Annotated in this window: 50 protein-coding genes and 2 tRNA genes (1 of these 52 running past the window's edge); 37 read left to right on the top strand and 15 right to left on the bottom strand. The window is 62.7% G+C overall.

Annotated features, from left to right (window positions below):
• The 10 genes from era to C793_RS0108630 form a co-directional block, all read left to right on the top strand.
• Positions 1 to 574, top strand: partial view of a GTPase Era gene (gene era, locus C793_RS0108675; protein ID WP_017430546.1) — the 3' portion only. It extends 326 nt beyond the left edge of the window; only the last 574 of its 900 coding nucleotides appear in the window; the start codon falls outside the window, past its left edge; it ends in the stop codon at positions 572 to 574.
• A gap of 17 nt (positions 575 to 591) precedes the next feature.
• Complete coding sequence (gene recO, locus C793_RS0108670) at positions 592 to 1,290, top strand: DNA repair protein RecO (RefSeq protein WP_017430545.1); 699 nt, start codon at positions 592 to 594, stop codon at positions 1,288 to 1,290.
• 55 nt (positions 1,291 to 1,345) lie between these two features.
• The gene (gene pdxJ / locus C793_RS0108665; protein WP_017430544.1) at positions 1,346 to 2,146 is read left to right on the top strand and encodes a pyridoxine 5'-phosphate synthase; all 801 of its coding nucleotides are present in this window, start codon (positions 1,346 to 1,348) and stop codon (positions 2,144 to 2,146) included.
• Between the two features lie 3 nt (positions 2,147 to 2,149).
• Positions 2,150 to 2,557 (top strand): holo-ACP synthase, encoded by a 408-nt coding sequence (acpS, locus tag C793_RS0108660; RefSeq protein WP_017430543.1) that lies wholly within the window; start codon positions 2,150 to 2,152, stop codon positions 2,555 to 2,557.
• Positions 2,558 to 2,589: 32 nt separating this feature from the next.
• On the top strand, positions 2,590 to 3,486 hold the full coding sequence (gene cysM / locus C793_RS0108655) for a cysteine synthase CysM (RefSeq protein WP_017430542.1): 897 nt from the start codon (positions 2,590 to 2,592) through the stop codon (positions 3,484 to 3,486).
• A gap of 1 nt (position 3,487) precedes the next feature.
• The gene (locus tag C793_RS0108650; RefSeq protein WP_017430541.1) at positions 3,488 to 4,927 is read left to right on the top strand and encodes a TRAM domain-containing protein; all 1,440 of its coding nucleotides are present in this window, start codon (positions 3,488 to 3,490) and stop codon (positions 4,925 to 4,927) included.
• A gap of 17 nt (positions 4,928 to 4,944) precedes the next feature.
• Positions 4,945 to 7,242, top strand: a complete 2,298-nt coding sequence (gene relA / locus C793_RS0108645; protein ID WP_017430540.1) for a GTP diphosphokinase — start codon at positions 4,945 to 4,947, stop codon at positions 7,240 to 7,242.
• Positions 7,242 to 8,069, top strand: coding sequence for a nucleoside triphosphate pyrophosphohydrolase (mazG, locus tag C793_RS0108640; RefSeq protein WP_017430539.1), 828 nt, complete (start codon positions 7,242 to 7,244; stop codon positions 8,067 to 8,069). The genes relA and mazG overlap by 1 nt, the downstream gene beginning before the upstream one ends.
• 45 nt (positions 8,070 to 8,114) lie before the next feature.
• The gene (gene ppc, locus C793_RS0108635) at positions 8,115 to 10,763 is read left to right on the top strand and encodes a phosphoenolpyruvate carboxylase (protein ID WP_017430538.1); all 2,649 of its coding nucleotides are present in this window, start codon (positions 8,115 to 8,117) and stop codon (positions 10,761 to 10,763) included.
• A 129-nt stretch (positions 10,764 to 10,892) separates the two neighbouring features.
• Positions 10,893 to 12,026, top strand: coding sequence for an enoyl-CoA hydratase/isomerase family protein (locus tag C793_RS0108630; protein ID WP_017430537.1), 1,134 nt, complete (start codon positions 10,893 to 10,895; stop codon positions 12,024 to 12,026).
• Between the two features lie 80 nt (positions 12,027 to 12,106).
• On the opposite strand, the gene C793_RS0108625 is transcribed toward C793_RS0108630, so the two are convergent.
• Positions 12,107 to 13,033 (bottom strand): ketopantoate reductase family protein, encoded by a 927-nt coding sequence (locus C793_RS0108625; protein ID WP_017430536.1) that lies wholly within the window; start codon positions 13,031 to 13,033, stop codon positions 12,107 to 12,109.
• Positions 13,030 to 14,958 carry a DNA topoisomerase III gene (locus C793_RS0108620; RefSeq protein WP_017430535.1) on the bottom strand — a complete coding sequence of 643 codons (1,929 nt, stop codon included), beginning with the start codon at positions 14,956 to 14,958 and terminating at the stop codon, positions 13,030 to 13,032. The genes C793_RS0108625 and C793_RS0108620 overlap by 4 nt, the downstream gene beginning before the upstream one ends.
• Before the next feature lie 191 nt (positions 14,959 to 15,149).
• On the opposite strand from C793_RS0108620, the gene C793_RS0108615 reads away from it, so the two are divergent.
• From C793_RS0108615 to C793_RS0108570, 12 genes are all read left to right on the top strand, one after another.
• Positions 15,150 to 17,138: a type I restriction-modification system subunit M gene (locus C793_RS0108615; RefSeq protein ID WP_017430534.1), complete on the top strand. Its 1,989-nt coding sequence runs from the start codon at positions 15,150 to 15,152 to the stop codon at positions 17,136 to 17,138.
• A 145-nt stretch (positions 17,139 to 17,283) separates the two neighbouring features.
• Positions 17,284 to 18,486 (top strand): restriction endonuclease subunit S, encoded by a 1,203-nt coding sequence (locus tag C793_RS13710; RefSeq protein ID WP_017430532.1) that lies wholly within the window; start codon positions 17,284 to 17,286, stop codon positions 18,484 to 18,486.
• Between the two features lie 81 nt (positions 18,487 to 18,567).
• Entirely contained in the window at positions 18,568 to 19,497 is a 930-nt protein-coding gene (locus C793_RS0108600; protein ID WP_017430531.1) for a GIY-YIG nuclease family protein, read from the top strand.
• Positions 19,498 to 19,512: 15 nt separating this feature from the next.
• Positions 19,513 to 20,607, top strand: coding sequence for a PD-(D/E)XK nuclease family protein (locus C793_RS0108595; protein ID WP_017430530.1), 1,095 nt, complete (start codon positions 19,513 to 19,515; stop codon positions 20,605 to 20,607).
• A gap of 204 nt (positions 20,608 to 20,811) precedes the next feature.
• Positions 20,812 to 24,003: a type I restriction endonuclease subunit R gene (locus C793_RS0108590; RefSeq protein ID WP_017430529.1), complete on the top strand. Its 3,192-nt coding sequence runs from the start codon at positions 20,812 to 20,814 to the stop codon at positions 24,001 to 24,003.
• Positions 24,004 to 24,250: 247 nt separating this feature from the next.
• Positions 24,251 to 24,583 (top strand): Pycsar system effector family protein, encoded by a 333-nt coding sequence (locus C793_RS14475; RefSeq protein WP_156804994.1) that lies wholly within the window; start codon positions 24,251 to 24,253, stop codon positions 24,581 to 24,583.
• On the top strand, positions 24,540 to 24,797 hold the full coding sequence (locus C793_RS14865; protein WP_371827775.1) for a Pycsar system effector family protein: 258 nt from the start codon (positions 24,540 to 24,542) through the stop codon (positions 24,795 to 24,797). The genes C793_RS14475 and C793_RS14865 overlap by 44 nt, the downstream gene beginning before the upstream one ends.
• A 4-nt stretch (positions 24,798 to 24,801) precedes the next feature.
• A complete protein-coding gene (locus tag C793_RS14310; RefSeq protein WP_083871913.1) occupies positions 24,802 to 26,157 on the top strand; it encodes a nucleotide-binding domain-containing protein in 1,356 nt (451 codons plus the stop codon).
• Between the two features lie 57 nt (positions 26,158 to 26,214).
• On the top strand, positions 26,215 to 26,481 hold the full coding sequence (locus tag C793_RS0108580) for a hypothetical protein (RefSeq protein WP_156804993.1): 267 nt from the start codon (positions 26,215 to 26,217) through the stop codon (positions 26,479 to 26,481).
• Complete coding sequence (locus C793_RS14470; protein WP_156804991.1) at positions 26,453 to 26,833, top strand: hypothetical protein; 381 nt, start codon at positions 26,453 to 26,455, stop codon at positions 26,831 to 26,833. The genes C793_RS0108580 and C793_RS14470 overlap by 29 nt, the downstream gene beginning before the upstream one ends.
• Before the next feature lie 37 nt (positions 26,834 to 26,870).
• Positions 26,871 to 27,647, top strand: coding sequence for a type IV toxin-antitoxin system AbiEi family antitoxin domain-containing protein (locus C793_RS0108575; RefSeq protein ID WP_017430526.1), 777 nt, complete (start codon positions 26,871 to 26,873; stop codon positions 27,645 to 27,647).
• Positions 27,637 to 28,557: a nucleotidyl transferase AbiEii/AbiGii toxin family protein gene (locus C793_RS0108570; RefSeq protein ID WP_017430525.1), complete on the top strand. Its 921-nt coding sequence runs from the start codon at positions 27,637 to 27,639 to the stop codon at positions 28,555 to 28,557. The genes C793_RS0108575 and C793_RS0108570 overlap by 11 nt, the downstream gene beginning before the upstream one ends.
• Before the next feature lie 158 nt (positions 28,558 to 28,715).
• Here the strand turns inward: C793_RS0108570 and C793_RS0108565 are convergent, their stop codons facing one another.
• The gene (locus C793_RS0108565) at positions 28,716 to 29,333 is read right to left on the bottom strand and encodes a DUF3047 domain-containing protein (RefSeq protein ID WP_245550207.1); all 618 of its coding nucleotides are present in this window, start codon (positions 29,331 to 29,333) and stop codon (positions 28,716 to 28,718) included.
• An 89-nt stretch (positions 29,334 to 29,422) separates the two neighbouring features.
• Positions 29,423 to 29,989 (bottom strand): cysteine hydrolase family protein, encoded by a 567-nt coding sequence (locus tag C793_RS0108560; RefSeq protein ID WP_017430523.1) that lies wholly within the window; start codon positions 29,987 to 29,989, stop codon positions 29,423 to 29,425.
• 305 nt (positions 29,990 to 30,294) lie between these two features.
• Between C793_RS0108560 and C793_RS0108555 the strand changes: the two genes are divergently transcribed.
• Positions 30,295 to 31,572 (top strand): ABC1 kinase family protein, encoded by a 1,278-nt coding sequence (locus tag C793_RS0108555; RefSeq protein WP_017430522.1) that lies wholly within the window; start codon positions 30,295 to 30,297, stop codon positions 31,570 to 31,572.
• Positions 31,573 to 31,648: 76 nt separating this feature from the next.
• On the top strand, positions 31,649 to 33,496 hold the full coding sequence (locus tag C793_RS0108550; protein ID WP_017430521.1) for an SEC-C domain-containing protein: 1,848 nt from the start codon (positions 31,649 to 31,651) through the stop codon (positions 33,494 to 33,496).
• Here C793_RS0108550 and C793_RS0108545 read toward each other — a convergent pair.
• On the bottom strand, positions 33,450 to 34,814 hold the full coding sequence (locus C793_RS0108545) for an AmpG family muropeptide MFS transporter (RefSeq protein WP_017430520.1): 1,365 nt from the start codon (positions 34,812 to 34,814) through the stop codon (positions 33,450 to 33,452). The genes C793_RS0108550 and C793_RS0108545 overlap by 47 nt on opposite strands.
• 119 nt (positions 34,815 to 34,933) lie before the next feature.
• Between C793_RS0108545 and C793_RS0108540 the strand changes: the two genes are divergently transcribed.
• From C793_RS0108540 to C793_RS0108530, 3 genes are all read left to right on the top strand, one after another.
• Positions 34,934 to 35,455 carry an FKBP-type peptidyl-prolyl cis-trans isomerase gene (locus C793_RS0108540; protein WP_017430519.1) on the top strand — a complete coding sequence of 174 codons (522 nt, stop codon included), beginning with the start codon at positions 34,934 to 34,936 and terminating at the stop codon, positions 35,453 to 35,455.
• Between the two features lie 230 nt (positions 35,456 to 35,685).
• Positions 35,686 to 35,796: a cytochrome c oxidase subunit CcoM gene (gene ccoM, locus C793_RS14790; RefSeq protein ID WP_017430518.1), complete on the top strand. Its 111-nt coding sequence runs from the start codon at positions 35,686 to 35,688 to the stop codon at positions 35,794 to 35,796.
• 468 nt (positions 35,797 to 36,264) lie between these two features.
• A complete protein-coding gene (locus tag C793_RS0108530; RefSeq protein WP_017430517.1) occupies positions 36,265 to 37,896 on the top strand; it encodes an acyl-CoA synthetase in 1,632 nt (543 codons plus the stop codon).
• 251 nt (positions 37,897 to 38,147) lie between these two features.
• On the opposite strand, the gene C793_RS0108525 is transcribed toward C793_RS0108530, so the two are convergent.
• The 4 genes from C793_RS0108525 to C793_RS0108510 form a co-directional block, all read right to left on the bottom strand.
• The gene (locus C793_RS0108525) at positions 38,148 to 38,543 is read right to left on the bottom strand and encodes a transglycosylase SLT domain-containing protein (RefSeq protein WP_017430516.1); all 396 of its coding nucleotides are present in this window, start codon (positions 38,541 to 38,543) and stop codon (positions 38,148 to 38,150) included.
• Between the two features lie 205 nt (positions 38,544 to 38,748).
• Positions 38,749 to 40,467, bottom strand: a complete 1,719-nt coding sequence (locus C793_RS0108520; RefSeq protein ID WP_017430515.1) for a proline--tRNA ligase — start codon at positions 40,465 to 40,467, stop codon at positions 38,749 to 38,751.
• Between the two features lie 142 nt (positions 40,468 to 40,609).
• On the bottom strand, positions 40,610 to 41,413 hold the full coding sequence (locus tag C793_RS0108515; RefSeq protein WP_017430514.1) for a glycerophosphodiester phosphodiesterase family protein: 804 nt from the start codon (positions 41,411 to 41,413) through the stop codon (positions 40,610 to 40,612).
• Positions 41,410 to 42,342: a MurR/RpiR family transcriptional regulator gene (locus C793_RS0108510; RefSeq protein WP_017430513.1), complete on the bottom strand. Its 933-nt coding sequence runs from the start codon at positions 42,340 to 42,342 to the stop codon at positions 41,410 to 41,412. Before C793_RS0108510 ends, C793_RS0108515 begins: the two co-directional genes overlap by 4 nt.
• Before the next feature lie 205 nt (positions 42,343 to 42,547).
• Between C793_RS0108510 and C793_RS0108505 the strand changes: the two genes are divergently transcribed.
• From C793_RS0108505 to dcd, 5 genes are all read left to right on the top strand, one after another.
• A complete protein-coding gene (locus tag C793_RS0108505) occupies positions 42,548 to 43,423 on the top strand; it encodes an enoyl-CoA hydratase/isomerase family protein (RefSeq protein ID WP_017430512.1) in 876 nt (291 codons plus the stop codon).
• A gap of 216 nt (positions 43,424 to 43,639) precedes the next feature.
• Positions 43,640 to 45,898, top strand: a complete 2,259-nt coding sequence (locus tag C793_RS13705) for an acetate--CoA ligase family protein (protein WP_040475395.1) — start codon at positions 43,640 to 43,642, stop codon at positions 45,896 to 45,898.
• Entirely contained in the window at positions 45,895 to 46,737 is an 843-nt protein-coding gene (locus C793_RS0108495) for an enoyl-CoA hydratase-related protein (protein ID WP_017430510.1), read from the top strand. Before C793_RS13705 ends, C793_RS0108495 begins: the two co-directional genes overlap by 4 nt.
• A 75-nt stretch (positions 46,738 to 46,812) precedes the next feature.
• A complete protein-coding gene (apbC, locus tag C793_RS13700) occupies positions 46,813 to 47,610 on the top strand; it encodes an iron-sulfur cluster carrier protein ApbC (protein WP_017430509.1) in 798 nt (265 codons plus the stop codon).
• Between the two features lie 51 nt (positions 47,611 to 47,661).
• Positions 47,662 to 48,228 (top strand): dCTP deaminase, encoded by a 567-nt coding sequence (dcd, locus tag C793_RS0108485; protein WP_017430508.1) that lies wholly within the window; start codon positions 47,662 to 47,664, stop codon positions 48,226 to 48,228.
• A 90-nt stretch (positions 48,229 to 48,318) separates the two neighbouring features.
• On the opposite strand, the gene purN is transcribed toward dcd, so the two are convergent.
• Positions 48,319 to 49,068, bottom strand: a complete 750-nt coding sequence (gene purN / locus C793_RS0108480; RefSeq protein ID WP_017430507.1) for a phosphoribosylglycinamide formyltransferase — start codon at positions 49,066 to 49,068, stop codon at positions 48,319 to 48,321.
• On the bottom strand, positions 49,065 to 50,189 hold the full coding sequence (gene purM / locus C793_RS13695) for a phosphoribosylformylglycinamidine cyclo-ligase (protein WP_017430506.1): 1,125 nt from the start codon (positions 50,187 to 50,189) through the stop codon (positions 49,065 to 49,067). The genes purN and purM overlap by 4 nt, the downstream gene beginning before the upstream one ends.
• Positions 50,190 to 50,327: 138 nt before the next feature.
• On the opposite strand from purM, the gene C793_RS0108470 reads away from it, so the two are divergent.
• From C793_RS0108470 to C793_RS0108450, 5 genes are all read left to right on the top strand, one after another.
• A complete protein-coding gene (locus C793_RS0108470) occupies positions 50,328 to 51,425 on the top strand; it encodes an AI-2E family transporter (RefSeq protein WP_017430505.1) in 1,098 nt (365 codons plus the stop codon).
• The gene (gene hda, locus C793_RS0108465; protein ID WP_017430504.1) at positions 51,422 to 52,126 is read left to right on the top strand and encodes a DnaA regulatory inactivator Hda; all 705 of its coding nucleotides are present in this window, start codon (positions 51,422 to 51,424) and stop codon (positions 52,124 to 52,126) included. The genes C793_RS0108470 and hda overlap by 4 nt, the downstream gene beginning before the upstream one ends.
• A gap of 41 nt (positions 52,127 to 52,167) precedes the next feature.
• Complete coding sequence (locus C793_RS0108460; protein ID WP_017430503.1) at positions 52,168 to 53,562, top strand: class II fumarate hydratase; 1,395 nt, start codon at positions 52,168 to 52,170, stop codon at positions 53,560 to 53,562.
• A gap of 262 nt (positions 53,563 to 53,824) precedes the next feature.
• Positions 53,825 to 53,901 (top strand) — tRNA-Val (locus C793_RS0108455).
• 50 nt (positions 53,902 to 53,951) lie between these two features.
• Positions 53,952 to 54,028 (top strand) — tRNA-Val (locus C793_RS0108450).
• A 142-nt stretch (positions 54,029 to 54,170) separates the two neighbouring features.
• Here C793_RS0108450 and msrC read toward each other — a convergent pair.
• From msrC to C793_RS0108430, 4 genes are all read right to left on the bottom strand, one after another.
• Complete coding sequence (gene msrC, locus C793_RS0108445) at positions 54,171 to 54,710, bottom strand: free L-methionine (R)-S-oxide reductase MsrC (RefSeq protein ID WP_017430502.1); 540 nt, start codon at positions 54,708 to 54,710, stop codon at positions 54,171 to 54,173.
• Positions 54,711 to 54,813: 103 nt separating this feature from the next.
• Entirely contained in the window at positions 54,814 to 55,599 is a 786-nt protein-coding gene (locus tag C793_RS0108440; RefSeq protein WP_017430501.1) for a MetQ/NlpA family ABC transporter substrate-binding protein, read from the bottom strand.
• A 120-nt stretch (positions 55,600 to 55,719) separates the two neighbouring features.
• The gene (locus tag C793_RS0108435; protein WP_017430500.1) at positions 55,720 to 56,373 is read right to left on the bottom strand and encodes a methionine ABC transporter permease; all 654 of its coding nucleotides are present in this window, start codon (positions 56,371 to 56,373) and stop codon (positions 55,720 to 55,722) included.
• Positions 56,354 to 57,397 (bottom strand): methionine ABC transporter ATP-binding protein, encoded by a 1,044-nt coding sequence (locus C793_RS0108430; RefSeq protein WP_017430499.1) that lies wholly within the window; start codon positions 57,395 to 57,397, stop codon positions 56,354 to 56,356. The genes C793_RS0108435 and C793_RS0108430 overlap by 20 nt, the downstream gene beginning before the upstream one ends.
• Positions 57,398 to 57,671 lie beyond the last annotated feature (274 nt).

Genomic DNA, 57,671 nt, shown 5'->3' with positions numbered 1-57,671 from the left:
CAAGCGTCTGGAGCACGTCACCGCGCCGGTGGTGCTGGCGGTCAACAAGGTCGACCGCCTCAAGGACAAGAGCGAGCTGCTGCCCTGGCTGGAATCCGTGGGCGCGCGGCGCGACTTTGCTGCCGTTGTGCCGATCTCGGCGAAGCACGGCACCCAGGTGGACGCGCTGGAAAACGAAGTGGCCGGCCATCTGCCCGAGAGCGTGCATTATTTCCCCGATGATCAGATCACCGATAAAAGCCTGCGCTTCATGGCCGCGGAGCTGGTGCGCGAGAAGATCATGCGCCAGCTGGGCGATGAGCTGCCGTACCAGATGACCGTGGAGATCGAGGAGTTTCACGAAACCGACCGGGTCACGCACATCAGCGCGCTGATTCTGGTGGAGCGCCAGGGGCAGAAGGTCATTCTGATCGGCGATCGCGGCGAGCGCATCAAGAGCATCGGCCGCGAGGCGCGCCTGGACATGGAGCGTGTGCTCGACGGCAAGGTGATGCTCAACCTCTGGGTCAAGGTCAAACGCGGCTGGTCCGACGACAGCCGGGCGCTCAAGAGCCTTGGCTATAACCTCGAATAACCCCGGTGGCTGAGCGCATGTCGCCCGAACCGGCGTTTCTGCTCCACCGCCGGCCCTACCGGGAAACCAGCGCGCTGGTGGATCTGTTGACACTGAATCACGGCCGTATACGCGCCGTGGCCCGCGGCGTGCAGCGCCCCGGGGCCAAATCCCGTCAGCGCCTGCAGCCGTTTGCGCCGCTGTTTGTCACCTGGCAGGGCGAGCGCGAGCTCAAGCGGCTGATGCTGATGGAAACCCGCGGCTATGTGGCGCTGCTCGCCGGCGAGGGGCTACTTTGCGGGCTCTATGCCAACGAGATCGCCACCCGCCTGTTGCCGGTGGAAATGCCGGCAACCGATGTTTTTGCCTTCTATACGGCGCTGCTGGATGCTCTGACACTGCCGGCCGAACGGGCGCTGGCACTGCGGCGTTTTGAGTGGTCGCTGCTGGAAGCCCGGGGCGCCACGCCGCGTTTTGCCACCCCGGTCGGCGAGGCGCTGGACAGCCAGACGCGCTACCGTTTCGACGTTGCCAGCGGCGCCTTTGCCCCCGCCGACAACGGCATTGAAGGGCGCACGCTGCGTCAGGTGGCGCAGGGCGCCTGGCATCGCCCGGGGCTGGCCGGGGCCCTGAAGGCGACCATGCGTCAGGCGCTGGCCCCCCTGCTGGGGCACGCGGAGCTGCGTTCGCGCCGCCTGATGGAAGACCTGGTCCGGCGACGTCGCCCTTCATCCTGATGTCATCCTGCCCGGCGGCGGCCGGCCAGGTTTTTTGTCACGTTCCGGAGGCCCCATGCACCCCCCGCGTATTCTGTTAGGCGTCAATATCGACCACGTTGCCACCCTGCGCCAGGCGCGGGGCACGCGCTATCCCGATCCCGTTCAGGCCGCGCTGATCGCCGAAGAGGCAGGCGCCGACGGCATTACGGTCCACCTGCGCGAAGATCGCCGGCATATTCAGCCCCGGGATATCCACCTGCTGGCGGCAGTGCTCAACACGCGCATGAACCTGGAAATGGCCACGACCGCGGAGATGCTCGCGCTGGCCGAAGAGGTTCAGCCCGCTAACGTCTGCCTGGTGCCGGAAAAGCGCGATGAGCTGACAACCGAAGGCGGGCTGGACGTCGCCGGCGGCTTCGATGCCTGCCGGGCGGCGTGCGCGCGGCTGGCGCAGGCCGGCTGCGAGGTGTCGCTGTTCATCGATCCCGAGCCGGCGCAGATCGCCGCCGCCGCGCGCGCCGGCGCGCCCACCGTGGAGCTGCATACCGGCGCCTTTGCCAATGCCGCCGCGGGCAGTGAAGCGGCCAATGATGAGTATCGCCGGCTGACGCGCGCCGCGCAGAACGCCGCCGACCTTGGGCTGACCGTCAATGCCGGCCACGGGCTGCACTACCACAACGCCGAAGCGATTGCCGCGCTGCCCGGCCTTCACGAACTCAATATCGGCCACGCCATCATCGCCCGGGCGCTGTTTACGGGGCTGAAAGACGCCGTCAGCGACATGAAGCGGCTGATTATCGCCGGTCAGGAAGCCGGCCTGATGGCCGCGCTCGACGAGCACGACCACGATGACCATAGCCACCATGAGCACTGACCGGTGATTGTCGGTATCGGTTCGGACATTGCCCGTATCGCCCGCTTTGACGCCGCGATCCAGCGCCACGGTGAGCGGTTTGCCCGCCGTCTGCTGGGCGCCGACGAGCAGGCCCTGCTGCAGCGCCACGCCCACCCGGCGGCGTTTATCGCCAAGCGCTTCGCCGGCAAGGAGGCCTTCGTCAAGGCGCTGGGCACCGGCTTCCGCGAGGGGATAGAATGGCGCGATGTCCAGGTGCTGAACGATGCTCTGGGCAAGCCCGCGCTGCGCCTGGGCGGCCAGGCCGATGCGCGCGCGCGCGCCCTGGGCGTGGCCCACGCTCATGTCAGCCTGAGCGATGAAGCCGACTATGCGCTGGCCTTTGTCATCCTGGAACGTCAGGCCGCTGAACGCTCGGCCCCGACCCTGTAACTGCCCGTTATCGCGGCAAGAAGGAAGCCCTCATGGAATATCCGACTTTGGAAGACATCGTTGGCCACACCCCGCTGGTGCGCTTGCAGCGCATCAGCGCCGGACGCAACAACACCCTGCTGGCCAAACTGGAAGGCAACAACCCCGCCGGCTCGGTCAAGGACCGCCCGGCCATGACCATGCTCGCCGAGGCACAGGCGCGCGGCGATATCACCCCCGGCGATACGCTGATTGAAGCCACTTCGGGGAATACCGGCATTGCCCTGGCCATGGCCGCCGCAACCAAGGGCTACCGCATGGTGCTGGTCATGCCCGAAAGCGCTTCCCGGGAGCGCAAGCAGGCCATGGCCGCCTACGGCGCGACCCTGGTATCGGCGAGCCGCGAGGGCGGCATGGAAGAAGCCCGCGACATGGCCGACGCCATGATCGCCCGGGGCGAAGGCAAGCCGCTGGATCAGTTCGCCAACCCTGATAACCCCCTGGCGCACTACCGCACCACCGGCGCGGAAATCTGGCAGCAGACCGGCGGCAACATCACGCATTTTGTCAGCTCCATGGGCACCACCGGCACCATCATGGGGGTATCGCGCTATCTCAAGGAGCATCGCGCCGAGGTCGAGATCGTGGGCCTGCAGCCCGAGGATGGCGCCAGCATCGCCGGCATCCGCCGCTGGCCCGAGGCCTATCTGCCCGGGATTTTTGATGCCTCGCGGGTCGACACCCTGCTGGATATCGGCCAGGCCGAGGCCGAAGACAACATGCGCCGGCTGGCCCGGGAGGAGGGTATTCTCGCCGGCGTCTCGTCGGGCGGCAGCCTGGCGGGTGCGCTGCGCATCGCCGAGCAGGTCGAAAACGCCGTGATTGTCTTCATTGTTTGCGACCGCGGTGACCGCTACCTGTCCACCGGCCTTTACGCTCCGGAGGTCTAGGATGGCCATGCTGGGCAGGAAACGCCCGCCGCGCCGGGCATCGGGCGTCTCGGGTCTGTCGCGCCAGGCGGCGGAGACTCCACCGGCCAACGACAAGACCGCCGACGACAATAGCGTGCTGATCGAGCGGCTGGCGCATGACGGCCGCGGGGTAGGGCACCTGCCGTCGGGCAAGACGCTGTTTGTCGACCTGGCGCTGCCGGGCGAGCGCGTCGAGCCGGCCATTCACCGCACCCGCCAGCGTTTCGACGAGGCGCATGTTCGCCGGCGCCTGAATGCTGCCCCCGAGCGCACCGACCCGCCCTGCGCGTATTTCGGCCGCTGCGGCGGCTGCGATTTGCAGCACATGAGTCTCGCCGCCCAGCGCGAACACAAATGCAGCGTGGTGCGCGAGCTGTTCGCGCGGCAAGGGGTCGAGCTCCCGGAGGCCATGACCCTGCTTTACAGCGACGTCTCGACGTATCGTCGCCGAGCGCGGCTGAGCGTCAACGTCGACGGCCAGGGACGAGTGCTCACGGGCTTTCGCGCGGCGGGTAGCCACCGGATTGTTGATATTGAGCATTGCGAGGTGCTGGTGCCCGAGCTTCAGGCGCTGCTGGCACCGCTGCGCCGGGTTATCCAGTCGCTGGAGGCGCCGCGTCAGGTCGGCCATGTCGAACTGGTCGCCGCGCCCGATGCCTGCGCGATAACCGTGCGCCAGCTAAAACCCCACGCGGAGGATGCCCAGCGCTGGCTGGCGTTCGCCGACGAGCTGGCCGACCAGGCAAACCCGGTGGCTCTGGGACTGCTCCAGGGTCGCCATGAGCCGCAGCGGCAATGGCTGACGCTGGCGCCCGACCTCCGCGAAACCCTGACGCTACCGGGCAGGGCACCGCTGACGCTGGGATTTGCCCCGGGGGATTTTCTTCAGGCCCACGCCGGGGTCAACGCGCAGATGGTTGCCTGGGTGATGGATTGGCTGGCGCCGGAGCCCGGCCAGCGGCTGCTGGACCTGTTCGCCGGCATCGGCAATTTCAGCCTGCCGGCGGCGGCAGCGGGTGCCCGGGTGATGGCGGCGGAGGGCCATCCGGCCATGGTCGAACGGCTGGCCGCCAACGCCCGGCGTAACGATCTCGACGTAGCGGCTCGCCAGGCCGACCTCGACGCCGCGGAAGACGTGGAGGCCCTGCTCGCCGACGCCAGCCCCGACGTGCTGGTGCTGGACCCGCCGCGCGCCGGCGCCGACGCGGTATGCCGGGCGCTGGCGCAGGCGTCCGAGCGCCCCGCGCAGTTGGCCTTTATCTCCTGCGACCCGGCGACCCTTGCGCGCGATCTGGCGCGTCTGATAGAGGGCGGCTACCGCATCAGGCACGTAGCCGTTGCCGACATGTTTATGCACACTGCCCATCTGGAAACCCTGATAGGGTTGCAGGATACCCGCAAGACGGGCGGCGACTGCTGAAGGGATGAACAAACGACATGGTCAAAGTGCGTGACGACCAGCCGCTGATGCCGGACGGCACGGTCGACATACCCCGGTGGCTGACGCGCCTGCAGGACGACGTTCAGCTGGCCGACCCCGAGCGCCTGCTGGCGGCCTGCCGGCTGGCCCAACAGCTGGAAATGGAAACCCCGTATGCCCATCGCGGCTGGCTGACGCCGATTTCGAGCTTCCGCATGGGGCTGGAAATGGCCGATATTCTCGGCGAGCTCAAGCTCGATCAGCCGGCGCTCGAAGCGGCGGTGCTGTACCGCGCCGTGCGCGAAAACCTGCTGACGCCGGACGCCGTCAGCCAACGCTTTGGCGCCGAAGTGGCGGGGCTGATCGACGGCGTGCGGCAGATGGCGGCCATCAACCATCCGCACTCGCCGCATCACGGCATGACCCAGCACAACCAGCAGGACAACCTGCGCAAGATGCTGGTCAACATGGTCGACGACGTGCGCGTGGCGCTGATCAAGATCGCCGAGCGTACCTGCGCTCTGCGTCAGGTGCGCTACGCGCCGTTGGACAAATGCCAGGAGGTCGCCCGGGAGGTGTCGGATATCTATGCCCCGCTGGCTCATCGGCTGGGCATCGGCCACGTCAAGTGGGAGCTGGAAGACCTGGCGTTTCGCTATCAGCACCCCGAGGACTACAAGGCCATTGCCCGGCAGCTGGCGGAAAAGCGTCTGGACCGCACGCGCTATATCGACGACGTGGTCGAGACCCTCAAGAGGCTGATGGAAGCGCGCCACATTCACGATCACGACGTCAGCGGCCGTGCCAAGCATATCTATTCCATCTGGCGCAAAATGAAGCGCAAGGGCGTGGATTTCTCTCAGGTCAACGATATCCGCGCGGTGCGCATTCTGGTGCCCGATATGGCCGACTGCTACACCGTGCTGGGCATTGTCCATTCGCGCTGGCATCACGTCCCCGACGAGTTTGACGACTACATCGCCAACCCCAAGAAAAACGGCTATCAGTCGCTGCACACCGCGGTGCTGGGGCCGGAAAACAAGGTGCTGGAAATCCAGATTCGCACCTTTGCCATGCACGACGAGGCCGAGTTGGGCGTCTGCGCCCACTGGCGTTACAAGGGCCACGATGCCGGCAATAAAAGCCGTGGCTATGAAGAAAAGATTGCCTGGCTGCGCCACGTTCTCGAATGGCAGGACGAAGTCGGCGAGTTCAGCGACCTGCGCGAAGGGCTGGCAAGCGACGTCGCTACGGACCGCATTTACGTCTTCACCCCCGAAGGCCATGTCATCGACCTGCCGGGCGTCTCCACGCCGATCGATTTTGCCTACCGGGTTCACACCGAAGTTGGCCACCGCTGCCGGGGCGCCAAGGTCGACGGGCGCATCGTGCCGCTGACCTATACGCTCAAGACCGGCCAGCAGGTGGAAATCCTCACCGCCAGCAAGGGCGGTCCCAGCCGTGACTGGCTGAACCCCGGCCTGGGCTATGTGCGTACCTCCCGGGCGCGGGCCAAAATTCAGGCCTGGTTCAAGTATCAGGATCGGGACCGCCACCTCGAAGACGGCCGCGCGCTGTTCGACCGTGAAATGCAGCGTCTGGCCGTGGACGGGCTGGATCTGGACCGGCTGGCCAAAGCCGTTAACCACATCAGCCCCGACGACATGTACGCCGCCCTGGGCGCCGGCGATCTGCGTATTGGCCATGTGCTCAACCAGGCGCAGCAGCTGTTCGGCGAGCATGACGACGAGGAAAAGCTCAACCGCCTGCTGGCCAAGCCGCGGCGCCAACCCAGCCAGCACGCCAAAAGCGATATTACCGTGCTCGGGGTGGGCAACCTGAAAACCGCGATGGCCAACTGCTGCCGGCCGGTGCCAGGCGAGCCCATCGCCGGCTTTATTACCCAGGGGCGCGGGGTCACCATTCACCGCCAGGACTGCGCCAACCTGCTGCAGCTACGCGCCGAGGAGCCCCAACGCATTATCGAGGCCGAGTGGGGCGAGCGCGAGCAAACCCGCTATCCGGTAACGGTGGAAATACAGGCCTGGGACCGCTCCGGCCTGCTGGGAGACGTAACCGGTCTGCTGGGCCGCGAGAAGGTCAACGTCCTGGCCGTGAATACCCACACCGACGCCGATGCGGGCACCGCCCGGCTGCGTATTACCCTGGAGGTGGACGGGCTGGAAACTCTGGGCCGTCTGTTCTCGCGTATTCAGCAGCAGCCCAACGTGATTGAAGTGCGCCGGCTGCGCAACGCCGCGCCCACCGGCGTCGAGCGTTCGACAACCCGAGCCGGGCGCAAAGGAGGGAATTGATGCGCTATACGCTGGACGACCTGCTGACCCTGATGGCCGTGCTCCGCGACCCCGACCAGGGCTGCCCCTGGGATATCCGCCAGGACTGGGACAGCATTGTGCCGCACACCCTGGAGGAGACCTACGAGGTTGCCGATGCCATCGAGCGCCGCGCCTTTGACGAGCTGCCCGGCGAGCTCGGCGACCTGCTGTTCCAGGTGGTGTACTATGCCCGCTTCGGCGAGGAGGAAGGGCGCTTCGACTTTAACGACGTGGTGCATACGCTGACCGCCAAGATGCTCCGGCGTCATCCGCACGTCTTTCCCGACGGCACCCTGGCGTCGCGTCGCCCGCCGGGGGTCGACCCGGACGCGCTGGAGCAGCGCCACATCAAGCATAACTGGGAGTCGCTCAAGGCCCGCGAACGCGATCAGCGCACTCGCTCTTCGGCCTCGGTGCTCGACGATATACCGCTCACGCTGCCGGCGTTATCCCGGGCGGCCAAGCTGGGCAAGCGCGCCGCCGGTGCCGGCCTGGACGCGCCCGATACCCGCGCGGCGCTGGAGCGCATTCGCGGAGAGCTGGACGACCTGGAGCAGACGCTGGACGCGGGCAGCGAGCCCGGCACCGAGCAGCGCGTCGGCAACCTGCTGTTTGCCGTGACCGGCCTGGCGCGCCGGCTCAATGCCGACCCCGAGCAGTGCCTGCGCGGCGCCAGCGGTCGTTTTGAGTCGCGGTTTCGCCGTCTCGAGCACGCCCTGGCAGAGCAGGGCCTGAGGCCGTCGCAGGTCTCGCTGGACGAGCTGCAACATCATTGGCACATTGCCGGGATGGAAGACACCACTTGACCGCCCGGCTGAACCGGTTCGCGTTCCCTGCAAGGAGACCAGGACATGAGTCACGACCTGCACGAATCACTGCGCGATAACGTACGCATTCTGGGGGACAGCCTTGGCCACACCATTGCCGACGACCTCGGCCAGGCGTTTGTCGACAGGATTGAAACCATCCGTTCCTACGCCAAGCAGGGGCGCCGCCAGGACACGCTGGAACAGCGCGAGCTGATAGACTACCTGCGCAACCTGCCCGATGAAGACCTGCTGCCCGTTACCCGGGCGTTCAACCAGTTTCTCAACCTCGCCAACATCGCCGAACAGCACTACCGCGCCCGGTTTCGCCACGTTGAAGACTACAAGCCGGGCAGCCAGCCCACGCTGGGCAAGTTGCTGGAAAGCGCCCGGCAGTCGGGCAGCTCGCCGCGCGAGCTGGTGCAGACCCTCGCCGACATGCGCGTGGAGCTGGTGCTGACCGCGCACCCCACGGAAATCATTCGTCGTACCCTGATCCAGAAGTACGACGCCATCGACGACTGCCTCTCGGATATCGAAGGCGCCGAAGACGCCCCCGAACGCGCGGCACGCGCCCGCGGACGCCTGGCCGAGCTGATCAGCCAGGCCTGGCACACCGATGAAATTCGTCACGAGCGCCCGACGCCGGTGGACGAAGCCAAGTGGGGCTTTGCGGTGATCGAGAACTCCCTGTGGCAGGCGGTGCCCGATTTTCACCGCGACCTGGACAACCTGCTGCTCGACACCGCCGGCGAGCGTTTGCCGCTGGACGCCGCCCCCATTCGCTACGCCTCCTGGATGGGTGGCGACCGCGACGGCAACCCCAACGTGACGGCCAGCGTCACCCGGGAAGTGCTGCTGCTGGGGCGCTGGATGGCCGCCGACCTGTACCTGCGCGACCTGGAGCAGCTGAAAAACGAGCTCTCCATGTGGCAGGCCAACAGCGCGCTCAAGGCCGAAGTGGGCGACGTGCCCGAGCCCTATCGTGAGCTGCTGCGGCGCCTGGTCACCCGCATGCAGGCGACCCGGGACTGGGCCGAGGCGCGGCTGAACGGCCGCAGCTTTGACGGCGGCCCGGTGATTGAAACCCGCGAACAGCTGTACGCGCCGCTGCTGTCCTGCTACCGCTCGCTGTGCGACTCGGGGCTGGACGCCATTGCCAACGGTGCGCTGCTGGACACCCTGCGCCGGGTCGCGGTATTCGGCGTGACGCTGACCAAGCTCGACCTGCGCCAGGAAGCCGGCCGCCATGAGCAGGTAATGGAAGACATTACCGGCGAGCTCGGGCTGGGCCACTACCAGCGCTGGAACGAAGCCGAGCGCCAGACTTTTCTGCTCGACGAGCTCAAGTCCAACCGGCCGCTGATTCCGCTGCGCTGGCAGTGTTCGGCGGAAACCCGGGAAGTGCTGGAAACCTTTCGGGTAGTCGCCGAGGAACACCCCGAGGCGCTGGGCAGCTACGTGATTTCCATGGCCGCCGAACCGTCGGACGTGCTCACCGTGGCGCTGCTGATGCAGGAGGTCGGCGGCCGGGTATCCCTGCCCATCGCGCCGCTGTTTGAAACCCTCAACGATCTCGACGGCGCCGGCGAAGTCATCGACCGGCTGCTGTCGTTACCCGAGTACCGCGAGCTGATGCCCGGCCGCCAGGAAGTCATGATCGGCTATTCGGATTCGGCCAAGGACGCCGGCCAGCTGGCGGCCGCCTGGGCGCAGTACCGCGCTCAGGAAACCCTGGTCGACGTCTGCCGCGACCACGGCGTCAAGCTCACGCTGTTCCACGGTCGCGGCGGGGCCGTGGGCCGCGGCGGCGGGCCGGCCCACGCGGCGATTCTGTCCCAGCCGCCGGGCTCGGTGAACGGCAGCCTGCGGGTGACCGAACAGGGCGAGATGATTCGCTTCAAGTTCGGCCAGCCGGATATCGCCCTGCGCTCGATGGAGATTTACACCTGCGCGGTGCTGGAAGCGACCCTGATGCCGCCGCCGGTGCCCGAACCCCACTGGCGCGAGGAGATGGACCAGCTGGCGTCGGCCTCCCACGAGGTGTACGTCAACGTGGTGCGCGACGATCCGGAATTCGTGCCGTATTTCCGCGCGGTCACCCCGGAAAGCGTACTCGGCCGGCTGCCGCTGGGCTCTCGGCCCACCAAGCGGCGCCAGGACGGCGGCGTGGAAACCCTGCGGGCGATACCCTGGATTTTTGCCTGGACCCAGACCCGGCTGATGCTGCCGGCCTGGCTGGGCAGCGAGCAGGCGTTCAGCGGGCGCCTGGCGCAGCCCGGCGGGCCCGAAGTGCTCAAGGAAATGCGCGACCACTGGCCGTTTTTCGGCACCTATCTGGATATGCTGGAAATGCTGCTGGCCAAGGCCGATATCGGCATCGCTGCCTACTACGAGCACCGGCTGGTGGACGAGCCGGCGCTCAAGGCGCTGGGCAAAAAGCTCCGCGAACGCTTTGAGCGGCTCGAAAGCAGCGTGCTGACGCTGCTCGAACACGACGACCTGCTGGAAAACACGCCGCTGATTCATCAGGCTATCGAAGTGCGCAACCCCTATATCGATCCGCTTCACGGCCTCCAGGCCGAGCTGTTGCAGCGCAACCGCGACGCGGACGGCGCCATCAGCGCAGATCTGTCCCGGGCGCTGATGGTCACCATGGCGGGGATTTCCGCCGGCCTGCGCAATACCGGCTGATACCGCACGGCGCCCGCCGGTATGGGCAGGCGCCATTTCACAACAACCAACGCGACAACAGGTCCACAACAACAGACGTTTAGACGGGTTCACAACGACAGACGCTACGACGGGGAGCTAGCTGACACCATGAGCAACGTATTGTTTATTGAACATCCCACGCTGGACGGCCACAGCATCGGCGAGATTCGCCTGAACGCCGAGCGTTCGCTCAACGCGCTGGCCTACGACATGATCGAGGCCATTCTGCCGCGCCTTGAAGCCTGGGAAGACGACAGCAGCGTCGTCGCCATTGTGCTGTGCGGCGCCGGCGAGAAAGCCTTTTGTGCCGGCGGCGACGTCGTGGCGCTGTATCGCTCGATCACCGGGCAGGACAGCCATGCCGAGGAACTCGACGAATACTATTTCGGCGGCGAGTACCGCCTGGACTATCGCCTGCATACCTACAGCAAACCCGTGGTGGTCTGGGGCAGCGGCATTGTCATGGGCGGCGGCATGGGGCTGCTTAACGGCGGCAGCCATCGCGTGGTGACCGAGACGTCAAAGCTGGCGATGCCCGAAGTCACCATTGGCCTGTACCCCGACGTCGGCGCCAGCTGGTTTCTCAACCGCCTGCCGGACAACATGGGGCGCTTTCTGGCGCTTACCGGCAGCCAGCTCAACGCCCGGGATGCCTGCCAGCTGGGGCTGGCCGATCGCATGCTCGACAGCAACGCCCGCGACATCATGATCCAGCAGCTGACCGAGGTCGACTGGCATTCGGCCGAAGGCCATCACGCCCGCCACGGCGCGGTCAATCGCGTGCTGCGCGACCTCGAGCGCGAGGCCGCCGAGGCCGAGATCTTCGATGCGCTGCCGATGCCGGTTGTGGAACACGCCGGGCTGGTGCGCGAGCTGATGGACCAGGACACCGTGGAGCAGCAGGTCGCGGCGATTCTTGACTGCGAACACGACGACCCCTGGCTGGCGCGGGCGCGCAAGACACTGGCCAACGGCAGCGCGATTTCCATCAAGCTGATTGACGAGCAGCTCACTCGCACGCGCTATATGTCGCTGGCGGAGGTGTTTCGCAGCGAGCTGGCGCTGTCGGTGCGCTGCTGCCGTCAGGGCGATCTCGCCGAAGGCGTACGCGCGCTGCTGGTGGAGAAGGACCAGTCGCCGCGCTTTCGCTATTCGGGCCTGATCGACGTGGACCCGCACTTTATTGAAGGCATGCTCGCCGAGCCCTGGGCGAAAAATCCGCTGGCCGACCTCGGCGAATAAACGCTGGCCCGACGAATGCTCAGTCCTACACTTACACCCACACTTTACTCACACCATACGCCTTGCCTTGAAACCGCCGCTCAGCGCTCCTGGCGCTGAGCGGCCTCCCAGCTGGCGAGCCGGGCGTTCAGCGCCTCAAGCTGCGGGCAGGGCAGTCGGTGCTGCCGGGCCTGTTCGATCAACGGCCCGAGAATGGCGTTGCGTTCGGTAGGGCGGCCGGCGTCCAGATCCTGCAGCATCGACGCCCGGTTGCCGGCCGTGGCTTGAATTACCCGGTTGACCAGCCGGTGCCAGCCATCCACGCCGGCGCCCTCGGGGGGCGCGACGCCCAGAGCAGCCAGAATCGCCGCCGTTTCCGCGATGGCGGCGTCCAGCTCGCGGTGAAAGCGCGCGTCTTCCAGCGCCCCGTTGGGCACGTTGTTCAGCGCCACCAGGGGGTTGATGGCCGCATTCACCGCAAGTTTTCGCCAGAGCCGGGTGTCGATATCGTCGACGGCGTCGGCGGTCATGCCTGCCCGGTTCAGGTCGTCGACCAGCATTTGGGCCGTTTCGGCATGGCGGCCGTCCAAGCCGCCCACAGCGCTTTCTCCCCGTCCCGCGTGAACCATGCTGGCATCGTCCAGCGCGTACGCGCCCTCGGTTGTCGAGGCGCAGAGCACCGGCCCCGGCCAGCGCTCGCTCAGGCGGGGCTGCACGGCAAAGCCGTTTTGCCACAGCACCAGGGGAATCCCCGGGCCAAGGCGTTCGGCCAGCGCATCGGCGGCGTCGTCGGCGGCGTACGCCTTGGTCGTCAGATGAATAAAGGCGGGCGCCTGGGCGGGCGTCAGCTGCTCCAGTCGGACAATCGGCAGCTGCCGCGTCAACGTCCGGCCCTCGGGCGTGGTCAGCGTCTGGCGTTCGGGCAGCGCCCGGCGCGCCACCAGTTTGACCGGGTAGCGATCGGCCAGCGCATGGGCCAGCATGCGGCCCAGGGCGCCGGGGCCGACCACCAGATGGCGTGGTGTCATGAGCGACTCCGTCGAGAGGTCGAGGAACGCCGGCGACGTGAGGCGCCGGCCTTGTTGCGCGGGCGCTTTGGCTGCGCCGAAGCTTTGGGAGCCGCTTCGCCGCTGGCGGTTTGCAGGCTGTGGCGCAGCCGGCCGGCATCGCTTTGCGACAGCAGCCCGCGCAGGTCGGTCAGCAGCGCCTGCTGAAAGTCGGCGTCGTCGTCGCGGCCGTCCGCCATCGCGCCCAGGCGTTGCTCCCAAAGAGCCGTGCGTTCCGGCGTGGCCACGGCTTCGGGCAGCGCGCCGATCAGCGCCGCGCCCAGCCGGGTGGCGCGCAGGGCCTTTTGCTGTCGCACCAGATAGCCGCGGGCGACCAGGGTTTCGATAATGCCTGCTCGGGTAGCCTCGGTGCCCAGGCCGTCGGTATTGCGCAGCGTGCGCTTGACCTCGGGGTCGTCAACGTAGCGGCCGATGTTCATCATCGCCTTGATCAGGCTGGCGTCGGTAAACGGCTCGGGCGGGCGGGTTTCCTGCGCTTCCACGCCGGCATTCTGCACCCGGCAGGTTTCGCCCTGGGTCATCGGCGGTAGCGGCGGCGCCTCTTCGCGCGAGGTGAACAGCGGCTTCCAGCCCGGGTCGAGCACCTGCTGGCCGCCGGCGCGAAAGGTTTCGCCGTCAATGGCCAGCTCGGTCCGGGTTTCAAAGGTCAGCAGCGGCGGATAGAACTGCGCGACCAGGTTGCGCGTGATCAGCCGGAATACCTTGCCTTCGGTCGCCGACAGCCGATCCAGGTCCGGCGTTTTGCCGCTGGGCGCCAGGGCGTGGTGGGCGCCGACTTTGCCGTCATCCCAGGCTTTCGAGCGCAGGCTGAAGTCGGCACCTGCCAGCCAGCCCTGAAGTGTGGCATCCGACCGGCAGGCACCGGCCAGGGTGCGCTGCGCCTCGGCGAGATGGGCTTTGGGCAGGTAGCGGCAGTCCGAGCGCGGGTAGGTAATCAGCCGGTGGCGCTCGTACAGCGCCTGGCAGGTATCCAGCACCGCCCTGGCGGAGAGCCCGTAGCGGCGAGCGGCGTCCACTTGCAGGGCAGACAGCGAGTAGGGCAGCGGCGGCGCCTGGCGTTTCTGCCGCTGATGGAGCTGCGCCACCCGGCCTTCACGCCCGGGCAGCGCCTCGGCCAGCGCATCTGCCGGGGTGCGGTCGAGCAGCCGGCCCCGGTCATCCAGCGGGTGCGGCGGCCCGGGCACCCACCAGGCGCAAAACTCACCGCCGGCGACGCGGACGTTGACCCACAGCGGATAAAACGGCCAGGGCACAAACTCGCGGATGGCCGTGTCCCGGCGCACAATCAGGCCCAGCACCGGCGTCTGCACCCGGCCCACGGAGAGCACGCCGTCGTGGCCCGCCTGGCGCCCCAGCAGCGTCCACGCCCGGGTCAGGTTGATGCCGTACAGCCAGTCCGCTCGGGAGCGTGCCCGGGCGGCGCGGTACAGAGGAGCAAACTCGGCGTTATCGGCCAGCTGCCCGAGCGCCCGCGCCACCGCCGGGCGGTTCAGGTCGTTGACCAGCAGGCGCTTGACCGGCCCGCGATAGCCCAGATACTCGACCACTTCCTGCACCAGCAGCTGGCCTTCGCGGTCGGGGTCGCCGGCGTGAACCACGGTGCCGGCCTGCTTGAGCAGCCGGCGGATGACCGCCAGCTGACCGCGTGCCTTCGGCCTTGGCACGTGCTTGAACGCGGCGGGCACAATCGGCAGGCGGTCGAGCCGCCACTGTTTATCGGCGGCGTCGTAGGCCTCGGGCGGCGCCTGCTCCAGCAGATGGCCCAAACACCAGGTCACCACGGTATCGTCGGCGTACAGCGCGCCGTCGCGCTTCTGCGCACGCCCGGGCAGCGCATCGGCAATGGCCCGGGCAAGGCTGGGCTTCTCGGCAATGATCAAACGCATCGGGCGCACTCGGATAAAAACCAGAGCGTCATGGTAGCAGAGCCGACACCGCCAAGCGCACCGCCCGCGCGAGGCGATACGCACCGCTTCCCGGTTTTTGTCGTTTTGGCACTAATGTGGCCCTGCATGCGTGCGCTTGCGCTGTGTATCATGGGGCTTTTGTCACTTTGGCATTGACGCGGGGAAGCACAGTGAACACGGAAAACCACTCTCGGCAGGCGGCGCTTATCTGGTCCGTGGCGGATCTTCTGCGCGGCGATTTCAAGCAGTCTCAATACGGCCGCATCATCCTGCCGTTCACCCTGCTGCGCCGGTTGGAGTGCGTGCTGGAACCCACCAAGGCGAAAGTGCTTGAGGCGGCCGAGGCGCATCAGAACAAGCCCGATGCGGTGCGCGACAAATTACTGTTGAGCGAGGCCGGCCAGCCGTTTTTCAACGCCTCGCCGTTGACGCTGGGCACGTTGTCGCCAACCCAGACCGCCGATGATCTGATGAGCTACGTGCGCTCGTTCAGCCAGGACGCCCGGGAGATTTTCGAACACTTCGAGTTCGAGAACCACGTCCAGCAGCTTGAAGCCGTCGACCTGCTGTATCAGGTGGTCGAGCGTTTTGCCAAAACCGACCTGAGCCCCGAGCGGCTGTCCGGCTACGGCATGGGGCTGGTGTTTGAAGAGCTGATCCGCAAGTTTGCCGAAAGCTCCAACGAGACGGCGGGGGAGCACTTTACCCCGCGCGACGTGGTACACCTGACCACCTCGCTGGTGCTCACCGGGCAGGACGACAAGCTTAAAAGCGGCGGCATCGTCACCGTGTACGACCCTACCGCGGGCACCGGCGGCTTTCTCTCCGAAAGCGATGTCTACATGCAGCAGGTCAGCGGCGGCATGAGCGTCTCGCTCCACGGCCAGGAGCTCAACCCCGAGTCCTACGCCATCTGCAAGGCCGACATGCTGATCAAGGGCCAGGCCGTGAGCCAAATCAAGCTGGGCAACACGCTTTCCGACGACCAGCTGGCCGGCGAGCCGTTTGATTTTATGCTCGCCAACCCGCCGTTCGGCGTGGACTGGAAGAAAGTTCAGAAAGGCGTCGTCGACGAGCATAAACACAAGGGCTTTGATGGCCGCTTTGGCCCCGGGCTGCCCCGAGTCTCCGACGGCTCGCTGCTGTTTCTTATGCACCTGGTGAGCAAAATGCGCCCCAAAAAAGAGGGCGGCTCGCGCATCGGGATTATCCTCAACGGCTCGCCGCTGTTTACCGGCGGCGCGGGCAGCGGCGAGTCGGAAATCCGCCGCTACCTGCTGCAGCACGATATGGTCGAAGCCATTGTCGGCCTGCCGACGGATCTGTTCTACAACACCGGCATTGCCACCTACGTGTGGGTGCTATCCAATAACAAGCCCGCCGAGCGCCGGGGCAAGGTGCAGCTGATCGACGCCACCGCCCGCGGCAGCAAAATGCGCAAGTCGCTGGGCAGCAAGCGCCACTTTATCGCCGACCGCGACCTCGACGAGGTGGTGCGCCTGTACGGCCGCTTTGCCGAAAGCGAAGAGAGCAAGATATTCCCCGTCGAGGCCTTCGGCTACCGCCGCATTACCGTGGAGCGCCCGCTGCGCCTGAACGTCCAGGCAAGCTCCGAGCGCCTGGCCCGGCTTGGCGAACAAAAGCCTATCCAGAAACTTGCCGATGCCGAGCGCGACGCGCTGAACAACGCCTGCGCAAGCCTGGGCGAAGAGCAAGTGTTTACTAACCGCGAGGCGTTTCTCAAGGTGCTGAAGACCGCCTTTGCCGAACACCTGCCGGCCGGTATGAAAGTCGGCGCGCCGCTGCAAAAGGCCGTGCTGGCCGCCCTTGGCGAGCGCGATTCCGAGGCCGATATCTGCCGCGATAAAAAGGGCAATCCTGAACCCGACACCGGCCTGCGCGATCACGAAAACGTGCCGCTGGACGAGCTGGTATTCGACTACTTCGAGCGCGAAGTGAAGCCCCACGTGCCCGACGCCTGGGTCGACAAAAGTAAAATCGACCCGCTGGACGAGCGCATCGGCATCGTCGGTTTCGAGATTCCCTTCAACCGCCACTTCTACACCTTCGAGCCCCCGCGCCCGCTGGAAGACATCGACGCCGACCTCCAGGCCTGCACCGACCGGATCAAGCAGATGATCGAGGAGATGGCGGTATAATGTTGATCGAACACGTAAAGCACGCGTTGACAGCCTGCGCGCGCCGCCTCAGCATGGCCGATGACACACCCGCCATGCCTCTCACTGACGCACACTTTGGCGGGTTTTTCGTGGCTTTTCTGAAAATGTGCTGGGAGGGCGAGTCATGAGTTTCCCAGCTTATCCCGAATACAAGGGCTCCGGCGTCGAATGGCTGGGGGACGTGCCGGTGCATTGGCAAATAGGGCGCCTCAAACATTTGCTTAGAATCCAAGGCGGACAAGACTATAAAGAAGTGGAGAGCGTTGAGCCTACTAGCTATCCAGTGATTGGTTCCGGCGGACAGTTCACCTACGCAACGGATTATTTATATGATGGTGAGTCTGTCTTGCTTGGAAGGAAAGGCACTATTGATAAGCCTTTATATGTTAAGGGGAAGTTTTGGACGGTTGATACCATGTTTTATACAGAGGTTCTGCCAAGAGCTAATGGGAGGTATGCGTATTATGCAGCGACTATAATCCCTTTTTCTCTTTATTCAACCAATACGGCGCTGCCAAGTATGAGTCAGTTCGATTTGGCTAATCATATCCAGCCGTTACCGAGCTATAAAGAGCAAGCCCAGATCGCTACCTTCCTCGACCACGAAACCGCCCGCATCGACGCGCTGATTGCCGAGCAGCAGCGTCTGATCGCACTGCTCAAGGAAAAGCGCCAAGCGGTGATTTCCCATGCTGTCACCAAGGGGCTCGATCCCGACGCGCCGATGAAAGATTCCGGCGTGGAGTGGCTGGGGGAAGTGCCGGCGCATTGGGTAGTGGCCCCGATCAAGATGTTTTTTAGATTTTTAGATGGAAGAAGAATACCGCTTAAAGCTGAAGATCGCGGGGGGCGACAAGGTGAGTTTCCTTACTACGGTGCCTCTGGGGTTATTGATTGGATAGATGATTTTATATTTGAAAAGGATCATGTTCTTGTTTCCGAGGATGGTGCTAACCTGCTTGCGAGGTCGTCTCCTATCTCTTTCGTTGCTAGAGGTAGGTATTGGGTCAATAACCATGCCCATATTCTAGAGCCTATCGATGATAACCTAGAATACTGGGCTGAGGTGATTGAAGATTTAGATCTTTCCATTCATGTCACAGGATCTGCTCAGCCCAAGCTCACCAGTGAGGCTCTCGGTTCTATTGTTGTAGCATCCTCCCCTTCGCCTGATGAACGGTTAAAAATACAAGAAAGGATCACTAAGATAGATAAGGTAACCAAAGAGCTAATCAAAGAAGCATTTGATGGAATTAATTTATTCCAAGAACGCCGCTCGGCGCTAATCTCCGCCGCCGTGACCGGCAAGATCGACGTGCGTGGCTAGCAGGCCGCAGAGCAGGCCGAGCCGGAAGACGCGCCCATGGCCGCCGAGCCGAGGGCGATTTACCAATAAAAAAGGAGCACCATGATTCAGGGACGAAGTATCCGGCTATTTCTCGTGGATGGCACGCCCAATGGCCTGCTGTCCGCCGAGATCATGAACTGGACCGGCCACGTTCTCACCGGGCCGCGCAGCAAGCTTATCGAGCTGGTGCAGCGTCCGGAGTGTGGGCGCACCGGCATTTATTTTCTGGTGGGGCCTGATCCCGAGAACAGCCTGCGCCCGCTGGTCTACATCGGCGAAAGCGACGACGTGGGCACGCGGCTCAAACAGCATAACCGCCCCGAAGATAAGGGCGGCAAGGATTTTTGGGAGAAGGTCTGCCTGGTGACCAGCAAGGACCAGAACCTAACCAAGGCCCACGTCAAATACTTGGAAAGCCTGCTGATCCAGAGTGCCGGCAAGATTGGCCGCTGCCGGCTTATCAACAACACGGCACACGATTATATCAATCTGCCGGAGCCGGATCGTGCGGATATGGCGTTTTTCACTGAGCAAATTCGTACCGTGCTGCCGGTGTTGGGGTTGGATTTTCTGCGCGATGTTGCGATGCCATCTACTGTCAAAAAAGAGTCGGAAGTTTCCGTTGAGCCGTCGCCCGACTTCAGCATGAAAGTACCCAAGCACGGCATTAAGGCGCGTGCCCAAGAGATTGATGATGAATTTTACGTGCTGGAAGGCTCGCTCGCGCGCGGTGAGTGGGCCGGGATAGACGGCGGTTATCAGGTGCTATTTCAACAGCTGTGCGATGACGGTGTGCTGGCAGACAGCGGGAATAATCTGCGTCGCTTTACTACGGACTACGCCTTTTCCAGCCCCAGCGCAGCGGCTGCGGTGGTGGCAGGCCGAGCGGCTAACGGGCGCAAGGATTGGAAAGCGGAAGGCAGCGGGCTGACCTACGGCGAGTGGCAGGATCAGCGGGTGAGCGAAGCAGCAGAAGCTACTCCGGAATAGCGTAAGGGAGAAAATGTGGGCGTTGAACGCATGAAAGCTTTACTTAGCGGTATGCCCGATCTTCAGCAGTTAGCACACCGCGAAAGGACCCTCTTCGATGTAGGTGCCCGCGGTTACTTCGAGAACCCGACTTCAGATTTGCTGGCCTTCTTTCTTGATTCCGATGCAGAGCATGAATTCGGCAATGTGGTGTTGTCGGCGCTTCTTGAATGCCTTCCCGATCAGCAGCAGCCGGAGTTGGAAGAGAGATACTTGATCCGTTCTCCAGCGCGTGAGTGGGTGACGTCTCAGCAGCAGCGCATTGATCTGGTGCTAGAGTCAGAGCGCTGGGTGCTGGCGGTCGAGCACAAGATATATCACGATCTCAGCAACGACTTTGCTCACTATAGTGAAGACCTCTCCCTACGCTTGTCAGGTCAAGACAACCGGCAAGTTCTGTGCGTCGTGTTGTCGCCAGAAGGTCTGGCGCCGCACCCGACCGGCTGGCTGGGTATAAGGTACGCTGACTTCTTGGCTCGCCTGCGAGTTGCTGTACGTTGCCTTTGTGAGCAGCACGGCGAAAGCAAGTGGCTGCTATTTTTGCGCGAGTTCATCATTCATCTGGAGAACCTGACCGTGACCGATACCCTGACCGACGCTCAAGAGCAGTATGTGTTGGAGAACCTGGGTAATATCGAGGCTCTGACTCAAGCCAGGAATGATGCGCTGGAAAGCCTTCGTTATCGACTGCAGGAAGGTATCAATAGTCGGCTCGGTGATCTTGAGATACCGATTACATCGTCGACGAAAAACTGGCCTGTCGGGCCGGCACTTCATTTTGTGCCACTTGGATGGAAAGGCAACTCTATCGTCGTCGTTTTTTTGTCAAAAGATCATCCTAAAACGGTGAGGGTGCAACCTTATATTGACAAGAGAAATGGCGATATCAATGCGCTGAGAAAGCATGGCATAGATGTCAACCACTTCGATAATCACAGCATTGGCAGAGACTATTACCTTCTCTTTCATGACTTTAAGGAAATGCACTGGGAGGCCATAGAAAAAGCCGCAGCGGACTATCTTCGAGCTATTATCAGCATGGAAAGTGAATGGCAGAAAGAGGCTACATAACCCTGTTTTCGGCGATACGCCGGCAAAGTGGCAGCGGCTACTTAAATGAACGTTCGTAGCAATCGCACGGCGGAGAATGATGCTACGCCGATCACCAAGCTTGGCAGGAAGACCGTGACTGCCAGTGGTGCGGCCTCTACGCCTTGCCCCACACGTTCAACCGCGTAAGCTGAGCCTTATATAGACAGATTCGCAGAGGACGCCATGGCCAGCAGCAGGGAAGCGCAGTTTCAGCAGGATATTATCGCCGCCATGGCCAGTGGCGGCTGGCTGACCGGGGCGGCCAGCGGCTACGACCGCGCAAGCGCGCTCTACACCGAAGACCTGCTGGGCTACGTGCAGGACGCCTGGCCCGAGCGCTGGGCGCAGTTCTGCAAGCATAACCCCCAGGCGCCGGAGCGGGCGTTTATCCAGCGCACGGTGCGGGAGCTGGAGAAGGCCGGCACGCTTGAGGTGCTGCGCCACGGCTTTAAGGTGCCGGGCATCAAGTTTGATCTATGCAGCTTTCAGCCCGACCACGGCATGAACCCGGAATCTCTCGCCCGCTACCGCGCCAACCGCCTGCGGGTTGTGCCTGAAGTTTCTTATTCGCCCCACGCCAGCGAGAAGAGCGCGGCCAAAAGCTATAACCCACGGCTGGATCTGGTGCTGTTCGTCAACGGCATTCCCACTGCCACGCTGGAGCTGAAAAGCCAGTTCAAGCAGACGGTAGAAAACGCCAAACGCCAGTACCGCACGGATCGCCCGCTAAAAGACCCCGTTACCCGCAAGGCCGAGCCGCTTCTCACCTTCAAGCGCGGGGCGCTGGTGCATTTTGCCGTGAGCCAGGCGGAAGTCGCCATGACCACCCGGCTGGCGGGCAAGGATACCTTCTTTCTGCCGTTCAACCGCGGCACCGAGGATCAGGGCGCGGGCAACCCGCCGCCGCAAAACCCCAACGACTACGCCACTGCCTACCTCTGGGAGGACGTCTTCGCGCCGCAGGCCTGGCTGAAGGTGCTGGGCCGCTTTCTGCATCTGGAAAAGAAAACGGTCGAGGACTTTCACGGCCGCCGCTGCACCAAAGAGACGCTGATCTTTCCCCGCTATCATCAGTGGGGAGCGGTGAACCAGCTGGTGCAAACCACGATGGAGGAAGGCCCCGGGAAGCGCTACCTGGTGCAGCACAGCGCCGGCTCCGGCAAGTCCAACTCCATCGCCTGGGCGGCGCACCAGCTGGCCAGCCTGTATACCGACGGCGGGGCGCGGCTGTTCAACTCGGTGATTGTGGTCACCGACCGCACGGTGCTGGATAGCCAGCTCCAGGACACCATCTACCAGTTCGAGCACGCCCACGGCGTTGTGCGGCCCATCACGCGGGATCTGGGCAGCCAGAGCAAGTCCGAGCAGCTGGCCGAGGCGCTGGCCAGCAACACCCGCATCATCATCGTCACTATTCAGACCTTCCCCGCGCTGTTTGACGCCCTGGATAAACGCCCCGCGCTTGCCGAGGGCAGCTACGCGGTGATCGCCGACGAGGCGCATTCCTCACAAACCGGCAGCTCCGCCACCAAGCTCAAGGCGCTGCTGGCCGCCGCCGGCGAGGATGACGAAGGCGAGGCGGGCGAGATCAGCGCGGATGCCATGCTGGGTGCCGCCGTGGCCGCCCGCCGCCCCAGCGAGCGCATCAGCTACTACGCCTTTACCGCCACGCCCAAGGCCAAAACCCTGGAGCTGTTCGGCCGCCCGCGGGACCCGAGCCTGCCGGCCAGCGCCGACAACAAGCCCGAGCCGTTTCATCTGTACTCCATGCGCCAGGCCATTGAAGAGGGCTTCATCCTCGACGTGCTGCAAAACTACGTCACCTACAACACCGCCTGGAAGCTCGCCCACCCGGACGGCGACGAGTACGAGGTTGACGCTAAAAAGGCCTCGCGCACGCTGGCCCGCTGGGTGCGGCTGCATCCCTACAACATCGCCCAGCGGGTCGAGGTCATCGTCGAGCACTACCGCGAGAACGTGCGCCACCTGCTCGACGGCCAGGCCAAGGCCATGGTGGTCACCGCCAGCCGTCAGGAAGCGGTGCGCTACCAGCTGGCCATGCGCGAGTACGTGCAGGCGCAGGGCTACGCCGACGTTCACCCCATGGTGGCCTTCTCCGGCACTGTGGCGGAGGACGAGGTAATCCCCGAAGAGGTGACCGAAACCAGCCGGCTGCTCAACCCTGACCTCAACGGCCGCGATCTGGCCCAGGCGTTCGACACCGACGACTACAACGTGATGATCGCTGCCAACAAGTTTCAGACCGGCTTCGACCAGCCCAAGCTCTGCGCCATGTACGTGGATAAAAAGCTCGCTAACGTCGACTGCGTGCAGACGCTCTCGCGGCTTAACCGGCTGTTTCCCGGCAAGGAAACCTTCATCCTCGACTTCTACAACGATGAAGAGGACATCCTCGCCGCCTTCGCCCCGTACTACCGCAAGGCCGAGCTGGCCGACGTCTCCGACCCTAACGTGGTGTTTGACCTGCAGCGCAGCCTGGACGCCAGCGGCATCTACCAGTGGGATGAAGTGGAACACTTCGCCCACGCCTTTTTTGACCCCAAGGCCCCGGCCTCAAGCCTCAGCTATTACTGCCAGCCGGCACAGGATCGCTTCAAACAGCGCTACCGGTTCGCGCTGGAGCAGCTGCAAATCTGGCAAAGCGAACGCGATACCGCCGAGCAGAACGGCGACGACAAGGGCCTGAAACGCACCGAACAAGAGCTGAAAGAAGCCGGCACCACCCGCGACGAGCTGGACCTGTTCCGCAAGAACCTGCAAAGCTTTGTGCGCACCTACGAGTTTTTAAGCCAGATCGTCACCTTTGACGACGCCGAGCTTGAGCAGCTGTGCGTGTTCGCCCGCCACCTGCACCCGCTGCTGCGCACCGACCGCCTGCTGGAAGACGACAGCATCGACGTCAGCGAGCTTGAACTGACTCACTACCGGATGACCAAGCGCGAAGAAAAGCGCCTGCAGCTGGAAGTCGCCGAAGGCGACCCGCTAAAGCCGGTCAGCGACGTCGGCTCCGGCAACCCCCATGACCCGGAAAAGAAGCGCCTGGACGACATTATCGAGCGGCTGAACGATCTCTACGGCGCCGAAGTCAGCGACGACGATAAGCTCCACTTCGTCACCGGCATCGCCGACCGCATCTCACGCGACGAAGCGGTCATGGCCCAGGTCAATAACCACACCCCGGAGCAGGTGATGCACGGCCTGCTACCGGCAAGAGTGCAGGAAGCCGTGATGGACGCGATGAAAGACCAGGAAACCCTCACCATGCCGCTGCTGGAAAACGAAGAAACCGGCCGGCAGTTCGCGATGCTGGTGCTTAAAATGTTGGTGGGGAGTGATGCGCAGCGTCAGGCGTAACTTTTGGGGAGTCGGGGCGGCGGTGAGTGTTTCAACGCTGCCCGCTGATTCAGTCGTGTTATATAGGTGGCGTTATTATTGGTGCTATACTGCCAAGCGAAAATTAAATTTCAATAATTTCAATTGCCTAATGAAGAAATGGTACGCTAGATCATACTATTGAACGTACCCGCGTGTTCAAGTGGAATACCGAGCGTGCGGTTTAGTAGCTGTTATGTTCTCGTGTTATGAAAGAACGGAGGTGGTCTTGAGTGATGAAGAGCTGGTTTTTAAAGAAAAGTTAGACTTTTTGTTTAATGTGATAAATAGGTATGATCATTACATTGGAACCACCAACTTTAAAGTTGGCTTGATGATGTCGTTTGTTGGTGCTGTGGTTTTAGGGTTAACTATGCGTGTAATGTTGATTGCCGCGCCTAAGGAAGAGTGTGGAGTGCTCTATTATTTTGCGATATTTTCCTCTTTATCAACAATAGTATTATCTCTTTTGGCTGCAGTGAACCTGCTTAGAGTGGTATTTCCAAATACTAATACCCATGGTGGAAAAAAAATCATTAATATTATTTGGAGATGTAGCTAGCTACGAAAATGGGAGCTCTGGATATGCTGCGAAAATAAAAGACGCGTCTTTAGATATCTTGATTGAGGACTTATCTAAGCAAGCATTTGTAGTTGCTGAAGTCGCCAAGGAGAAATTCCGCATATTAAAAATCGCTGTCATCATAATTGTCTGGGGAGTTATTCCGTCATTATCTATATCGATAATATTTTTAATGTTAGAGGGGGTTGATTGAAGAAATGGCTAATCTCGAGAGAGTCTTTGAAGATTTATTCAATTCTGTAAACAGCCAGTCATCTTCTTTTGACTTGTCTAAATCAGATATGTCAGAAGCGATGGACTCACATCCTGCTTTAGAATCTATCAGATCCGTACCATCCGGCCCTCAAGAGGAATTTCTTTTACAAGAACAAATACGGCCCCATTTTGGAAAGACTGGAGTCAATTCCTCACCGATAGGGACACATCCAGATTTTTTGGAACTAGAGGGAGTAAGAGCAACAAAAAGGCACTATGCTTGCACACTGTTCGTCGATATTAAAGGTTCTACGAGGCTATCCCTTTTATACGATCTAGATCTTGTTTTTCAGTTTAAAAATGCTGTTGTTCAAACATGTGTTGAGATTATCCGGTCTTTCGATGGTCATGTCCATAGATTAATGGGCGATGCTGTGATGGCATTCTTTGGTGGTAAATATACCGAAAAAGAGGATGCTGTTGCCGATGCGATTAATTGCTCTATAACTTTAAGAGCGATTCTTGAAGAAAGTATTAAGCCATGGATGGGAAAGCAAGGCCTAGATTCGAAAGATTTTGGTTTCAGAATTGGCTGTGATTTTGGAAATGATCAAGAGGTTCTTTGGGGGAGTTTTGGCTATCAAAATGTAGGAGAAGTCTCAGCAACGGGGTTACCAGTTGATATGGCTTCTAAACTTCAAAGTTTGGCTGGAAAAAACCAAACGATGCTCGGTCAAGGCTTGTTAGACTTCGTTAATTGGCCTGAGGAATATTCAGATATAAAAATTAAAGAGAAAGACGGAGTGTCTGAGAGTGTACTTGTAGTAACGCCGAACATTACTTATAGTGAAGGTAGTGCTCTTGATTACAGAATGAGAAAGTTATCTTATTCTAAAAGCTTGGAATTTAGCGCTCTTCCTAGGAGTTTTAGAGAGAAGATAAGTGATGGTGCTGTAAAAGGGCATCCACATATCAACTATCGATGCTTTGCTTTTATCAATGAGAGGGAGGTCGAGTATATATCAGCCTCTAAATTTTTGGATGCTGGTGTTTCTTTAAGGTTCGAAGTAAAAGCTGAGACAGCAAATCGTCTAGATTTTCCACTTAAAGTAGTGTTTAAGAAGACAAATCATGGCATTGCAACACCCGAGGGTGAAAGAGGAGTTGAGCAAGAGGGGCAAGTTAAATTTATTCATAAGAAAAGAGTTGGCTTATATGATCGATCAGTCGCTCCGTTTTCTCAGATTTCCCATGATGAAGCTACACAGTATCGAGGCTTACATACAATGAAGTGTGAAGTATACGGTTCAGGTGGGACGCTTTTATTTCGTGATTGGATCGGCGTAATGATCAGGTAAGATATAACAAATGTAGGCACAGCGACGCTCACTACATTGCGCCTTCGGCTCCATTTCGTGGGCGCGCATGCTGCAAGCGCTATAGAACAGTGGTTTAAGCTCATAGACAGACTGGTGCTATTTCCTGCTGATCCCGCTGAACAAGCACTACACGCCGGTTCGCATCGGCTTGATAACCAGGGGCAGCAGCAAAAGGCCATTGTTGAAGGCTTTGCCAAAACCGACTTGCCGGTCGTTCGGCTTTCGATGCTCGGCGCTAAAGGGCTGATTGGCTGCTATGGCCGGGTGTATGGTCGTGAAGAAATCGAAGCGCTTGGCGTCTGAAGCATACCGCTATCAGCGCCCGGCGCTCATGCCCCCTCCTTTCCCGCATCATGAAACACCTCTACTCACCCCCGCCCACCGGCTCTTCCCGAAAAATATCGTTAAAAAACGCCTTGCCGGCGTCGGCGAGTACCAAGTGGCCGCGGGCGTTGTAGTAGGCGATGTGGCGGTCGACGAGGGCGACCTTGGCGGCTTCGGGCAGCTCGTCGCGGATGCAGTGCTGGTTGATGACGTTGCCGGTTCAGCAATCGGCCGAAAATACGCATCTGCACATGCTGCTGGTTTAAAAAATACCGATAAAGCGGCCTTAAATGCCGTTATGGTGTGTGAAACTAAACCTCGTGGTTTATAATTCACCCTGAAAAAGGAATTAAAGGCCGTTATCAGGCATGAAAATAAACCAGCTGCTACACAAGATACCGTATGGAGCCGTGGTGACCACTGAGTGGCTGGCGTCGCACGGCGTGACCTCGGACCAGGCTCGTAAGCTGGCTCTTGGCGGCTGGCTTACGCGTGTGGGGCACGGGGCCTACTGCCGCACAGGTGAGCCACTGACCTGGGAAAGCGCCGTGTTTGCGCTGCAGTCGAGTGCCGGGCAGGCGGGGCCGCCGCTATGGCCGGGTGGCCAGACGGCTTTGGCGCTGCACGGTTTTGCGCATTATCTACCCATGGGGGAGCGTACAACGCACCTGTACGGCAGCAAGGCAGCCAGATTGCCGCTATGGTTTAAGCGTGCCACCTGGGCGGGAAATGTCGTGCTCCAACCGGAAAAAGGGCTCTCGGCCGGGCTTCCCGGAAGCTTTACCGACTACGCGCCGGACGGCAGGGCTTTTCGCTTAAGCATAGCTACGCCGGAGCGAGCGGTGCTGGAATGGGTTGCGGTAATACCCAATGAACTGCTTTTCAGCAGCGAGCTGGTCGATACGTTTAGCGGGCTCAATACATTGCGCCCACGCCGGCTGCAGACCTTGCTGGAAGGGTGCCGCTCGGTGAGAACCAAGCGTGCCTTTCTGGTGCTGGCTCGCTACGCTGGGCATGCTTGGTACAGCCGTCTGAAGCCTTGCCATCTGAAGCTTGGCACGGGGAAGCGGCAGCTTTATCAAGGGGGTGTGTTGGACAAGGAATACCTGGTGACGGTCCCGGAGGCCTTTTCGGATGAGCATTGAAGCCCATTATCATGAGCAGGTCAGTTTGCTGGTTTCGCTGCTGCCATTTCTGAATGATGAGCCGTGTTTTGCTCTCAAGGGCGGCACGGCGATTAACCTTTTTTTACAGCCGTTTCCGCGTCTTTCGGTGGATATTGATTTGGCGTATTTACCGTTGGAGCCGCGTACCGAGGCCTTACGCCGTTGTCGCGAAGCGTTGCAGCGGTTGGCTCAGGCTTTTAATACACAGTTGCCGAGTGTTCAGGCCAGGCTTCAGGATAATCGCCGAGACGAATTAAGAATTCTGGTAAGTCGCGGGCGTAGCCAGGTAAAAGTAGAGGTTTCACCGGTTCTACGCGGCACCTTACATCCACCACAAATGCGCGACATTGTTGAAGTTGCCGAAGATGAATACGGCTTTGCCACGGTACAGGTCGTATCACTGCCGGATCTTTACGGTGGCAAAATTTGTGCAGCGCTTGATCGTCAGCACCCACGTGACCTCTTTGATGTGAAGCTGCTGCTGGATCAGGGTGGTCTGGACCGCTATGTTTTTGAAGGTTTTCTGGTGTATTTACTGGGCCACCCAAGGCCTCTGAACGAGGTGCTTAACCCGCGTTTGCAACCGTTGGAAGGGATTTATCACCAGGAATTTGTCGGAATGGCGCATAGCGATATTCCGCTCTCTGAGCTTGAGGCAGCTCGCCGTGAACTACTTTCACGGCTAGGGCAGCTGATCACAGACGAAGACGTGCGCTTTCTTCTCTCGTTCAAGCGGGGAGTTCCCGAGTGGCAGCGGCTATCGCTTTCTGGCGTTGACCGGCTGCCGGCTGTGAGGTGGAAGTTGGCCAATATTGCGAAGATGAGTCCTGAGAAACACCAGCAGTCACTAACGTTGCTGGAGAAGGCTTTGAACAGACTTCGCGCATAAGTAGGTTGCATCATCGCGCTGCTTTTAGGCAGCACGCATGCCGGTCTTGATCACGCTGGTGCTGACGCTGTTTGCCAACATTGCCGTTGTGCGCCTGCTGTGGCTATAAGCTGATCAAAGGCTTGAATGGTCGATATGGCTGTATTCGTGACAGCGCTTCAGGGGCATTCGGGCGGCTTGGGGCTGGCGGATAATCCCAGCTTGGTAAACCAAGCGGTGGCGTCTCCGCCGGCGTTGTCGCCGTCGGTCATCAGCGCCAGGCCGTCGATGCTTTCCGGGCGGCTGCCGAAGAGGCGCTCGTAGTCGTCGCCTACATCGCGCACTTCCGCTACCCATTCGCCCACGCGGGCGCTGCCGCTTTGCAGGGCCAGCAGCTGGGCGTGCGAGGTAAAGGCGTTGGGCCAGTCGCTGTCGGCCGGCTGGTTTGAGGCCCAGACGTAGTTCACCGATTCCACCTGCCAGGGCAGCAGCCCCGTTTTGCGCGCCACGTAGACGCGAGCGGGGTAGTCGTCGCCGGATTTCTGTTTCTCATCAAGGCCCGGGTAAATGCCCGATACCCGCCAGCACCAGTGCAGGTAGGGCGTTTTGCCCAAGTCAATCTCGCGTTCCAGGTATTTCGCCGAGGCCTGCTGCCGGGCGCTGGCCTGGAGCAGCGGCGTGTCTTCCCGTTCGACAACCCGGTACTCGGTTTCCCCGTCAAAGGAGCGCGTGGGCCAGGACTGGATATCCTGCGGCGAGAACGTCAGAGCCTCGGCGGCGAAGACGGGGCCTGCCATCAGTCCGATAAGACAGCAGGGAAGCGCGGCGTGGATCATGGCAAAAGCCTCGGCTGGAGCGAAAAAGCGGGCGGGGGTCGATGGTGGCGCTAGGCGTGGCTGCCCTCAACGACTCTGCCGCCGAGAATGGAGACGACGTGTTCAAGCGCGAAGGCGTGGCCGGGCTGGTTGAAGCTGGCCACGCCCTGTTCGTGCACCACGATGTCAAAGCCCTTGTTATAGGCGTCGATCGCCGTGTGGAGGATGCAGATGTCGGTACACACGCCCACCAGGTGCAGTTCGGTAATCCCGCGCTCGCGCAGCTTGGTTTCCAGCGGCGTGCCGACGAAGGCGCTGTAGCGGGTTTTGTCGAAGTAGTGGACCTGGGGCTTGTCGCGGTGCCGGTCGTATACCTCGGCCAGCTTGCCGTAGAGCGCGCGCCCGGGGGTGCCGATGATGTTGTGCGGCGGAAACAGCTTCGATTCGGGGTGGTAGGGGTCGTTTTCCTCGTGGGCGTCAATGGCGAAGAAGACGTCGTCGCCGGCCTGGATAAATGATTCGGTCAGCGCGACGATGCTGTCTTCCAGCGCCTGACCCGGCGCGGCGCAGGACAGCTTGCCGTCGTCGGCGACAAAGTCGTGGGTATAGTCGATGTTGAGCAGTGCCCGATAGCTCATGGCGGCGTACCTCCCGGGGTTGGTTCCTCGCTGCGACGTGTCTTTGGCCGCATTTATCGTCGGCCAGCCTTGTCCTTGTCACATTTGTCTTTGCCAAATTGCCTTTGCCACATTTGTCCTTGCCACATTTGCCTGCGGCCACGTTAGTCTTCAGCCACCATAGTGGACGCGCTCGCCGGCGGAAAGTGGCAGAGGCGTTGGCGCTGGCCCGGTTCAGCGACCGAGGCGGATATGTTAACCGCTCTTTTCTTCCCAGTGCATTTCGTATAGCTTTTGTATGATGTAACTGTACAGAGGAATGTCTCATGCGTGAACGTGGCAGAACGCGGCGGCTTTTCGGGCTTGGCGCACGCACCGGCGGCGCGGTGCTGAAAAACCGCATGGGCGGCAATGCCGACTGGCATTCGCTGGGTGAGGTGCTGTTTGACGGTCTATCCGAGCTTCGCGGCCCGGCGATGAAACTGGCGCAGATTGTGGCCCAGTGGGACGACGTTCTGCCGCCGGAGCTGGCCGATCAGCTGGCCCGCCTGCAGCGCCAGGCCGAGCCCATGCCCTGGCCGCGCATCCGCGAGACGCTGGTGGCCGAGTACGGCGATCTTGACGCGCACTTTCGTCATGTGGAGCAGCAGCCCTTTGCCAGCGCCTCCATGGGGCAGGTACACAAGGCAGTCACTCTGGAAGGCGAGACGCTGGTGCTCAAGGTGCAGTACCCGGGGCTCGGCGACGCACTGGAGGGCGATCTGCGTCAGGTCAAGCGGATGATGCGGCTGGGCCGCTGGTTCAACGTATCGCCGGCGCGGCTGGATGCGCTGTTCGAGGAGCTGGCCGCCGGGCTGCGCGACGAGCTGGATTACGCTGCCGAGGCGCAAACGCTGGCGCGTTACCGGGAGCGCTACCGCCACGATCCGCGCCTGTGTATTCCCGAGCCGATTCCGGCGCTGTGCGGCGAGCGTGTGCTGGCCATGCGCTATCTCGCCGGCACGCCGCTGGATGAAGTGACCGGTGCCGACGACGCGGTGCGCCAGCCGGTAGCCGCAACGCTGGCCGACTGGCTGACGCAAGAGCTGTTTACCTACGGCGAGCTCCACGCTGACCCCCACGCGGGCAACTTTGCCGTGGACGCCGAGTCGCGCCTGATTATCTACGACTTCGGCGCCGTGATAGCGGTGCCCGAAGCGCGTCTTGTCGCCATGATGACGCTGCTGGAAGCGACGCTGGCCAACGACCCCATGGCCATGGACGATGCCATGCTGGCGCTGGGTGGCCGCCAGGGGCAGGGCGCACCGCTGGCGCTGTACCGCGAGGCCGCCGAGGCCATCGCGCCGCTGTTTGCGCCGGGAGAGCAGGACTTCGCCGATGTGCGCGTGCATCGCCGGCTGCGCGAGCTGTCGCCCCGGGTATGGGCGGCCATGGACCGCCTTCAGCCCCCGGCGGATACGCTGCTGCTGTCCCGGGCGCTCAACGGCCATTACTGGAACATGGTGCGCCTGGGCGCACGGCTGGATATGCACCGGCGCTGCCAGCCGCTGCTGGCGTGGGCGAAGACCGGCGCGGATGCGCCACGGCGGTCGCCACCTGTGTAGCGGCGGGCGGGCATGCTAGACTACGGCGCTTTATGCGGCGCGTTGCTGGCGCCGGTTCAAGACGATGGAGACGCCGATGCTGGCGGTATGGGTCGATCAGCTGCTGGGTTTTGCCTCCGAGGCGCTCGCGGCAATCCGGCGGACAGAACGCTACCCGGATTTCATGATCTGGGTGCGCGCTGAAGGGGGAGACTACTTTGACGGCAGCGTGGCCACAGCGCAGGCCATTGCGCCGGAACTCTGGTCGCAAACGCCGCTGGAACGGCTGGCATTTGCCTGCGAACCGCTGGCCCCGCCGGAACGCAACGAGCCCTGCTGGTGCGACTCCGGGCGCAAGTACAAGCAATGCTGCGCGCAAGTGACGTTTCCCACGGATATTCCCGAACAGATGATGTGGATGCTGTCGCTGCGGGAGTGGAAGGGCGCGTCGCTGAAAGCAGCGCTGGCAAGCCGCGAAGCGCCGGCCCAGGCGCTGCTGGAAGCCGGACTGATTGCCGCCGAAAGCGGCCAGACCGGGCGCGCCATGCAGATACTCGAATCGCTGTTCGATCGCCGCGACTGGTCAACGCTGCCCGAGCAGGCGGAGCCGGCGTTCGAAATTCTGCTGGATCTCTTTCAGGACCGGGGCTTTACCCGCAAGCGGACCGGGCTGCTGGATGACGTGCTTGAGCGCGGGCCGGTGTTTCTGCGTGGCGTGGCGCTGGAGCGTCTCTGCCTGATGCACCTCGACAACGACGATCTGGACAGCGCCCGGGCGACGTTCATGCGGGCGCAGAAGGCGTTGCCGGACTCGCCCACCCTGGCTTACATCGAAGCCATGCTGCTGCTCCACGAGGGCCACGAAAGGGAAGCCCGGGCCCGGGCGAAGTTCTGGTACCGCCGGCTGGTGCGCCAGGGCGAGCTGGATGACGACCAGCTGGCGTTTCTCGCCGCGCTGGCCGACAACCCCGGCGCCACCCTGGCCGATCAGCTATTGAGCGCTGAAGAAGATCTGGCGACGCCGCTGATCGGGCTTCAGTCAGTGCTCGCCGGGCTGCCTGAAGCGCCCGCGTTGACCTTTCAGGCGGACGTGGACGAGCGCCATATTGCCTACCAGGAAAGCGCCCGCGAAGAGGCGCTGTTTGCCGACTGGCACAGAACCTTCAAGGTGCTGGTGGATACCGACGTTGCGCTGGGCTTTCGCGACGACCCCTGGGCCAATGCGATCGAATGGATGTCCGAACTCTGTGGGCATCCCGAATGGCTGGATTCGCCCCAGGTGGTGCAGGACCTGACGCTGGCGCTGACCAGCCGCTTTGGCAGCCTGCCGTGGATGGCGCCCAGCCTGCTGGAGCCGTTGGCGCGGCGGCTGTCGCGCTGGCTCGACCAGGCGCGGGCCGCGGGTCAGGGCAGCCTCTGCTGGGATGACGCCGATAACGCCTACCTGCTCCGCACCGGTCTGGCGCTGGTAGTGGGCATGGAGCGGGGCGCCCGGGAACATTCCCGCCGCCTGGCCGAGCAGCTGTTGGCGATCAACTGCGAGGACCGTCTGGGGCTGCGCGAGCTGGTGCTCGACCAGCTGCTGCGCGACGAGCGCAACCGCGATGCGCTGGCACTGGCGGAAACCGCCGAGGACGACGGCTCGCTATGGCTCAATATCCTCTTCGGGCGCACCCTGGCCCTTTACCGCTTGCAGCACTGGAACCAGGCCGAGTCTGCGCTAGCCGAGGTCAAGCGCCACAATCGCTACGCGCTGGAGATGCTCTGTGCCGAAAGCCCGCGCGCGGCGATGCCCGGCCAGGATGGGCAGATTGAGCCGGGGACCCGCGCCGAGGCCTGGCAGTATCGCACGCTGATGCGTGACCAGTGGCGCACCACCCCCGGCGCGCTGGACTGGCTCAGCCATCGCCGCCGGGCAGCGGCCGACCGGGCATATCGCGATTGACCCAGACAGCCAGCAGCACCGCGGGAAGGCCCAGCAGCGACGCCAGAGTAAAGAAGGTGGCGTAGCTTTGGGCATCCACCACCAGGCCGCCGAAGCCGCTCAAAAACTTGCCCGGTAGCGTCATCAGCGAGGAAAACAGCGCGTACTGGGTCGCGGTGTAGGCCCGTGAGGTCAGGCTCGACAGAAACGCGATGAACACCGCGCTGGCAAGGCCGTTGGCCAGGTTATCGCCGACGATGGTGACCACCAGCATGGGTAGCCGGTCGCCCATCAGCGCCAGAGCGACAAACAGCAGGTTGGTGAGCATGGTCGCGAGCGCCCCGACGATCAGCATCCGGCCGATGCCGTAGCGCACTACCAGCAGCCCGCCGAGAATCCCGCCGCCGATACTCATGGCAATGCCGAAAATGTTGGTCACGTTGGCGATGGTGGAGAGCGAAAAGCCCAGGTCAATGTACAGAGGGTTGGCCATCGAGGCCATGGCCAGATCGCTGATGCGGAACACCGCGACAAACGCCAATAGCGCCAGCGCTTTCATGCCGTGGCGAACAAAAAAATCGGTGAACGGGCACACCAGCGCGCCGATGACCCAGGCAACGATATGGCGGCGAATCCGCGACTGGTGCCGGCTGTTGCGCAGATAGGTGCGTACTCGGGGCTCCAGCACCGGCTTGTGGTTGTGGTTCAGCCGCTGAGGCTCCGGGCGCAGCAGCACCGTCATCATGCCCACGCCAACCAGCGCCGCCATGGCCAGATAGGCGGCAGGCCAGGACACCGCCGAGGCGATATACAGCGCCCCGGCACCGGCGGCCAGCAGCCCGCCGCGATAGCCGATGATGTAGGTCGAGGCCATGGCGGCCTGGATATCGTCATCGGCCGATTCGATGCGAAACGCATCGATGGCGATATCCTGGGTCGCCGAGCCAAAGGCCACCAGCAGCGCAAAGCCCGCGACCCAGCCCAGGTGGCCGATCGGTGGCGTCATGGCCAGCCCCGCCAGCCCGGTGGCGATCATCGCCTGGGCGAGCAGCATCCAGCTGCGCCGCTGCCCCAGGGCGGCGCTCAGCAGCGGTAGCCGGATACGGTCCACCACCGGTGCCCAGAAGAACTTGATGGAATACAGAATACCGATCCAGGCGAAGAACCCGATGGCCGCCACTTCCACATCCGCGCTGCGCAGCCACGCCGACAGGGTGGAGAACACCAGCAAGAACGGCAGACCGGCCGAGAACCCCAGAAACAGCATGGTGATGACCGGAGCGCGCAGGTAAACCGCCAGTGAGGCTCGCCAGCTATGCTGTGCCGCGGGGGTGGGCATGGGACCGTCTCCTGACATCGGGTAAAGCGGTAAAATACGCCAGCATCGTCAGCTGTTAAACTGCCGTGCCCGAAAAAGGCGCAACAGGCGTCGCACAGCCTACCGGAGAGGAGTTTTGTATGTCGATTGCCGCACACCGGGTCGTGACCCTGCACTATGTACTGGTTGACGTGACCGAGGGCGCTGACCGCGCCACGGTGCTGGACGATTCTGCCGCGCGGGAACAGCCGCTGGAGTACCTGCATGGCCACGACAACATCGTGCCCGGCCTTGAACACGCGCTGGAAGGCCGCGCCGAAGGCGCCGAACTCAGCGTGACCCTGATGCCGGCGGAAGCCTACGGCCTGCGCGACGAGGCGCTGGTACAGCAGGTGGGGCGCGATGCCTTCGGCGGCGTCGAGCTGTCTCCCGGCAGCCGCTTCCAGACCGAAGGCGAAGCCGGCCCGCAGATTGTCACCGTCGTCGATGTTGACGGCGACCAGGTTACCGTCGATACCAATCACCCGCTCGCCGGGCGCACCCTGCGCTACGATGTGCGGTTGTTGGGAGTGCGCGACGCCGGCCGCGCCGAGCTGGCCAAGGGGCATCCGCTGGCGTCGGACGTGGATGCGTCCAGCGTGGAAGATCGCAAGGTGCTGTAGATCGGGCCGAACTCCCACAAGCCTGTGATGAAACGGCCACCGAGCCCGCCCGCGATAAAGCGGCTCGCGATAAAGTGGCCCGAGAAATAGCGCACAGGCGTAAACATGACGTGGATCAAATGGCCTGGCCACAAGGCGCCCGTGGTTTCCGGGAGTTGATCCACATCAGGTTTCAGGTGCCGCTTCCTGCCTAGGATGGCCGCAACACATTACGGCAGGAGCGCACGGCTATGTATTTCGACGACGCAGTGATTTTCGGTCTGGTGACTGTCGGCATGATGATCACCTTCATGGTCGGCTGGGTCATGTTTATTGTCCGCGACCATCGCCGCAAGAAGTAGTTGCCGCAGTAAATCGTCGCGGCAATCCGCCAGCGGGCTATTCCGCACTATTTCTGCACTACTTCCGCACTACTTCCGCACTACCAGGGACGTTTTCATCAGGGACGGCATTAACAAGGATGGCTTTTTCAGGGACGGCATTAACAAGGATGATTTTATCAGGGGCGGTTTGATCAAGGACGGTTTCAAGAATGCGCTAAAGACAGCGCCATAACGGCATTTTCCTCGAAGCGTTGCGGCCATGCCGCATCCAGGGGTACCAGTCGTCAGGGGAGGAGGTCAGTGTCTCAGGCAGTGGCTTCCAGTCGCCGGCTCTTCGGGGCCGGCTTTTTTTATCTGTACCAACAGCTTATGCCCCGGGTCTTCGCCCTTGTGTTAATGGCCACGGCGTCGCGCGCCCTCTAGTCTGGCGGCAGACCGGTCTTTCGGGGCCGGGGTTCCATTCAGCGCCCATTCCGGAGGCGATCCATGAGTCAGACGATTTTCGAGCAGGACCTTCCGCAAACGCCGGCCAACTATGTGCCGCTATCTCCGCTGACCTTCATCGAGCGCAGTGCTGCCGTCTATCCCGACTATCCCGCCGTGGTATACGGCGACATTCGACGCGACTGGGCCATGACCTGGGAGCGCTGTCGGCGGCTGGCATCGGCGCTGGAAAAGCGCGGGCTGCAAAAGGGCGATGCCGTAGCGGCGATGCTGCCCAATATTCCGGCCATGTTTGAGGCTCACTTCGGGGTGCCGCTAGCCGGGTGCGTGCTCAATACGCTCAATATCCGTCTGACCGCTACCGTTATTGCCTACATGCTCGAGCATAGCGAAGCCAAAGCGGTGCTGGTCGACCCCGAGTTTGCCGATGTCATGGAGCAGGCGCTGGCCATGCTGGACGACAAGCCGCTGGTGATCGACGTGGCGGATCTCGCCGCCATGCCGAGCGGCCGCCAAATTGGCGCGGTAGAGTACGAAGCGCTGCTCGACGAGGGCGATCCCGACTACGCCTACCGGCTGCCCGAAGACGAGTGGCAGGCCATTTCGCTCAACTATACGTCCGGCACAACGGGCAAGCCCAAGGGGGTAGTGTATCACCATCGCGGTGCCTATCTGAACGCGGTGAGCAACATCATGGAATGGGCCATGCCGCATCACCCGGTCTATCTCTGGACGCTGCCGATGTTTCACTGCAACGGCTGGTGTTTTCCCTGGACGCTGGCGGCCCGCGCCGGGGTCAGCGTCTGCCTCCGCCGGGTGGACCCGGGGCGGATCATGGAGCTGATCACCCGCGAGGGCGTAACCCACTTCAGCGGTGCCCCCATTGTGCTCAACGGGCTGGTCAATCTGCCCGACGAGCAGAAGCGCACCTTCGATCCGCCGGTTAAAGTCACCACGGCCGGGGCCGCGCCGCCGGCGTCGGTGATTGAAGGCGTTGAGCGCATGGGAATCGACGTGACCCACGTCTACGGCCTCACCGAGGTGTACGGACCGGTGACCGTCTGTGCCTGGCGCGACGCCTGGGACGAGCTGCCGGCCAATCAGCGCGCCCGGATCAAGGCGCGCCAGGGTGTTCGCTATCACATGCTGGAGGCGCTGTGCGTCGCCGATCCCGATACGCTGGAACCGGTGCCGAAGGATGGCGAAACGATCGGCGAGATCCTCATGCGCGGCAACAACGTGATGAAGGGCTATCTCAAGAACCGCGCGGCCACCGAGCAGGTGCTGGCAGGGGGCTGGTATCACACCGGTGACCTGGCCGCTTGGCATGCCGATGGCTATATCGAGATCAAGGATCGCTCCAAGGACATCATCATCTCCGGCGGGGAGAACATTTCCACCATTGAGGTGGAAGACACGATCTACTCTCACCCGGGGGTGGAAGAAGTGGCGGTGGTCGCCAAACCCGATGAAAAGTGGGGAGAAACACCCTGCGCCTTCATCAAGCTGAAAAGCGGCCACGAAGATGTCAGCGAGCAGGACATTATCGACCATTGCCGCGAGCACATGGCGCGTTTCAACGTCCCCAGAACGGTGCGCTTTACCGAGCTGCCCAAGACCTCAACGGGCAAGATCCAGAAGTTCATCCTGCGCGAAGAGGCGCGCAAGGCGTAACGTCACGCCGGCCGGCTCCGGTAGCCGGTCATGCCCGGTACTTTCTCGGAAACCCTGCCGGGCACTTTCCCAAGCACTTTCCACGGAAGCCTGCCGGGCATTTTCCCAAGCACTTTCCCCGGAAACCCTGCCGGGCACTTTCCCAAGCACTTTCCCCGGAAACCCTGCCGGGTACTTTCCCGGAAACTCTGCCCGGCACTTTCCCTGAAACCCTGCCGGGCATTGGGGCTGCACCGGCGTTAATCCTCGCGTTAATGCCAGTGCTGCTGCCATGCCGCCATCACCCGCTCGGGGTATCGAGTGTCGTCGACATCGCCGTGATAGCGCGCCAGCGCTCGGGTGAAGTCGCCGTTTTCCTGTTCCAGGTAGTGCGCGAGCACGGTGCAGCCGTAGCGCAGGTTGCGCTCGGGTGTCTTGAGGTTATCGGCGGCCAGCCCCAGCTCGCTGATCCAGAACGGCATGATCTGCATTAGCCCGACCGCGCCGGCCGACGAGACCGCATCGGCCTGGAAGTGGCTTTCCACCTCAATCAGCGCCAGCACCAGCGACGGTGGCAGGCCGGCCAGTCGTGCTTCGTGGTAGACGCGCCGCAGCAGGCGTTCGCGTGCGGCGGCATCCGGCATGTAGCTGGCCAGCTGCGGCGCCATGGCCGTTTGAAACGCCCGGGCCTCGTTCAGCTGCCCGGGAGTTGTCTGCTCGGCGTTGAGGGTGGGCTCCAGGCTATCGGCCGCCGCGGGAGTCGCCGCCAGGCTCAGGACGATAGCCGGGGCGACAACCGGAGCAATAACCCGGTCAATAAAGAGCGCGCCATGCGGTTTTGCTGCCCTGGCTGCTGTCAGACGCCGGCGCGTCTTAGGCCATGCGGTTGCGCAGAAAATCCACGATCTCCCCGGCCGGTGTCATGGTTACCTCGGTATCCCGGCGGCCCTTGTATTCCAGCTCGCCGTTGTCCAGCCCGCGGTCGCCGATGACGACGCGATGGGGAATGCCCATCAGCTCCAGGTCGGCAAACTTGACCCCCGGGCGGGTATCGCGGTCGTCCAGCAGCACGTCGAATCCAGCTGCTTGCAGGGTCTGATACAGGTTCTCGGCTTCTTCGCGTACGCGCTGGGACTTGTGTGCGTTCATCGGCACCAGCGCGACCTGGAAGGGGGCGATGGCGTCGGGCCAGATAATGCCGGCGTCGTCGTGGTTCTGCTCGATGGCGGCGGCGACGACACGGGTCACGCCGATGCCGTAGCAGCCCATCCAGGGGTGGCTGGTTTTGCCGTTTTCGCCCAGGACCGTGGCGTTCATGGCCTCGGAGTATTTTTGTCCCAGCTGGAAGACGTGGCCGACTTCGATGCCGCGTTTGATCGCCAGCGTGCCCTGGCCGTCCGGCGAGGGGTCACCTTCCACCACGTTGCGCAGGTCGGCGACGTCGGGCAGGGCGGCGTCGCGCTCCCAGTTGATACCGAAATAGTGCTTGCCTTCCACGTTGGCGCCGGCGGCAAAGTCGCTCATCAGCGCCACGCTGCGGTCGATAACGATCGGCATGTTGAGCTCTACCGGCCCCAGCGAGCCGGGGCCGGCGCCTACCGCCGCGCGGATGGCTTCTTCGCTGGCCATGACCAGGGGAGCGGCGACGCCAGGCAGATTTTCCGCCTTGACGTCGTTGAGCGTGTGGTCGCCGCGAATGATCAGCGCCACCAGGCCGCCTTCAGAGCCCTCTACCATGAGGGTTTTCACGGTCTTTTCCACGGGTAGCTCAAACTGCTCGACCAGCTGCGCGATGGTGGTGGCGTCCGGGGTATCCACCCGGCGCAGTTCCTCGGCCGGTGCGTCGCGGTTGGCGTCGCTGCCTTTGGGCGCGGCCAGCGCTTCGGCCTTTTCCATGTTGGCGGCGTAGTCGGATTGGGTGGAGAAAACGATATCGTCTTCGCCGGAATCCGCCAGCACATGAAACTCGTGGGAGCCGGTGCCGCCGATGGAGCCGTTGTCGGCAATCACCGGCCGGAAGTCGAGCCCCAGCCGGGTAAAGATGCGGGTGTAGGCATCGTACATGCCCTGGTAGCTGGCCTTGAGCGAGGCCTCGTCGAGGTGGAAGGAGTAGGCGTCCTTCATCACGAATTCCCGGGCGCGCATCACGCCAAAGCGCGGGCGAATCTCGTCGCGGAACTTGGTCTGAATCTGGTAGAAGTTCATCGGCAGCTGTTTGTAGCTGGCGATTTCCTTGCGGATCAGATCGGTAATCACTTCCTCGTGGGTGGGGCCAACGCAATAGTCGCGCTCATGACGGTCCTTGAGCCGCAGCAGCTCGGGGCCGTATTCGTCCCATCGGCCGGACTCCTGCCACAGCTCGGCAGGTTGAACCGCTGGCATCAGCACTTCCTGAGCGCCGGCGCGATCCATTTCCTCGCGTACCACGTTTTCCACCTTGCGCAGGGTTTTCAGCCCCAGCGGCAGCCAGGTATACAGGCCCGAGGTGAGCCGGCGAACCATGCCCGAGCGCAGCATCAGCTGGTGGCTGATGACCTCGGCATCGGCGGGGGTTTGTTTCAGGGTAGCAATCAATAGCTGGCTGGCGCGCATGGGGAGGTCAATTCCTTTGGCTGGCAACGGTGAACAGAACGCCTGAATCAGGCACTGCCGGCAGGTGAGGGCAGCGTGAAATGCCGACATTGTACGGTGAAGCGTAAAAAGCGGCAAAAAAACCGCCGCGATCATGGCAGCATCAAGCTGAGGCCATGAAAGCGACGGGGTCATCGCTGATTACGCTGCTTATTCCCCACTGCCATAGCGGGGCAAACGCCGCCGGGTGATTGGCGGTATAGCCGACGACTTCGTAGCCCGCCAGGCGCAGCGCGGTGAGTTGCTGGCGGGTGATGTAGCGCCAGTCCAGATGCACGCTGAACGCCTGGAGTTCAGCGCAGTGGCGTTGCCAGCGACGCGGCAGACGCTTGAACAGCGCGCCCAGCGCCAGTTCCGCCGGCGGTGCCATCTCGCGCGCGACGTCGAGAGCCGGCCGGCTGAACGACGATATCACCCGCTGCTCGGCAGGCAGGGTGGCCAGCGTTTCGGGGATGACCCGGCGCGCCAGAGCCATCGGGTCGTGGCCCGGGTTGAGTTTCAGCTCCAGGTTGACGCCCATTTCCAGAGCGTTGAGCAGCGCCAGCATCTCGGTCAGCGTGGCCATGCGCTCGCCACGAAATCTTTCATTAAATCTGTCGCCGGACTCATCGCCAAACCTTTCTTCAAGCTTTTTGCCAAACCAGGCGCCGGCATCCAGTTGGGCGGCGCTTTCCCAATCGAGACGTGCAAGTCGGGCGGTGCCGTTGCTGCAGCGGCTGACGTCACGGTCATGCCAGATGACCGGCGTGCCGTCGCCCAGCAGCTGGACGTCGATTTCCACCCATTGAATGCCGGCGCGGTGGGCTTCGCGCACGGCGGCCAAGGTGTTTTCCGGCGCCCGAGCGCTATAGCCGCGATGCCCGATCAGCGTTGGCAGAGCGATGGCAGGGTGCGTTCGGGCGCTCATTCGACGTAGGCGCCCAGGCTTCGCATGCGCTGCTCAAAGCGGGTGACGTTATCCACCAGCGCCGCCGGCCCCTGCGCGACGCACTCCGCCAGGATGGCTTCGATCAGGGTAATCGCGGACAGAATCGAGGGGAAAAAGTGCGGCGTATCGCTGGCCAGGGTGAAAACCAGGTCGGCGCCCGGCACCAGCGGCGAGCGCATGGTATCGGTGACCACAATCGGCGTGACCCCGTGGGCGCGGATGATCTGCAAGGCGCGCAGGGTTTCGGCGCAGTAGGGCGTAAAGCCAAACACGATAGCGACATCCTGGTCGTCGAAGGCGTCCAGCTCGGTGAGCAGGCCGCCTTCCTGCCCGCGCACCAGGCTAATGCCGGGCATGGCAATGCGCCCGACGTAGGCAAAATGATAGGCGCAGGCAAAGGTATCGCGAAAGCCGATCACGGCAATGCGCCGCGCCGCCAACAGCTGCCGCGCGGCTGCTTCAACCCGGGCCTGATTATCCGCGCTGAACAGGTGGCCAATGTTGGCAAAGGCGGCATCGCCGACGTCGGTAAAAACCGGGCCGGAGTCCGTGGTGGCCTGGCGCTTGAGCCGGCTGGCACGCCCGGATAGTTCGCTGGAACCGACCTGCAGGGCTGACTGATACACCTGCCGAAAGCTTTCATGGCTGCCGAATCCCAGCTTTTTGACCAGGCGGACCAGCGTGGACGGCGTGACGCCGGCGGCAGCGGCGGTGCCGCGTACCGACTGGAAGGCGACCTCATCGCCGTGGTCGAGAATGTACCCGGCCGCTTTCCTGAGCTGGGGGCTCAGGGCGGGATACAGCTCGGCCAGATCCCGGGCGATGGCGTTGCGTTCTTCATCAGGTGACGGTTTACCGGAAGACAGGCCATCAGCAGGCCTATCATCGAGGGGCAGGTCATGGCGCATGGCCGCTATCCTTTATAGATTTATCAATACAGCTTGGCGTATATGGCATTACCGGGCGGAACAATTGTATTGAAAAATGCCGTAAAAGTAACGTCTGTATTGACTCGGGGCGGGCGCGCTAATAGGCTTTATATCGAAACGATTGTATCGAAGCGTCAATAAGCTGACACATTCGTGTTTACTCTCCGACGAGCCCAGGAACACCATGACAACGCCATCCTCCGATGCATCTTCCGACACAGTTCCCGACCGTGGCCAGAGTGGCGACGGGCATGCCGCCGCGCTGCCCGTTTACGACACCCTGGCCCTGCGCTGGCTGGCAGCCGCCGACGGCGTGCTGGAAATTCGCCTGAATCGGCCGCATCGCCTCAACGCGGTGACCGAACAGCTTTATGACGACCTGCAAAGCGCGCTGGCGTTGGCCCGGACAACAACCCGGGTACGCGCTTTGGTGCTGACCGGCGAAGGTCGCGCTTTCTGCGTCGGCGCCGACATGAAGGAGCATGGCGGTGCATCGCGGAGTACCTATGAGCGGCGTCTGTATCTGGAGCGCGGCAACGCCGCCTGCGAGGCGCTGTACCGGCTGCCCAAGCCGGTGATTGCTGCGGTGAACGGCTATGCGCTGGGCGCGGGGGCCGAGATGGCGGTGGCCTGCGATTTTATTCTGATGGCCGATGAGGCGCAGATCGGCTTCCCCGAAACGAGTATCGGCACCAGCGTGGGCGGGGGCGTGTCAAAAATCCTGCCGCAGATTGTGGGGCTCACCCAGGCACGTCGGCTGCTGTATACCGGCGAGCGAATCACCGGCGCCGAAGCGGCCCGGCTGCAGCTGGCGCTGCAAGCCTGCCCTGCGGAGCAGCTGCCGAACGAGGTGCAGGCGCTGGGCGAGCGGCTGGCGGCGCAGGCGCCGGTCTCGATGGCGATGCTCAAGCGGCTGGTCAATACCGGGGCCGCGAACGATCTCGACGGTCATTTGCAGCAGGAGCTGGACGCCGTCTTTACCTGTTCCACCACGGCCGACTGGCAGGAGGGCGTGGTGGCGTTTGCGCAAAAACGCCGGCCCTGCTTCCAGGGCCGCTAGCAGCGACCCTGCCGTGACGTTGGGCAGCTTTCCGGCTGCCTTGCGTTTTGCTCCGCTTGTTCAACGCCGGCATCGCTGCGCTTATCGATCGCTCCGTTCATCGTTCGTTAGTTCATCGTTCGTTAGCTGATCGTTTGCAAAACTCCGAGATCGTCCCATCCAGGGATCGCTCAACTCGGAGAGCGCTTAATTCCCCCCGACAGGTTCAGGTTTGTCATGTCTATCCAAGAGAGTCACCTTCCCCGGCAAAGTCCGCTGCATGCGGTGCTGGCCCCCGATAGCGTCGCGGTTATCGGCGCTTCCAACGACCCTACCAAACGCGGCTACAAGGCCATGCTGGGGCTGGTGCAGGGCGGCTATGGCGGCAACGTCTACCCCGTGAACCCCAAAGCCGACTCGGTACTCGGCGTCAGCGCCTGGCCGACGCTGGAGGCGCTACCCCAAGCGCCGGCGCTGGCGCTGATTTGCACGCCTGCGGCCACGGTACCCGGCCTGCTCGACGAGTGCGGTCGGCGCGGCGTCAAGGGGGCGATCATTCTGGCCAGCGGTTTTGGTGAAACCGGCCCCCGGGGCGCGCAGCTGGAAGCCGAGATGCTACAGCGTGCCCAGGTCGGCGGCGTGCGCCTGATCGGTCCCAACACGTCGGGGATTTTCAACCTGCATCACCGGCTTAACCTGCTGGCGCTGGATCATCTGAAAGCCGGCGATATCGGCGTGGTTTCGCAGTCGGGCAACATGCTGCTGTCGCTGGCGCTGGAGGCCGAGCATCACGGCGAGGTGGGCTTCAGCACCTACGTCGGGCCGGGCAACCAGAGTGATCTGGGCTTCAACGACTATCTGCGCTATCTGGGCGAGGACCCGCATACCCGGGTGGCTACGCTGTACGTGGAAGGCTTCCGCGATGGCCGGGCGTTTTTGCAAACGGCTCGTGAGGTCAGCGCGGTGAAGCCGGTGGTGGTCTACAAATCGGGCTCCACGGTGCAGGGGCAGCAGTCGGCCAGCTCGCATACCGGCGCTCTGGCCGGCAGCTACGGCATGACCGTGGACCTGCTGCGCCAGGCCGGGGTCAACGTGGTGCAGTATTCCGATGACATTCTGCCCGTGGCGGAAGGGCTGGGGCAGCGTCAGCAGGCGCCGGGCAAGCGCGTGGCGGTGATCGCCGACGGCGGTGGCCAGGCGACGATTGCCGCCGACCGGCTGACCGAGGCGGGGCTGTTGTTGGCCACGCTGGCAGACAGCACGCGTGAGCGTCTGGCCGAGGTGCTGTTTCCCCAGGCGTCGACCGTCAACCCGGTGGATGTTGCCGGCTCCAGCGATGCCGAACCGTCGTTGCTGGCTACCTGCATGGCGATCGTGGCCGACGACCCGGGCGTTGACAGCGTGCTGCTGGTGGGCATGTTCGGGGGCTACAGCCAGCGTTTTGCCGAATCGCTGACCGGTGATGAAATGCGCGGCGCCGAGGCCATGGTCGAACTCGCCGGCGCCACGGCAGCGCCGGTGGTCGTCTACAGCCTCTACGCAGCGGTCAAGCCGCCGGCCCTCAGGCGCCTGCGTGAAACCGGTGTGCCAGTCCATACTTCGATCGAAAATGCCGTGAAAGTGCTGGTTGAGCTAAGCGCACGCGGGGACTATCTGGCCCACGCGGCGTCTGCCGACGATCAGGCGACGCCTGGTAAAGACCGTTTTGAAAACAGAACACAGCCGGCCGCACCCGGCGCCGAGGGGCAGGCGCTGATTCGCCATGCCCGGCAGCAGGGGCGCGATCTGCTCGAACCCGAGGCCAAGGCGCTGCTGGCGGAGCGCGGCATCGGCGTATTGACGGAGCGCGTTGTCAGCTCTGCCGAGGCACTGAGCGAGGCCGCTGGTGACCTTGCCGACACGCCTGTGGCGATGAAAGTGGTCAGCCCCGATATTCTGCACAAGTCCGATGCCGGCGGGGTAGCGCTTGATGTGGTCGGTGAGGCGGCCATGAGCGCGGCGTATGACGATATCATGCGCTCGGCGCGTCGCTACGACTCTAACGCCCGCATCGACGGCGTGCTGGTAACGCCCATGGCCCCCAAAGGCGTCGAAGTGATTATCGGCCTGATGCGCGATCCGACCTTTGGGCCGGTGATCATGTTCGGCCTCGGGGGCGTTCTGGTTGAGGTGCTGGAAGACGTGGCGTTTCGTGCCGTGCCGTTGAGCCGTCACGATGCCGTCACCATGATCGAGCAGCTCAAGGCGGCCAAAGTGCTGGACGGCGTACGCGGCGCGGCCGGCGTGGATAAGGAAGCGCTGGTATCATTGCTGCTGGAGGTATCGACGTTGATGGAGGCCTATCCGGACATCGCCGAGCTGGATCTGAACCCCGTGATTGCCTACCCCGACGGCTATGCCGTGGTAGATGCCCGTATTCTTTTGCACCGCGACTCTTTGGATACTGACTCTTTTGATAACGACTCTTTGCACAGCGACTCGGAGCCTGAAGCATGACCGATACTCACGCCAACGCCTGCCATAATCCGGATAATATACCGTTACCTTCGCTCACCGATGCGACGCTGATGCTGAAAGAGCGCATTGCCACGCTGACGCTCGACCGCCACGATGTGCGCAACGCCCTCACCGGCACCGCGCTGGTGGATGACATCATTGCCGTGACCGAGTGGATCAACCGCTGCGAGGCCGTCTCGGTGCTGGTGATCACCGGCGCCGGATCGACGTTTTCCGCCGGGGGCAACGTCAAGGACATGGCCGAACGCAGCGGTGACTTTGCCGGCGATGTGGCCGAAGTGGCCGACCGCTATCGGCAGGGCATTCAGCGCATGCCGCTGGCGCTGGAAGCGGTGGAAGTGCCGGTCATTGCCGCGGTCAACGGGGCGGCTATCGGCGCCGGATTCGATCTGGCCAACATGGCCGATATGCGTATCGCCTCGTCCCGGGCCAAATTCGGCGAGACTTTCCTGAACCTGGGGATCATTCCCGGTGATGGCGGCGCCTGGCTGATGCAGCGACAGATCGGCTATCAGCGTGCCTTCGAGCTGACGCTTTCCGGCCGGGTGATCGATGCCGACGAAGCCCGTGAATACGGTATTGTGCTCGAAGTGGCCGACCCCGAGGCGCTGATGGACGCCGCCATGACCCATGCTCGGCGCATTGCCGCCCAGCCGCCCAAAGCGACCCGGCTGACCAAGCGCCTGATGAAGCAGGCCGGCTCCATGGAGCTGAAGCCGTTTCTCGATCTTTGCGCGGTGTTTCAGGGCATGTGCCATAACGAACCCGAGCACCTGGAAGCCGTGAACGCCATGCTCGACAAAATGGCCCGTCGCTGACGCGGTTTATACCCGCACGGCTTAGGGGTATCATCGGCGGCGATCATTAATCGGTACTGATAAGAGGTGCGCAGAATGGAAGGGGTCAAGCATATTATTGCCGTTGCCTCGGGCAAGGGAGGCGTAGGCAAATCCACGGTGACCGCCAATCTGGCGCTGGCGCTGTCCGCCGAAGGCTACCGGGTGGGCGTGCTGGATGCCGATATTTACGGTCCCAGCCAGGCGCAGATGCTCGGCGCTTCCGACCAGCGCCCGAAAACCAAGGGTGACAGCACGTTTTATCCCATCGAAGCCCACGGCATCCAGGCGATGTCCATGGCGTTTCTCGCCGACCCGCGCGAGCCCATGGTATGGCGCGGGCCCATGGTCGTAGGCGCTTTTCAGCAGCTGCTCAACCAGACGCTGTGGGATAATCTGGATTTTCTGCTGATCGATATGCCGCCGGGCACCGGCGACATTCAGCTGACGCTGTCGCAGAAAGTGCCGGTTTCCGGCGCGGTGATCGTCACCACGCCGCAGGATATCGCGCTGCTGGACGCGCGCAAGGGCATCGAGATGTTCGGCAAGGTCAACGTGCCGGTGCTGGGCGTGGTCGAGAACATGAGCCTCTACCACTGCGAAAAGTGCGGCCACGAAGCGCCGGTGTTCGGCGAGGGCGGCGGCGACAGCATCGCCGAGGAGTACGATACCCGGGTGCTGGGGCGCCTGCCGCTGAGTCTGTCGATTCGCGAGCTGGCCGATTCCGGCCGGCCGTCGGTGGTTTCCGAGCCGGATGGCAGCGTGAGCCAAACCTTTGCGCAGATGGCCCGCCAGGTCGCGGATTCTATGGATCAGGCAGCGGGTGACGGCCCGGCCATTTCGTTCAGTGAGTAAAGCCCGCCAGGTCGCTGGCCAGGCCGGTCGGGGCCCTTTTGAGACCCTTTTATGAGTATAAAATCAGATAAATGGATTCGCCGCATGGCGCAGCGCGAGGCGATGATCGAGCCGTTTGAATCGGAGCAGGTGCGCTACGTGAATAACCAGCGGGTTATTTCCTACGGCACCTCGAGCTATGGCTACGATGTTCGCTGTGCCGACGAATTCAAGGTGTTTACCAACATCCATTCGGCCGTGGTGGATCCCAAGGGCTTTGACGAAAAAAGCTTCGTCGACGTCAAGGACGATGTCTGCGTGATTCCCCCGAACTCCTTTGCGCTGGCGCGCACGGTGGAATACTTCCGCATACCGCGCAGCGTTCTGACCATGTGCCTGGGCAAATCGACCTATGCGCGCTGCGGTATCATCGTCAACGTCACGCCGCTGGAGCCGGAATGGGAAGGGCATGTGACGCTGGAGTTTTCCAACACCACCAACCTGCCGGCGCGGATCTACGCCAACGAGGGCGTGGCCCAGATGCTGTTTCTGGAGTCCGACGAAATCTGCGAAACCTCGTACAAGGATCGCGGCGGCAAATACATGGGCCAGCGCGGCGTAACCCTGCCGCGTACCTGATGCGTTCCGGCGCAGGCCGGGGTAGAGCCTAAAAACGGTCAGCAAACGGCGCACGGTATATTTACCGTGCGCCGTTTGTGTGACAAGGCGTTACTCTGCGGCGGTACCTTCATCGGTCAGGTCTTCGTCCAGCTCTTCGGCCGCATCGTCGTGGCTCAGGCGCATGCCGCAGGCGGGCAGTGTTGTGCCGTCCATCGCGGCGGCGCTGCCGGTATAGCGCAGCCGGCCTTCCAGAAACCAGCTGACGGCAATCGGCAGGATCAGATGCTCCCGGGCGTGAACCCTGTCTTTCAGCGTGCCCGGAGTGTCGTCGTCGGCGACGTTCAGTGCGGCCTGCATGACCACGGGGCCGCCGTCGAGCTCCTCGGTGACGAAATGGACGCTGCAGCCGTGTTCGGCCACGCCGTCGGCGAGCGCCCGGGCGTGCGTATGCAATCCCTGATAGGCGGGGAGCAGCGAAGGGTGGATGTTCAGCATCCGGCCGATAAAGCGCTGGACAAAACGCGGTGTCAGGATGCGCATAAAGCCGGCGAGTACGATCAGATCGGGCTCGTGGCGTTCGATAACCTTGATCAGCGCACCGTCGTAGGCATCGCGGCTGTCGTATTCGCGGTGGGGCAGCGCCACGGCGTCAATGCCGGCGTCGCGCGCGCGCTTGAGGCCGTAGGCGTCGGCTTCGTTGGACACCACCGCCACAATCTCCCCGCCGCCCAGGCGGTCGTGGGACTGCGCCTCGATCAGCGCCTGGAGGTTGCTGCCGCTGCCCGACACCAGTACCACGACGCGCGGCGGCGCAACGGCTTCGGCGTCAAAATCGTTCAGCGTGGCGTCGTCGCTCATGCCGGCGTGTCCCCTGCGCTTGAGTGGTTGAGTTCGGAATGGGTGAGTTCGCTTGAGTGAGTCAGCGTGACGCTGTCTTCGTCGTCTCCGCGGGTGTTGATCGAACCGATGCGATAGACGGTTTCGCCCCGGGCTTCCAGGTGCGTCCAGGCCTGCTCGACCTGGTCGGCGGGCACCACCAGTGCCATGCCGATGCCGCAGTTGAAGACGCGATGCATCTCGGTGTCATCGACGTTGCCGTGGCGCTGGAGCCAGTCGAATATCTCGGGGCGCTCCCAGCTGCCGGCGTCCAGGTGGGCGGCCAAGTGCTCGGGGAGTATGCGCGGCAGGTTTTCCAGCAGGCCGCCACCGGTAATATGCGAGAGCGCATGGACATCGGTGTCGCTGTGATGCATCAGCGACAGCAGCGGCTTGACGTAAATCCGCGTGGGCGCCATGAGCGCATCGCCCAGGGTGGTATCGCCGACGGTGGTTTCCAGCGAGGCGTCGCTCACATCCAGAACCCTGCGGATCAGCGAATAGCCGTTGGAGTGGGGGCCGGACGACGCCAGCCCGAGAATGACGTCGCCGTCGCCGACTCGGCTGCCGTCGAGGATCGCCGACTTTTCCGCGACACCGACACAAAAGCCTGCCAGGTCGTAGTCGTTGCCGCTGTACATGCCGGGCATTTCGGCGGTCTCGCCACCTACCAGCGCGCAGCCGGCCTGGCGGCAGCCTTCGCCGATTCCCGTGACCACGTCGGCGGCGATATCCACGTTGAGCCGGCCCGTGGCATAGTAGTCGAGAAACTGCAGCGGCTCGGCGCCGATGACCAGCAGATCGTTGACGCACATGGCCACCAGATCAATGCCGATGGTGTCATGGCGGTCAAGCTCCATGGCGACCCGCAGCTTGGTGCCCACGCCGTCGGTGCCGGAGACCAGCACTGGCTCCCGGTAGCCGGCGGGCAGTTCGCACAGGGCGCCGAAACCGCCCAGCCCGCCCATGACTTCGGGGCGCGAGGTGCTTTGGGCGACGTGTTTGATGCGGTCCACCAGCGCGTTGCCGGCGTCAATATCCACGCCGGCATCCTTGTAGCTCAGCGAGGCGGGAGCCGATGAGGCAGAAGATGTCTCGTTCATGGCAGGTCCTGTAAGGCGGTATCATAAAGGCTGGCCGCGCTGTGCGGGCAGTGCCGGTGCGATAACGACGAGATTGTAACACCCGGCGAAACGGATGGCATTGCGCGGCCGGCAGAGACAACCAGGGAGACAACAAGAGTGCGATATTCGTGGTGGTGGCTGATTCCGCTGGGTGCGGTGGCCGTGATTCTGCATCTGCTGCATGCCGTGCTGATGCCGTTTATTGCCGGACTGATTCTGGCCTATGTCGCCAATCCGTTGACCTACCGTTTCGAGCGGCTGGGCATGCGCCGGCCGCTGGCGGTGAGCAGTGTCTTTCTGGTGCTGCTGGTGATTCTGGCGTTGAGCCTGCTGGTGCTGGTGCCGCTGATTGTGCAGCAGATCAAGCAGCTGAGCGAAGCCGTGCCGGCGATTCTTGACTGGGTCGAAGGCGCGCTGACGCCCCGCCTGCAGGAATGGGTCGGCTATGACCTGAGCACCGAGCTGGCCGGGCTCAAGGAGGTGTTCGCCGATAACTGGCGCGATGCCGGCGGCTATCTGGCCAAGGCGCTAGGGCAGATCGGGCGCTCGGGCATGGTGCTGATGTCGTGGATTACCTATGTGTCGCTGATCCCGGTGGTGACGTTTTATTTGCTGCTGGACTGGCAGCGGCTGATGGACAACGTCCTGGGGTTGGTTCCGCGGCCCTGGCTGGCCGATGTGATGCGCCTTGCCGAGCGTTGCAACGAGGTGCTGTCGGCCTTCCTGCGCGGCCAGCTGCTGGTCATGCTGTGCCTGGGCGGTATCTATGCGCTGGGGCTGAGTCTTCTGGGGCTGAATGTCGGGCTGGTGATTGGCGTAATCGCCGGCCTGGCGAGCATCGTGCCGTTTCTGGGCTTTATTGTGGGCATCAGCGTTGCCCTGGCCGTGGCGCTGTTTCAGATGGGCACGCTGTGGTCGATTATCGGCGTGATCGCGGTGTTCAGTATCGGCCAGGTCGTTGAAAGCGTGGTGCTACAGCCCAAACTACTGGGGGATCGGATCGGTTTGCACCCGGTCGCGGTAATTTTTGCCGTGCTGGCCGGCGGCAAGCTGTTCGGCTTCATGGGCGTGCTGCTGGCGCTGCCGGCCGCGGCGGTGGTCATGGTACTCTTGCGTGAGGGCCTTGAGCGGTATAAAAACAGTGCTCTGTACGATCAACGCCTTGAGCCGGATGGCTCGGAAAAGCGCGGCCGTGACGAAAGGGAGTCATCATGAATCAAGCGCCGGCACAGCTGCCGCTGGGCGTGGGACTGCGAGACGACGCCAGGTTCGGCAACTATTACCCCGACGCGCATAATGCCCCGCTGGTGGAGCAGCTGACTCGGCAGCTGACGCCCGACGGCGAGCCCTACCTGTATCTCTGGGGGCCACCGGGGACCGGCCGTAGCCATCTGTTGCAGGCGGCCTGCCACCAGGCGTCGGACTGCCAGGCGCGGGCGCTGTATCTGCCCCTGGCCGATCTGGGCCACTTCCCGCCGCTGATGCTGGAAGATATCGAGCGGCTGGACCTGGTGGCGATCGATGATCTCGAATACGTCATTGGGCGAAAGCGCTGGGAAGAGGGCCTGTTCCATGCCTTCAACCGGCTGCGCGATGCCGGCAAACGCCTGGTGATTGCGGCCAACGCGTCTCCCCGCCAGCTGCCGGTGTTGCTGCCGGATCTGGCCTCGCGGCTGACCTGGGGCATGACCTATCACGTTCGGCCGCTGGACGACGATGGCCGCATGGCAGCGCTGACGCTGCGCGCCGAAGCGCGCGGTATGGAGCTGCCGGATGAGGTGGCGCGCTTTATTCTGCATCGTGGACCGCGCCAGCTCAGCGAGCTGTGCCGTGCGCTCGACACCCTGGATCGGGCATCGCTGTCGGCCAAGCGCAAGCTGACCATTCCCTTCGTCAAGCAGGCCCTGGGCTGGTAACACCGCCAGGGGCCACCCCATCAATCTGAAGGAGAGCCGATATGTCGCGTCAATCTGCATCTGCCACGCGCACCGAGCGCGATAGCATGGGCGAGCTGGAAGTGCCGGAAACGGCGCTGTACGGCGCCCAGACCCAGCGTGCGATCAATAACTTTCCGGTATCGCAGCAGGCCATGCCGGCGGGGTTTATCCATGCCGTGGCGCGGATCAAGCGAGCGGCGGCGCACACCAATGAAAGCCTGGGCCTGCTGGATCCGGAGCGCTCCCGCGCCATTCAGCAGGCGGCGCAGGCGGTGATCGACGGTAAGCACGACGACCAGTTTCCCATCGATGTGTTTCAGACCGGCTCGGGCACGTCGAGCAACATGAACGTCAACGAGGTGATTGCGTATCTTGCCGGCGAGGAAGGCGTCGAGGTGCGCCCCAACGATCACGTCAACATGGGGCAGTCGAGCAACGACGTGGTGCCCACGGCAATCCACGTCTCGGCGGCGATTGCCGTTGAGCAGTCGCTGCGTCCGGCGCTGGTGGCGCTGCGCGGCAGCATTGCCCGGCGTGCCGAAGAGCTGGAGTCGGTGGTCAAGACCGGGCGCACCCACCTGATGGACGCCATGCCGCTGACGCTGGGCCAGGAGCTGGGCGGCTGGGTCAATCAGCTGGATCAGGCCATCGAGCGTATCGACAGCGCCATGAACCGCGTGCAGCGTCTGGCTCAGGGCGGCACCGCCGTGGGCACCGGTATCAACGCGCCGGAAGGCTTTGCCGAGCGCGTGGCCATTCACCTCAGCGACCAGACCGGGTTGTCGTTCCGTCCCAACGACAGCTTTTTTGCCAGCCTGTCGTCTCAGGACGCGGCGGTGGAGCTTTCCGGCCAGCTCAAGGGGCTGGCCTGCGTGATCATGAAGATCGGCAACGACCTCCGCTGGATGAATTCCGGGCCGCTGGCGGGGCTGGGCGAGATCGAGCTCGAGGCGCTGCAGCCGGGCAGTTCGATCATGCCGGGCAAGGTCAACCCGGTGCTGCCGGAATCCGCCGTGCAGACGGCCGCCCAGGTGATCGGGCTGGATACCGCGATTACCGTGGCCGGCCAGAGCGGCAACTTTCAGCTCAACGTCATGCTGCCGCTGGTGGTTACCAACCTGTTGACGTCGATCACGCTGATGACCAACACCGCGCGGCTGCTGGGCGAGCGCGTGATGCCGGCGTTCAAGGTGCGCGAAGACAGTCTCAAGGCGCCGCTGGAGCGCAATCCCATCCTGGTGACGGCGCTCAACAGCGTGATCGGCTATAACGCCGCGGCGCAGGTGGCCAAGAAGGCCTACCAGGCCGGCCGGCCGATTATCGACGTGGCCGAGGAGGAAACCGACCTTGACCGCGATACGCTTCAGCGCCTGCTGGACCCGAAAAAACTCACGGAAGGCGGCGTGCCCGAATAGCCGTGTCGGAATCGTGGCAAGCGTAGGCAAGACTCGTTGGTTTCCATCTATCAATCAACCGAGCGAGGCGCCAACAGGTCGGCGAGGGGACGCTATCAATCACTCCCTGGACGCTATCTACGCCATCCCTGGCGTGGAACCTCTCTTCGACCTGTCTCCGGCTCTTTCGGCATAGCCAACGGCGATATCCTGGAAAGGACTTGCATTTCAGGCGTGAAACCGTAGAATACGCACCCGTTGCCAGCCATGCGCGACAGCCCACAGGACCATAGCTCAGTTGGTTAGAGCGCCACGTTGACATCGTGGAGGTCGGCGGTTCAAATCCGCCTGGTCCTACCAGCGGTTTCGAGCGCAGGCTAACGGCAGCCGGCGATAACGCCACGATTATCAGGACCATAGCTCAGTTGGTTAGAGCGCCACGTTGACATCGTGGAGGTCGGCGGTTCAAATCCGCCTGGTCCTACCAGTTTGCTGGTCATAAAAACGCCCCGCAGGCCAAGGCTTGCGGGGCGTTTTTGTGTTTGGCGTTTCAGTGTTTGCTATAGCCTATCAGGAGCGGCATCGCCCATAGCCTATAAGGAGCTCAGGCGAGAAGGCTTTACTCCAATTTAATCCAATAACGGCGGTAGATCGGTAGCGGTCATGAAGGTGTCGACCAGCGCTTCGATGCCCGCCTGATCGTCGGCGTCGAAGCGGCCGGGCTCGGGGCTGTCCAGGTCCAGCACGCCCCAGAGCGTATCGTGGTGGACAATGGGCACCACCAGTTCCGAGCGCGAGTCGGCGTCGCAGGCAATATGGCTGGCAAGTGCGTTGACGTCGTCCACCCGCTGGGTTTGCCGCTCGCGGGCCGCAGCGCCGCACACGCCTTGGCTGAAGGGAATCGGGTGGCAGGCGGGCTTGCCCTGAAACGGCCCCAGGCACAAAAGCGCTTCCTCGCGCTGAAGATAAAGCCCCGCCCAGTTGAGCGCCGGCACCTGTTGGAAGAGGAACGCGCACAGCTGGGCGCTGTTGGTCAGCCAGTCACGAGTGTCCAGCAGGGCCGCCAGCTGACGGTTGAGCAGGGGGTAGTTTGTAGAATCGGTTTTGGAATTAGCCGGAGAATCGGCTGTAGAGTCGGCCGGAAAATCGGCTTTTTGAGATGTCATCATCAATGGCCTCTGGAAACGCAGCAGGCCGGCGTTTAGCCGGCCTGCGATACTGCGATGATAATAGGAAATCGCGATGATAATAGGTAGCTGGCCGGATAGGCGCTTATTCGGTCCAGCCGGCAACCGCAGAGCCTTCAAACAGTTCGTCGGCCTTTTCCACCACGGCTTCGCTCTGGTAGGCGTCAACCAGCTGGCGAATATCTTCGCGGTCCTCGTCGCCGCCGCGTACGGCGATCAGGTTGACGTAGGGCGATTCCGGGCCTTCGCGCACCAGGGCGTCGTCAAGGCTCAGGCCGGCCGGCTGGGCGAAGGTGTTGTTGATGAACGCCATGTCCACGTCGGGCAGCACGCGGGGCAGCTGGGCCGCTTCGATCTCGCGGAAGTTGTAGTCGTGGGGGTTGTCGGCAATGTCGATCGGCGTGGCTTCGAGGTTGTCCGGATCGTTGAGCTCGATCAGCCCCTTGTTGTGCATCAGGATCAGCGAACGGCCTTCATTGGACGGATCGTTGGGCAGAGCGATATCCGCACCGTCGGGCAGCGCCTCGATGGTGTCGTAGGCGTCCGAATAGGCGCCGATGGGGAAGACAAAGGTATAGCCGGCGATGGCAAAGTCGTAGCCGCGATCGTCGACCATGGACTGCATATAGGGCTCGTGCTGGAAGGCGTTGGCGTCGAGGCTGCCGTCGGCCAGCGCGGCGTTGGGCGTCACGTAGTCGGTAAACTCGACAATCTCGACGTCCAGGTCGTATTGCGCTTCGGCGATATCCACGGCGACCTGCATCACATCGGTTTCCGGGCCGGCCACGGTGCCCACTTTCAATGTATCGGCGTTGGCCACGTTAATGCCCAGCGCCAGGGCGGTGAGACTACCAATCACGAGTTTTTGCATGTTTTGTCTCCAGTCGGGGAAAAATACCGTTGAGCAATATTGCGGTAATAAAAAACGGTTGTCTAATGCTTTTTGGTTCTTTGTGTAGTGTGCCGCCAGCGGCCGCTATGCGCCGATGGATTATTTGCGGTCGCTTTTACGTACCAGGTAATCGCCAAGGCTTTGAAACCCCTGCACCATGATCACCAGAATCACCACGGTAATCAGCATGACGGTGGGGTTGAAGCGGTTGTAGCCGTAGCGTATGCCCAGGTCGCCGAGGCCGCCACCGCCCACCGCGCCGGCCATGGCCGAGTAGCTTACCAGCGTGACAACGGTGACGGTCAGCGCGGTGATAATGCCGCCGCGTGCCTCGGGAACCAGCACCCGGGAGACAATCTGCCAGGGGGTCGCGCCCATGGCCTGGGCCGATTCGATCAGCCCGGGCGAAATCTCGTTCAGCGAGCCTTCGACCAGCCGGGCGACAAACGGGATCGCGGCGATGGTCAGCGGCACCGAGGCGGCGTTGATGCCAATGGATGTGCCGATCAGCGCGCGCGTAAACGGAATAATCGCCACCATCAGGATGATAAACGGAACCGAGCGGCCGATATTGGTGAGAATGCTCACCAGCTGATGGGTTATCGGCATGGCCAGAATCTGCCCCGGCCGGGTCACGTAAAGCAGCACCCCCAGCGGCACGCCGAGAAGCGCCGCTATCAGCCCCGAAATCCCCACCATGTAGAAGGTTTCGAGCGTGGCTTGCCAGATAAGGTCAATCATCGCGCTGGACATGCCCCAGTACCTCCACTTGCAGTTCGTGTGATTCCAGATAGTGCATTGCCTGGCCGGTTTGCTCCGATGTGCCCATCAGCTCGGCAATCATGAGGCCCAGGGTACGCTGCTGAATGGCTTCGACCTTGGCCTGGAGGATGCTGACGTCAACGCCGCACTCCCGCGCCAGCTGCGAAATCAGTGGCGTGGCCACGGCGTCACCGGAAAACGTCAGCCGCACCACGGGGTGCGTATTGTCGCCGGGGCTATCCTCCAGCCGGCTGACCAGCTCGCGGGGCGGCTCGAGTTCGAGGAAGTCGTTGAGAAATTCGCGGCCCAGCCGGGTAGCGGGCGCGGTGAAAAAGTGCCCGACCTCGGCATCTTCCACCAGCTGTCCGTCGGATATCAGACTGACGCGATGGCAGATGGATTTGACCACCTCCATCTCGTGGGTAATCAGCAGGATGGTAATGCCCAGGTCGCGGTTGATCTCGCGCAGCAGCTCAAGAATGGAGCCGGTGGTTTGCGGGTCCAGCGCCGAGGTGGCCTCGTCGCACAGCAGTACCGCCGGTTCGCTGGCCAGTGCCCGGGCAATTGCCACGCGCTGTTTCTGCCCGCCGGATAGCTGGGCGGGGAACTGCTCGGCCTTGTCGTCGAGGCCCACCAGTTTCAGCAGCGGCGCCACGCGGTGCCTGATGGCGGCGCGCCGGTAGCCCATCAGCTCCAGCGGCAGGGCGACGTTGGCAAACACCGTGCGCGTGGTCAGCAGGTTAAAGTGCTGAAAGATCATGCCGATGCGATGGCGCGCGCGGTTGAGGGCCGAGCTGCTCAGCTGCGTCATGGCCTGATGATTGACGGTAACGCTGCCGGTAGTGGGGCGCTCCAGCAGGTTGACGCAGCGGATCAGGGTAGACTTGCCCGCCCCCGACAGGCCAATGACGCCGTGAATGCGGCCTTCGGGAATGTGCAGATCGACATCGCGCAGGGCGTGAACGGCGCCGCTGCCGCTGCCGTAGGTTTTACTGACGTTTTCAAGTGTGATCATGACGTCTGCTTTAGCCGGACCGGCACACCGCCCCTGGCGGTGTGCCGGCGAAATCGTGGTATGCCGAAGACGGACGGCGAGGGGCAAGCATAAGGAGGGCAGCAAAAAAAGGCCACCCTGAACGGGTGGCCACCAACGCTGGACACACCCTTTTAGCTGCACTTCACCGGATAAAACCGGTGGACGCCCGCAATCCGGGGGACAAATCGGCGTCTGGAATATTCATCAATGTCTGTTTCGTATAGTAAATAGCGCCTGCTGAAACTGTCAAATC

It is taken from the genome of Vreelandella jeotgali Hwa (assembly GCF_000334215.1).
Lineage (GTDB): Bacteria > Pseudomonadota > Gammaproteobacteria > Pseudomonadales > Halomonadaceae > Vreelandella > Vreelandella jeotgali.
Note: the sequence above shows the minus strand (reverse complement) of the source record. Positions and strands in the feature narration are given on the sequence as shown.

Bases quoted from the DNA above. Each gene is read 5' to 3' on its own strand.
- C793_RS0108555 (WP_017430522.1), top strand. From the start codon at position 30,295: ATGCGTGAACGTGGCAGAACGCGGCGGCTTTTCGGGCTTGGCGCACGC.
- relA (WP_017430540.1), top strand. From the start codon at position 4,945: ATGGTCAAAGTGCGTGACGACCAGCCGCTGATGCCGGACGGCACGGTC.
- C793_RS13705 (WP_040475395.1), top strand. From the start codon at position 43,640: ATGTCTATCCAAGAGAGTCACCTTCCCCGGCAAAGTCCGCTGCATGCG.
- C793_RS0108495 (WP_017430510.1), top strand. From the start codon at position 45,895: ATGACCGATACTCACGCCAACGCCTGCCATAATCCGGATAATATACCG.
- recO (WP_017430545.1), top strand. From the start codon at position 592: ATGTCGCCCGAACCGGCGTTTCTGCTCCACCGCCGGCCCTACCGGGAA.
- C793_RS0108565 (WP_245550207.1), bottom strand. From the start codon at position 29,333: ATGGCAGGCCCCGTCTTCGCCGCCGAGGCTCTGACGTTCTCGCCGCAG.
- C793_RS0108625 (WP_017430536.1), bottom strand. From the start codon at position 13,033: ATGACACCACGCCATCTGGTGGTCGGCCCCGGCGCCCTGGGCCGCATG.
- C793_RS0108520 (WP_017430515.1), bottom strand. From the start codon at position 40,467: ATGCGCGCCAGCCAGCTATTGATTGCTACCCTGAAACAAACCCCCGCC.
- C793_RS0108510 (WP_017430513.1), bottom strand. From the start codon at position 42,342: ATGCGCCATGACCTGCCCCTCGATGATAGGCCTGCTGATGGCCTGTCT.
- apbC (WP_017430509.1), top strand. From the start codon at position 46,813: ATGGAAGGGGTCAAGCATATTATTGCCGTTGCCTCGGGCAAGGGAGGC.
- purM (WP_017430506.1), bottom strand. From the start codon at position 50,189: ATGAACGAGACATCTTCTGCCTCATCGGCTCCCGCCTCGCTGAGCTAC.
- C793_RS0108550 (WP_017430521.1), top strand. From the start codon at position 31,649: ATGCTGGCGGTATGGGTCGATCAGCTGCTGGGTTTTGCCTCCGAGGCG.
- C793_RS0108650 (WP_017430541.1), top strand. From the start codon at position 3,488: ATGGCCATGCTGGGCAGGAAACGCCCGCCGCGCCGGGCATCGGGCGTC.
- C793_RS0108590 (WP_017430529.1), top strand. From the start codon at position 20,812: ATGGCCAGCAGCAGGGAAGCGCAGTTTCAGCAGGATATTATCGCCGCC.
- dcd (WP_017430508.1), top strand. From the start codon at position 47,662: ATGAGTATAAAATCAGATAAATGGATTCGCCGCATGGCGCAGCGCGAG.
- mazG (WP_017430539.1), top strand. From the start codon at position 7,242: ATGCGCTATACGCTGGACGACCTGCTGACCCTGATGGCCGTGCTCCGC.
- C793_RS0108515 (WP_017430514.1), bottom strand. From the start codon at position 41,413: ATGAGCGCCCGAACGCACCCTGCCATCGCTCTGCCAACGCTGATCGGG.
- ccoM (WP_017430518.1), top strand. From the start codon at position 35,686: ATGTATTTCGACGACGCAGTGATTTTCGGTCTGGTGACTGTCGGCATG.
- C793_RS0108540 (WP_017430519.1), top strand. From the start codon at position 34,934: ATGTCGATTGCCGCACACCGGGTCGTGACCCTGCACTATGTACTGGTT.
- C793_RS0108620 (WP_017430535.1), bottom strand. From the start codon at position 14,958: ATGCGTTTGATCATTGCCGAGAAGCCCAGCCTTGCCCGGGCCATTGCC.
- purN (WP_017430507.1), bottom strand. From the start codon at position 49,068: ATGAGCGACGACGCCACGCTGAACGATTTTGACGCCGAAGCCGTTGCG.
- cysM (WP_017430542.1), top strand. From the start codon at position 2,590: ATGGAATATCCGACTTTGGAAGACATCGTTGGCCACACCCCGCTGGTG.
- C793_RS14310 (WP_083871913.1), top strand. From the start codon at position 24,802: ATGGCTAATCTCGAGAGAGTCTTTGAAGATTTATTCAATTCTGTAAAC.
- C793_RS0108575 (WP_017430526.1), top strand. From the start codon at position 26,871: ATGAAAATAAACCAGCTGCTACACAAGATACCGTATGGAGCCGTGGTG.
- C793_RS14865 (WP_371827775.1), top strand. From the start codon at position 24,540: ATGGTGGAAAAAAAATCATTAATATTATTTGGAGATGTAGCTAGCTAC.
- C793_RS13710 (WP_017430532.1), top strand. From the start codon at position 17,284: ATGAGTTTCCCAGCTTATCCCGAATACAAGGGCTCCGGCGTCGAATGG.
- C793_RS0108440 (WP_017430501.1), bottom strand. From the start codon at position 55,599: ATGCAAAAACTCGTGATTGGTAGTCTCACCGCCCTGGCGCTGGGCATT.
- C793_RS0108505 (WP_017430512.1), top strand. From the start codon at position 42,548: ATGACAACGCCATCCTCCGATGCATCTTCCGACACAGTTCCCGACCGT.
- C793_RS0108430 (WP_017430499.1), bottom strand. From the start codon at position 57,397: ATGATCACACTTGAAAACGTCAGTAAAACCTACGGCAGCGGCAGCGGC.
- C793_RS0108570 (WP_017430525.1), top strand. From the start codon at position 27,637: ATGAGCATTGAAGCCCATTATCATGAGCAGGTCAGTTTGCTGGTTTCG.
- C793_RS0108545 (WP_017430520.1), bottom strand. From the start codon at position 34,814: ATGCCCACCCCCGCGGCACAGCATAGCTGGCGAGCCTCACTGGCGGTT.
- pdxJ (WP_017430544.1), top strand. From the start codon at position 1,346: ATGCACCCCCCGCGTATTCTGTTAGGCGTCAATATCGACCACGTTGCC.
- C793_RS0108460 (WP_017430503.1), top strand. From the start codon at position 52,168: ATGTCGCGTCAATCTGCATCTGCCACGCGCACCGAGCGCGATAGCATG.
- C793_RS0108525 (WP_017430516.1), bottom strand. From the start codon at position 38,543: ATGGCGCCGCAGCTGGCCAGCTACATGCCGGATGCCGCCGCACGCGAA.
- C793_RS0108630 (WP_017430537.1), top strand. From the start codon at position 10,893: ATGAGCAACGTATTGTTTATTGAACATCCCACGCTGGACGGCCACAGC.
- hda (WP_017430504.1), top strand. From the start codon at position 51,422: ATGAATCAAGCGCCGGCACAGCTGCCGCTGGGCGTGGGACTGCGAGAC.
- C793_RS0108560 (WP_017430523.1), bottom strand. From the start codon at position 29,989: ATGAGCTATCGGGCACTGCTCAACATCGACTATACCCACGACTTTGTC.
- msrC (WP_017430502.1), bottom strand. From the start codon at position 54,710: ATGATGACATCTCAAAAAGCCGATTTTCCGGCCGACTCTACAGCCGAT.
- ppc (WP_017430538.1), top strand. From the start codon at position 8,115: ATGAGTCACGACCTGCACGAATCACTGCGCGATAACGTACGCATTCTG.
- C793_RS0108435 (WP_017430500.1), bottom strand. From the start codon at position 56,373: ATGTCCAGCGCGATGATTGACCTTATCTGGCAAGCCACGCTCGAAACC.
- C793_RS0108600 (WP_017430531.1), top strand. From the start codon at position 18,568: ATGATTCAGGGACGAAGTATCCGGCTATTTCTCGTGGATGGCACGCCC.
- C793_RS0108530 (WP_017430517.1), top strand. From the start codon at position 36,265: ATGAGTCAGACGATTTTCGAGCAGGACCTTCCGCAAACGCCGGCCAAC.